The 55975-nt window shown below is 63.9% G+C and carries 53 protein-coding genes (2 of these 53 only partly in view); 31 read left to right on the top strand and 22 right to left on the bottom strand.

All coding sequences use genetic code 11. The annotated features are described in order from the left end of the window. Both glyS and ppdK read left to right on the top strand, forming a co-directional pair. Nucleotides 1-1813 carry the 3' portion of a glycine--tRNA ligase subunit beta gene (glyS, locus tag D4Q51_RS14905; protein WP_120078599.1) on the top strand. The gene continues 347 nt to the left of window position 1, outside the view, so the window shows 1813 of its 2160 coding nt (coding positions 348-2160); its start codon lies off the left edge, out of view; its stop codon occupies nt 1811-1813. Between the two features lie 120 nt (nt 1814-1933). After that, complete coding sequence (ppdK, locus tag D4Q51_RS14900; RefSeq protein WP_120078598.1) at nt 1934-4606, top strand: pyruvate, phosphate dikinase; 2673 nt, start codon at nt 1934-1936, stop codon at nt 4604-4606. Here the strand turns inward: ppdK and D4Q51_RS14895 are convergent. Further along, on the bottom strand, nt 4589-5368 hold the full coding sequence (locus D4Q51_RS14895; protein WP_120078597.1) for a class I SAM-dependent methyltransferase: 780 nt from the start codon (nt 5366-5368) through the stop codon (nt 4589-4591). The genes ppdK and D4Q51_RS14895 overlap by 18 nt on opposite strands. Nucleotides 5369-5410: 42 nt before the next feature. On the opposite strand from D4Q51_RS14895, the gene D4Q51_RS14890 reads away from it, so the two are divergent. The 3 genes from D4Q51_RS14890 (at nt 5411) to D4Q51_RS14880 (ending at nt 8516) form a co-directional block, all read left to right on the top strand. Next, on the top strand, nt 5411-6070 hold the full coding sequence (locus D4Q51_RS14890; protein WP_120078596.1) for a ComF family protein: 660 nt from the start codon (nt 5411-5413) through the stop codon (nt 6068-6070). 323 nt (nt 6071-6393) lie between these two features. Next, on the top strand, nt 6394-6780 hold the full coding sequence (gene hisI / locus D4Q51_RS14885; protein ID WP_120078595.1) for a phosphoribosyl-AMP cyclohydrolase: 387 nt from the start codon (nt 6394-6396) through the stop codon (nt 6778-6780). Then, a complete protein-coding gene (locus D4Q51_RS14880; RefSeq protein ID WP_120078594.1) occupies nt 6780-8516 on the top strand; it encodes an acyl-CoA dehydrogenase C-terminal domain-containing protein in 1737 nt (578 codons plus the stop codon). Before hisI ends, D4Q51_RS14880 begins: the two co-directional genes overlap by 1 nt. Here the strand turns inward: D4Q51_RS14880 and D4Q51_RS14875 are convergent. The 5 genes from D4Q51_RS14875 to tyrS all read right to left on the bottom strand — a co-directional run bounded on the left by D4Q51_RS14875 (nt 8513) and on the right by tyrS (nt 13169). Continuing rightward, nucleotides 8513-9217, bottom strand: coding sequence for a dienelactone hydrolase family protein (locus D4Q51_RS14875; protein WP_120078593.1), 705 nt, complete (start codon nt 9215-9217; stop codon nt 8513-8515). The two genes, D4Q51_RS14880 and D4Q51_RS14875, sit on opposite strands and share 4 nt — an antisense overlap. Further along, nucleotides 9214-10134, bottom strand: a complete 921-nt coding sequence (gene cysK, locus D4Q51_RS14870) for a cysteine synthase A (RefSeq protein WP_120078592.1) — start codon at nt 10132-10134, stop codon at nt 9214-9216. The genes D4Q51_RS14875 and cysK overlap by 4 nt, the downstream gene beginning before the upstream one ends. 4 nt (nt 10135-10138) lie before the next feature. After that, nucleotides 10139-11449 carry an MFS transporter gene (locus tag D4Q51_RS14865; RefSeq protein WP_120078591.1) on the bottom strand — a complete coding sequence of 437 codons (1311 nt, stop codon included), beginning with the start codon at nt 11447-11449 and terminating at the stop codon, nt 10139-10141. A gap of 77 nt (nt 11450-11526) precedes the next feature. Continuing rightward, on the bottom strand, nt 11527-11865 hold the full coding sequence (locus tag D4Q51_RS14860; protein ID WP_120078590.1) for a PilZ domain-containing protein: 339 nt from the start codon (nt 11863-11865) through the stop codon (nt 11527-11529). A 71-nt stretch (nt 11866-11936) separates the two neighbouring features. Beyond that, nucleotides 11937-13169, bottom strand: coding sequence for a tyrosine--tRNA ligase (gene tyrS / locus D4Q51_RS14855; RefSeq protein ID WP_120078589.1), 1233 nt, complete (start codon nt 13167-13169; stop codon nt 11937-11939). Between the two features lie 61 nt (nt 13170-13230). On the opposite strand from tyrS, the gene D4Q51_RS14850 reads away from it, so the two are divergent. Both D4Q51_RS14850 and D4Q51_RS14845 read left to right on the top strand, forming a co-directional pair. Next, on the top strand, nt 13231-13776 hold the full coding sequence (locus D4Q51_RS14850) for a DOMON-like domain-containing protein (protein WP_162925352.1): 546 nt from the start codon (nt 13231-13233) through the stop codon (nt 13774-13776). Further along, a complete protein-coding gene (locus tag D4Q51_RS14845; protein WP_120078587.1) occupies nt 13773-14975 on the top strand; it encodes an exo-beta-N-acetylmuramidase NamZ family protein in 1203 nt (400 codons plus the stop codon). Before D4Q51_RS14850 ends, D4Q51_RS14845 begins: the two co-directional genes overlap by 4 nt. Here the strand turns inward: D4Q51_RS14845 and D4Q51_RS14840 are convergent. Beyond that, on the bottom strand, nt 14969-15322 hold the full coding sequence (locus D4Q51_RS14840; RefSeq protein ID WP_162925351.1) for a hypothetical protein: 354 nt from the start codon (nt 15320-15322) through the stop codon (nt 14969-14971). The two genes, D4Q51_RS14845 and D4Q51_RS14840, sit on opposite strands and share 7 nt — an antisense overlap. 66 nt (nt 15323-15388) lie before the next feature. Here D4Q51_RS14840 and D4Q51_RS14835 point away from each other — a divergent pair, with 66 nt between their 5' ends. Further along, complete coding sequence (locus D4Q51_RS14835) at nt 15389-16129, top strand: glutathione S-transferase family protein (RefSeq protein WP_276309496.1); 741 nt, start codon at nt 15389-15391, stop codon at nt 16127-16129. Between the two features lie 6 nt (nt 16130-16135). Here D4Q51_RS14835 and D4Q51_RS14830 read toward each other — a convergent pair whose 3' ends face one another. The 5 genes from D4Q51_RS14830 to D4Q51_RS14810 all read right to left on the bottom strand — a co-directional run bounded on the left by D4Q51_RS14830 (nt 16136) and on the right by D4Q51_RS14810 (nt 22768). Then, on the bottom strand, nt 16136-17317 hold the full coding sequence (locus tag D4Q51_RS14830) for a vWA domain-containing protein (RefSeq protein WP_120078584.1): 1182 nt from the start codon (nt 17315-17317) through the stop codon (nt 16136-16138). Nucleotides 17318-17326: 9 nt separating this feature from the next. Beyond that, nucleotides 17327-18178 carry an AAA family ATPase gene (locus D4Q51_RS14825; protein ID WP_120078583.1) on the bottom strand — a complete coding sequence of 284 codons (852 nt, stop codon included), beginning with the start codon at nt 18176-18178 and terminating at the stop codon, nt 17327-17329. A gap of 70 nt (nt 18179-18248) precedes the next feature. Continuing rightward, nucleotides 18249-19526: a serine hydrolase gene (locus tag D4Q51_RS14820; RefSeq protein ID WP_120078582.1), complete on the bottom strand. Its 1278-nt coding sequence runs from the start codon at nt 19524-19526 to the stop codon at nt 18249-18251. A gap of 24 nt (nt 19527-19550) precedes the next feature. Next, on the bottom strand, nt 19551-21542 hold the full coding sequence (gene parE / locus D4Q51_RS14815) for a DNA topoisomerase IV subunit B (RefSeq protein ID WP_120078581.1): 1992 nt from the start codon (nt 21540-21542) through the stop codon (nt 19551-19553). A 62-nt stretch (nt 21543-21604) separates the two neighbouring features. Then, nucleotides 21605-22768 carry a penicillin-binding protein activator gene (locus D4Q51_RS14810; protein ID WP_240624782.1) on the bottom strand — a complete coding sequence of 388 codons (1164 nt, stop codon included), beginning with the start codon at nt 22766-22768 and terminating at the stop codon, nt 21605-21607. Between the two features lie 39 nt (nt 22769-22807). Between D4Q51_RS14810 and rsmI the strand changes: the two genes are divergently transcribed. The 4 genes from rsmI to D4Q51_RS14790 are packed head-to-tail and all read left to right on the top strand — an operon-like array spanning nt 22808 to nt 25633. Next, nucleotides 22808-23644 carry a 16S rRNA (cytidine(1402)-2'-O)-methyltransferase gene (gene rsmI / locus D4Q51_RS14805; RefSeq protein WP_240624779.1) on the top strand — a complete coding sequence of 279 codons (837 nt, stop codon included), beginning with the start codon at nt 22808-22810 and terminating at the stop codon, nt 23642-23644. Beyond that, nucleotides 23641-23991, top strand: coding sequence for a YraN family protein (locus D4Q51_RS14800; protein WP_120078579.1), 351 nt, complete (start codon nt 23641-23643; stop codon nt 23989-23991). Before rsmI ends, D4Q51_RS14800 begins: the two co-directional genes overlap by 4 nt. Nucleotides 23992-24016: 25 nt before the next feature. Continuing rightward, nucleotides 24017-24970 (top strand): glutathione synthase, encoded by a 954-nt coding sequence (gene gshB / locus D4Q51_RS14795; RefSeq protein WP_120078578.1) that lies wholly within the window; start codon nt 24017-24019, stop codon nt 24968-24970. Nucleotides 24971-25018: 48 nt separating this feature from the next. Next, nucleotides 25019-25633: a DedA family protein gene (locus D4Q51_RS14790; protein WP_120078577.1), complete on the top strand. Its 615-nt coding sequence runs from the start codon at nt 25019-25021 to the stop codon at nt 25631-25633. On the opposite strand, the gene D4Q51_RS14785 is transcribed toward D4Q51_RS14790, so the two are convergent. Continuing rightward, complete coding sequence (locus tag D4Q51_RS14785) at nt 25630-26526, bottom strand: tyrosine recombinase XerC (RefSeq protein ID WP_120078576.1); 897 nt, start codon at nt 26524-26526, stop codon at nt 25630-25632. The genes D4Q51_RS14790 and D4Q51_RS14785 overlap by 4 nt on opposite strands. After that, the gene (gene hemW, locus D4Q51_RS14780; protein WP_120078575.1) at nt 26523-27674 is read right to left on the bottom strand and encodes a radical SAM family heme chaperone HemW; all 1152 of its coding nucleotides are present in this window, start codon (nt 27672-27674) and stop codon (nt 26523-26525) included. The genes D4Q51_RS14785 and hemW overlap by 4 nt, the downstream gene beginning before the upstream one ends. Before the next feature lie 80 nt (nt 27675-27754). Here hemW and D4Q51_RS14775 point away from each other — a divergent pair, with 80 nt between their 5' ends. After that, nucleotides 27755-28264, top strand: a complete 510-nt coding sequence (locus tag D4Q51_RS14775) for a CAP domain-containing protein (RefSeq protein WP_240624777.1) — start codon at nt 27755-27757, stop codon at nt 28262-28264. Here D4Q51_RS14775 and rdgB read toward each other — a convergent pair. Both rdgB and rph read right to left on the bottom strand, forming a co-directional pair. Then, nucleotides 28261-28890 carry an RdgB/HAM1 family non-canonical purine NTP pyrophosphatase gene (rdgB, locus tag D4Q51_RS14770; RefSeq protein ID WP_120078574.1) on the bottom strand — a complete coding sequence of 210 codons (630 nt, stop codon included), beginning with the start codon at nt 28888-28890 and terminating at the stop codon, nt 28261-28263. The genes D4Q51_RS14775 and rdgB overlap by 4 nt on opposite strands. Continuing rightward, nucleotides 28887-29600, bottom strand: coding sequence for a ribonuclease PH (gene rph / locus D4Q51_RS14765; RefSeq protein WP_120078573.1), 714 nt, complete (start codon nt 29598-29600; stop codon nt 28887-28889). Before rph ends, rdgB begins: the two co-directional genes overlap by 4 nt. A 59-nt stretch (nt 29601-29659) precedes the next feature. Between rph and hrcA the strand changes: the two genes are divergently transcribed. The 3 genes from hrcA to D4Q51_RS14750 all read left to right on the top strand — a co-directional run bounded on the left by hrcA (nt 29660) and on the right by D4Q51_RS14750 (nt 31655). Then, a complete protein-coding gene (gene hrcA, locus D4Q51_RS14760; RefSeq protein WP_120078572.1) occupies nt 29660-30703 on the top strand; it encodes a heat-inducible transcriptional repressor HrcA in 1044 nt (347 codons plus the stop codon). An 8-nt stretch (nt 30704-30711) separates the two neighbouring features. Then, nucleotides 30712-31290 carry a nucleotide exchange factor GrpE gene (locus tag D4Q51_RS14755; RefSeq protein WP_120078571.1) on the top strand — a complete coding sequence of 193 codons (579 nt, stop codon included), beginning with the start codon at nt 30712-30714 and terminating at the stop codon, nt 31288-31290. Between the two features lie 74 nt (nt 31291-31364). Continuing rightward, nucleotides 31365-31655, top strand: a complete 291-nt coding sequence (locus D4Q51_RS14750; protein ID WP_120078570.1) for a glycine zipper domain-containing protein — start codon at nt 31365-31367, stop codon at nt 31653-31655. A gap of 9 nt (nt 31656-31664) precedes the next feature. Here D4Q51_RS14750 and D4Q51_RS14745 read toward each other — a convergent pair whose 3' ends face one another. From D4Q51_RS14745 to D4Q51_RS14735, 3 genes are read right to left on the bottom strand one after another with little or no spacing between them, the layout of a single operon-like run. Continuing rightward, a complete protein-coding gene (locus D4Q51_RS14745) occupies nt 31665-32369 on the bottom strand; it encodes a cysteine hydrolase family protein (protein ID WP_120078569.1) in 705 nt (234 codons plus the stop codon). Between the two features lie 45 nt (nt 32370-32414). Beyond that, on the bottom strand, nt 32415-32924 hold the full coding sequence (locus D4Q51_RS14740) for a vgr related protein (RefSeq protein WP_120078568.1): 510 nt from the start codon (nt 32922-32924) through the stop codon (nt 32415-32417). A 27-nt stretch (nt 32925-32951) separates the two neighbouring features. Beyond that, nucleotides 32952-33455 (bottom strand): copper chaperone PCu(A)C, encoded by a 504-nt coding sequence (locus D4Q51_RS14735; protein ID WP_120078567.1) that lies wholly within the window; start codon nt 33453-33455, stop codon nt 32952-32954. A gap of 187 nt (nt 33456-33642) precedes the next feature. On the opposite strand from D4Q51_RS14735, the gene dnaK reads away from it, so the two are divergent. Next, entirely contained in the window at nt 33643-35580 is a 1938-nt protein-coding gene (gene dnaK / locus D4Q51_RS14730) for a molecular chaperone DnaK (protein WP_120078566.1), read from the top strand. Nucleotides 35581-35655: 75 nt separating this feature from the next. Continuing rightward, on the top strand, nt 35656-36783 hold the full coding sequence (gene dnaJ, locus D4Q51_RS14725; protein WP_120078565.1) for a molecular chaperone DnaJ: 1128 nt from the start codon (nt 35656-35658) through the stop codon (nt 36781-36783). On the opposite strand, the gene D4Q51_RS14720 is transcribed toward dnaJ, so the two are convergent. Then, nucleotides 36780-39098 carry a patatin-like protein gene (locus D4Q51_RS14720; protein WP_120078789.1) on the bottom strand — a complete coding sequence of 773 codons (2319 nt, stop codon included), beginning with the start codon at nt 39096-39098 and terminating at the stop codon, nt 36780-36782. The genes dnaJ and D4Q51_RS14720 overlap by 4 nt on opposite strands. A 91-nt stretch (nt 39099-39189) precedes the next feature. Between D4Q51_RS14720 and radA the strand changes: the two genes are divergently transcribed. The 7 genes from radA (at nt 39190) to D4Q51_RS14685 (ending at nt 46498) form a co-directional block, all read left to right on the top strand. Next, entirely contained in the window at nt 39190-40557 is a 1368-nt protein-coding gene (gene radA / locus D4Q51_RS14715; protein ID WP_120078564.1) for a DNA repair protein RadA, read from the top strand. 12 nt (nt 40558-40569) lie between these two features. Continuing rightward, nucleotides 40570-41097, top strand: a complete 528-nt coding sequence (locus D4Q51_RS14710) for a CvpA family protein (protein WP_120078563.1) — start codon at nt 40570-40572, stop codon at nt 41095-41097. After that, entirely contained in the window at nt 41094-41525 is a 432-nt protein-coding gene (locus D4Q51_RS14705; RefSeq protein WP_205689511.1) for an iron-sulfur cluster assembly scaffold protein, read from the top strand. The genes D4Q51_RS14710 and D4Q51_RS14705 overlap by 4 nt, the downstream gene beginning before the upstream one ends. A gap of 31 nt (nt 41526-41556) precedes the next feature. Next, the gene (locus tag D4Q51_RS14700) at nt 41557-43194 is read left to right on the top strand and encodes an MFS transporter (protein WP_120078562.1); all 1638 of its coding nucleotides are present in this window, start codon (nt 41557-41559) and stop codon (nt 43192-43194) included. Beyond that, nucleotides 43181-44230, top strand: a complete 1050-nt coding sequence (gene alr, locus D4Q51_RS14695) for an alanine racemase (RefSeq protein WP_120078561.1) — start codon at nt 43181-43183, stop codon at nt 44228-44230. Before D4Q51_RS14700 ends, alr begins: the two co-directional genes overlap by 14 nt. Before the next feature lie 70 nt (nt 44231-44300). Further along, nucleotides 44301-44855: a polyhydroxyalkanoate synthesis repressor PhaR gene (gene phaR / locus D4Q51_RS14690; RefSeq protein WP_120078560.1), complete on the top strand. Its 555-nt coding sequence runs from the start codon at nt 44301-44303 to the stop codon at nt 44853-44855. A 98-nt stretch (nt 44856-44953) separates the two neighbouring features. Next, nucleotides 44954-46498, top strand: coding sequence for an aminoacyl--tRNA ligase-related protein (locus D4Q51_RS14685; RefSeq protein ID WP_120078559.1), 1545 nt, complete (start codon nt 44954-44956; stop codon nt 46496-46498). 25 nt (nt 46499-46523) lie between these two features. Here D4Q51_RS14685 and D4Q51_RS14680 read toward each other — a convergent pair whose 3' ends face one another. Further along, the gene (locus D4Q51_RS14680; protein ID WP_162925350.1) at nt 46524-48521 is read right to left on the bottom strand and encodes a M3 family metallopeptidase; all 1998 of its coding nucleotides are present in this window, start codon (nt 48519-48521) and stop codon (nt 46524-46526) included. A 114-nt stretch (nt 48522-48635) separates the two neighbouring features. On the opposite strand from D4Q51_RS14680, the gene D4Q51_RS14675 reads away from it, so the two are divergent. Genes D4Q51_RS14675 through D4Q51_RS14665 form a run of 3 tightly spaced genes read left to right on the top strand, consistent with a single transcriptional unit; the run spans nt 48636 to nt 52891 of the window. Further along, nucleotides 48636-50000, top strand: coding sequence for a M28 family peptidase (locus tag D4Q51_RS14675; protein WP_120078557.1), 1365 nt, complete (start codon nt 48636-48638; stop codon nt 49998-50000). A 20-nt stretch (nt 50001-50020) separates the two neighbouring features. Beyond that, complete coding sequence (locus D4Q51_RS14670; protein WP_120078556.1) at nt 50021-52327, top strand: ribonuclease R family protein; 2307 nt, start codon at nt 50021-50023, stop codon at nt 52325-52327. Between the two features lie 48 nt (nt 52328-52375). Further along, on the top strand, nt 52376-52891 hold the full coding sequence (locus D4Q51_RS14665) for a peroxiredoxin-like family protein (protein WP_120078555.1): 516 nt from the start codon (nt 52376-52378) through the stop codon (nt 52889-52891). Nucleotides 52892-52993: 102 nt separating this feature from the next. Here D4Q51_RS14665 and D4Q51_RS14660 read toward each other — a convergent pair whose 3' ends face one another. Next, the gene (locus D4Q51_RS14660; protein ID WP_120078787.1) at nt 52994-53446 is read right to left on the bottom strand and encodes a universal stress protein; all 453 of its coding nucleotides are present in this window, start codon (nt 53444-53446) and stop codon (nt 52994-52996) included. 128 nt (nt 53447-53574) lie between these two features. On the opposite strand from D4Q51_RS14660, the gene D4Q51_RS14655 reads away from it, so the two are divergent. The 3 genes from D4Q51_RS14655 to D4Q51_RS14645 all read left to right on the top strand — a co-directional run. Then, the gene (locus tag D4Q51_RS14655) at nt 53575-54888 is read left to right on the top strand and encodes a pyruvate dehydrogenase complex dihydrolipoamide acetyltransferase (RefSeq protein WP_120078554.1); all 1314 of its coding nucleotides are present in this window, start codon (nt 53575-53577) and stop codon (nt 54886-54888) included. Nucleotides 54889-55099: 211 nt separating this feature from the next. After that, nucleotides 55100-55477, top strand: a complete 378-nt coding sequence (locus tag D4Q51_RS14650; protein ID WP_120078553.1) for an acyl-CoA thioesterase — start codon at nt 55100-55102, stop codon at nt 55475-55477. Then, nucleotides 55474-55975: the 5' portion of a dienelactone hydrolase family protein gene (locus D4Q51_RS14645; protein ID WP_120078552.1), read on the top strand. 296 nt of this gene lie beyond the right edge of the window; the window shows 502 of its 798 coding nt (coding positions 1-502); its start codon is at nt 55474-55476; the stop codon falls past the right edge of the window. Before D4Q51_RS14650 ends, D4Q51_RS14645 begins: the two co-directional genes overlap by 4 nt.

Raw genomic sequence — 55975 nt, 5'->3', positions numbered from 1 at the left:
CGCGACGAAGGACCTGCTGGCCGAGGCGATCCCCGCTATCATCCGCGATTTCTCCTGGCCCAAGTCCATGCGCTGGGGCGAGGCATCCCGCTCGACCGAATCCTTGCGCTGGGTACGCCCGCTGTCGGGCATCGTCGCGCTGCTGGGCGAGGAACTGGTCGAGTGCGAAGTGCACGGCGTCACCTCGGGATGGGTCACGCTGGGCCACCGCTTCCACCACTCGGGCGACATCACCATCGGCAGCGCCGACGACTACGCCGAGAAGCTGCGCGCCTGCCACGTGATCGTTGACCACGAGGAACGTCAGGACATTGTGCGCGAGCGTGCTGCTGCCGTGGCTTCCGAAGCGGGCCTCAAGCTGGTCAAGGACGAGGGGCTGGTGATCGAGAACGCGGGCCTCACCGAATGGCCCGTGCCGCTACTCGGCCGCTTCGACGAGGACTTCCTCGACGTTCCGCCCGAAGTCATCCAACTCACCGCGCGGGTGAACCAGAAGTATTTCGTCTGCGAAAACGCGGACGGCAAACTCGCCAACGCCTTCGTTTGCACCGCCAATATCGAGGCTGCTGACGGCGGCGCGGCGATTGTCGACGGTAACCGCAAGGTGCTGGCTGCGCGTTTGAGCGATGCGCGCTTCTTCTGGGAACTGGACCAGAAGACGCCGCTGCGTGAACACGCGAAGAAGCTGGAGCGGATCACCTTCCACGAAAAGCTAGGTTCCGTGGCCGACAAGGTGGACCGGGTGGCGAAGCTGGCAGAATGGCTCACTTCCGATGCGCGCGCTCCGAACGGCGATCACAACCTTGCGCGGCAGGCCGCCGAATTGAGCAAGTCCGATCTCGTTACCGAAATGGTTGGCGAATTTCCGGAATTGCAGGGCCTGATGGGCGGCTACTACGCCGAGAAGGAAGGCCTGCCGCAGGATGTGGCCGATGCCATCCGCGATCATTACAAGCCGGTGGGACAGGACGACGAAGTTCCGACCGCGCCGCTGACCGTGGCCGTGAGTCTGGCCGACAAGCTCGACAACCTGTTCAGCTTCTTCAACATCGATATCCTGCCTACGGGTTCGAAAGACCCCTTCGCCCTGCGCCGCGCCGCGCTGGGTTACCTGCGACTGGTGCAGGCGAACGGGCTGGAGCTTTCGCTGGAACAGGCCGCGCAGGCGTGGGGCGGGCTGGGCCAGGCAAAGCTCGGCACGCGCGTCGCGGAATTTCTCTCCGACAGGCTGGCCGTGCAGATGCGGGAGGAGGGCGTGCGCCACGACTACATCGCTGCATCGCGCGAATGGCAGGGACACACCGATGCACGAACCGACAGGATCGAAGCGCGTGCGCGCGCTCTCGCCGAATTCCTAAAGACCGACAACGGCACCAACCTCCTCGCCGGATACAAGCGCGCGGCCAATATTCTCAAGAAGGAAGACTGGCTCGGCATCGAGGGCGAAATTGCCCGCACCGGGGAGGAGGACCCGCTGGCGCTGGTTGACGATCCGGACATGAAGGCCGTGGTCGATGCCAAGATGAGCGAGCGCCACGCCCGCGAACTGTCCTACACGCCCGAACCTGCCGAGAAGGCCCTGATCGAGGCGCTCGACGCGGCGGAACCGCAGGCGAGCCAGGCCATTGAAAAGGAAGATTTCGCCGCAGCGATGTCTGCCCTTGCCAGCCTTCGCGCCCCGATCGATGCCTTTTTCGAGGAGGTGACGGTCAATGACCCAGACGAGGACAAGCGCGCTTCGCGGCTGGACCTGCTTGCACGTTTCCGTGCTGCGGTGCACAACGTGGCGGATTTCTCGAAGATCGAGGGTTAGGGCAAAGGTTACACGTCCTACGCCGTCGTTCGGGAAAGTACCGCGCAAGAACAAAAGTTTGGAGCGATACGAAGGTTTCTTAAAACCACCACTTCGCCGTTCCAGGTCAAAGGTGAGTACATGACGCAAACGGTCTACACATTCGGCGGCGATGCACCGCACGACGATCCCCGCCAGCGCGACAAGACCGTGACCGGAGGCAAGGGCGCGAACCTTGCCGAGATGGCCTCCATCGGCCTGCCGGTCCCTCCCGGCTTCACCATCACGACCGAGGAATCGGTCAGCTACCTCAACCGCGGAGAAGCCTTCTCCGACAAGCTGCGCAGCGACGTTGCCGAGGCGCTCGCCCATATCGAGCGCAACGTCGGCAAGCGCTTCGGCGATGCTGCCGATCCGCTGCTCGTCTCGGTCCGCTCCGGCGCCCGCGTCTCCATGCCCGGCATGATGGACACCGTGCTGAACCTTGGCCTGAACGACGAGACGGTGGAGGGGCTTGCCACCACTTCCGAAGACGCACGGTTCGCCTGGGACAGCTACCGTCGCTTCATCCAGATGTACTCCGATGTCGTGCTCGGTCTCGATCACGGCGCGTTCGAGGAAGCGCTGGAAATTGCCAAGGAAGATCGCGGCTACTTCACCGACACCGAGATGAGCGCCGACGACTGGCGCGAACTGGTGGGCGAATTCAAGCAGATCGTGGCGGCAGAGCGCGGCAAGCCGTTCCCGCAGGACGTGAACGAACAGCTATGGGGCGCGATTGCCGCCGTCTTCGAAAGCTGGGATGCCGAACGCGCCAAGGTCTATCGCCGCCTCAACGGCATTCCGGGCGACTGGGGCACCGCTGTCAACGTGCAGGCGATGGTGTTCGGCAACATGGGCGATACCAGCGCCACCGGCGTTGCCTTCACCCGCGATCCCTCCACCGGAGAGCGCAACTACTACGGCGAATGGCTGGTGAACGCGCAAGGCGAGGACGTGGTGGCCGGCATCCGCACGCCGCAGTACCTGACGAAGGCCCGGCGCGAAGCGGCCGGGGCTGACTTGCCGAGCATGGAAGAAGCCATGCCCGAAGCCTACGAGGAATTGGCCCGCGTCTTCGACCTGCTCGAAAACCACTACAAGGACATGCAGGATATCGAGTTCACCGTGCAGCAGGGCACGCTGTGGATGCTGCAGACCCGCAACGGCAAGCGCACCGCCAAGGCCGCGCTGAAGATGGCGGTGGACATGGTGGGCGAGGGTCTGGTCGACGAGAAAACCGCGATCCTGCGCGTCGATCCGATGGCGCTCGACCAGTTGCTGCATCCAACGCTCGATCCCGATGCGCCGCGCGATGAACTCGCTACCGGTCTTCCGGCATCGCCGGGTGCCGCCTCGGGCAAGATCGTGCTCGATGCCGATACCGCCGAACTGTGGGCGAACCGCGAGGAGGACGTGGTCCTCGTGCGCGTGGAAACCAGCCCGGAGGATATCCACGGCATGCACGCAGCGCGCGGCATCCTTACGGCGCGCGGCGGCATGACCAGCCACGCCGCCGTGGTGGCGCGCGGCATGGGCCGCCCCTGCGTTTCGGGCGCAAGCGGTGTCTCGATCAACCTCAAGGACCGCACCCTGCGCATCGGCAGCCGTGAGCTGAAGGAAGGCGACGTCATCACGCTGGACGGCGCGACGGGGCAGATCATGGCAGGCCGCGTGCCCACCATCGAGCCTGAACTCGCGGGCGATTTCGGCACCCTCATGGAATGGGCGGACAAGCACCGCCGCATGGGCGTGCGCACCAACGCGGAAACGCCCGAAGACTGCAAGACCGCGCGCGGCTTTGGCGCGGAAGGCATCGGCCTGTGCCGCACGGAGCACATGTTCTTCGATGCCGGTCGCATCCTGGCCGTGCGCGAAATGATCCTCGCCGACGACGAGGCCGGAAGGCGCAAGGCGCTGGAAAAGCTGCTGCCCGAACAGCGCAGCGACTTTGCCGAGATCTTCCGCACCATGCATGGCCTGCCGTGCACCATCCGCCTGCTCGATCCGCCGCTGCACGAGTTCATGCCGACGCGCGACGAGGAGTTCCAGGAGCTGGCCGATAGCCTCGACGTCGATATCGAACACCTGAAGCGCCGCGCGAACGAACTGCACGAGTTCAACCCGATGCTGGGCCACCGCGGCTGCCGCCTCGGCATCACCTTCCCTGAAATCTACGAGATGCAAGCGCGTGCCATCTTCGAGGCTGCCTGCGACGTGACGGCGGAGGGCGGGGAGCCCGTCGTTCCCGAAGTGATGATCCCGCTGGTCGCCACGAAGAAGGAACTGGAGATCCTGCGCGCGCTGGTGGTGCGTACGGCGAACACCGTGTTCGAGGAGAAGGGCGCGAGCGTCGATTACCTCTCCGGCACCATGATCGAACTGCCGCGAGCCGCACTGATGGCGGGCGAGATCGCCGAGGAAGCGCGCTTCTTCAGCTTCGGCACCAACGACCTCACGCAGACCGCGCTGGGCGTGTCCCGCGACGATGCCGGGCGCTTCCTGTCGCCCTACGTCGACAAGGGCATCTACGCCCGCGACCCGTTCGTATCGCTCGACGTGGACGGCGTGGGTCAGCTGGTGGAAATCGCCGTCGAACGCGGACGGGCCACGCGTCCCGATATCAAGCTGGGCATCTGCGGCGAGCATGGTGGCGACCCCGAAAGCATCGCCTTCTGCGAAAAGGTCGGCCTCGACTACGTCAGCGCCTCGCCCTACCGCGTGCCGATTGCACGGCTTGCAGCGGCACAGGCGGCGCTACGTTCCGGCAAGTGACCGCCTGCCGCTGAGCGTGAGGACGGAAAAGGTTTCCGTGACCCGACCATCCTCGTCCGCCTGCGCCATGAACGCCCGCCGCGCACGCTCCAGCCCGGCGCGCGTAAGCCGTGGGGCAGGAGAGGCGAGGGCGTTGCCAAGCCCCTGCTCGCGCAGATCGGCGACGAGGCGATCCATCGAACGGTAGCGCACCTTGAGGTCGTGCGAATCGACCACCGGGTCCTTCCACGCTGCGCGTTGCAGCAGTTCCGCCGCCGCGCGCGTGTCCACCAGCGGGTGCATCCGCGCCGCCGGCCTGTCCGGCTCGGCCGCATAGATCGCCTTGCGCAACGAGGGTAGCGAGCCGCCGCCTGCGAACATCGCGATCACCATCCCGCCCGGCGCCAGCGCCTGCCGCAAGTGGATGAGCGCGCCCGGCAGGTCGTTTACCGTGTCGAGCAGGCCAAGCACTGCGATGAAATCAAAGCCCGAAACGGGAAATGGCCGGGCAAGATCGAGGTCATGCTTGCCTACAAAATCGGCTGCGTGGATGGAGGCGGTGTCCGGAAGGACCTCGGCAACCATGCGCCCGGTATAGTCTCCGATCACCAGCGCCTTTTCCGGCTCGTGCCGCACAAAAGCGAGCCGCTCGGCCATGTCGTCGACCATGTCATCAAGCACGAAACGGGCGGGGTCCGATATGCCGGATTGCAGCGAAAGCGTGCGCAAGCGATTGGCTTTGCGGCGGGAATCCGAAAAGATGGAAGGGGGATTGGTGGCCATGCCCGCTTGCCTACCGATCCTCGCCGTAGCAGCATAGCCCGCATGTCCGTGAAAGACGCATTCGCCCCGCTGGTGGACCTGATCTATCCGCCGCGCTGCCCCTTGTGCGGCCAGGCGATCGCCGCCCAGCGCGGGCTCTGCATGGAGTGCTGGTCCACGCTCGAAATCCCCGATTCCGATCCGGGAAGCGAAGTGACCGCCGCCACGCTCTACAACGATGCCGCCCGCCAGTTGGTGCTGAATTTCAAGCACGGGCGAAAGATCGCGCTTGCGGGAATGATGGCGCGACAGATTTCCGCCCGGCTTCCGGAACTTGAGGGTCACTGGCTGGCTGTGCCGGTTCCGCTCCACCGTGTCCGCCTGTGGCAACGCGGTTACAACCAGTCCGCCCTGATCGCGCGCGAGATCTGCAAGCTCCGGGATGTCACGCTGGCTGTCGATGCACTGCTGCGCCCGAAGCGGACGCCGAGCCTCGGCGGCCTCGGGCGAATCGAGCGCGCAAAGGTGCTGCAGGATGCGATCTCCTGTAACCCGGCCCGGCTGACGATGCTTCGGGGCGCGAACGTCCTTTTGGTTGACGACGTGCTGACCAGCGGCGCGACGAGCAATGCCTGCATCCATGCCCTCAGGACAGCAGGGGTTCGCCGCGTCCACGTGGCCTGTTTCTCGCGAGTCGGCGAGGGGTGGCGGGCCGATGGATAAGGGGCAAAAGCAAAACGCCCGGGCACAATGTCCCGGGCGTTCGCGTGACGATATCGCTGGAACTGTCGCGCCAGCCCCCCAGCAAGGCGCGCCTGTTCCAAACCCTCATGAACACGATGCCCCTGATAGTTCAGTGTAGCACCGAGACCCCCCATTCCCTGGCCGGAATGGCAGGCGGCCCGTCAAGCCGCGTTGCATTCATCTCAAAGATAGGTTGCGAGGCAAACAGCGATGTCAGCTATTGTTAGTTTTTGCCGCGGGGATGTGTTTATCTTGCAACAAATGCGTACAGAGAGTGCAACCTACTGTGCGATTGCGAAAGGATGAGAGCCATTTCCACTCACGATAACGAGCGCGAGAGCGGCACCGCCTTCATGCCGAAATTCGACGCGGCCGGACTGCTTAGCGCCGTGGTGCAGCATGCCGAAACTGGCGAGATCCTGATGCTGGCATTCATGGATCAGCAGGCGCTCGACGCCACCCGCAAGACAGGAATTGCCCACTTCTACTCACGCAGCCGTGGCAAGTTGTGGATGAAGGGAGAGACCTCTGGCAATGTGCTCAATGTCGAGACGATCCTCGTCGATTGCGACCAGGACGCGCTTGTGCTGAAGGCGATGCCGACTGGTCCGGCGTGCCATACCGGTGCACGCAGTTGCTTCTATCGCAAGCTGACCGGCGACAGGCTCGAACGGATTGGAGACGATTGATGAGCGGATGGTCCGCGCCTACGCGTGATACGCTTTTTGTCCTGAATGACGTCCTGAAAATTAGCGACTGCGAGCTTCCAGGCTACGATCAGCTGGACGAGGACACGGTGGAGGCCGTGGTGGAGGGCATGGGCAAGTTCTGCGCCGAGGTGCTGGCCCCGTTGAACCCCGTTTCCGACGCGCAGGGGTGCATCCGTCACGAGGACGGCAGCGTCTCCACGCCGGAGGGGTTCCGGGAAGCCTACGCACAACTGATCGAATCGGGCTGGAACACCATCGCTTCACCCGCGGCGTTCGGCGGGCAGGGCATGGGCCACGTGCTGGGCACCGTGTTCGAGGAATACATGAATTCGGCCTGCGCAGGGTTCATGATGTACCCCGGCATTGTCGGCGGTGCGACGTCCACGATCATCTCGGCGGGCAGCGATGAACTCAAGGAAGCCTACGTCGAGAAGATCGTGAGCGGGGAATACCTCGCCACGATGGCGCTGACCGAGGGGCATGCCGGAACCGACCTCGGCCTGATGCGCACGAAGGCGGAGCCGCAGGGTGATGGCTCCCACGCGATCACGGGCGAAAAGATCTTCATTTCGGGCGGCGAGCACGACCTGACCGAGAATATTGTGCACCTCGTGCTGGCGAAGCTGCCCGATGCACCTGCCGGTTCGCGCGGGATTTCGCTGTTTCTCGTGCCGAAAATCCTGCCTGACGGCAGCCGCAATGCAGTTTCCTGCGCGTCCATCGAGCACAAGATGGGCCTGAATGGCAGCGCGACCTGCGTGATGAATTTCGATGGCGCGAAGGGCCGGCTGCTAGGCAAGGAGCACGGCGGGCTGGCGGCCATGTTCATCATGATGAACGCTGCGCGCCTTGCTGTTGGCGTGCAGGGTCTCGCCCATGCCGAACATGCCTACCAGCGCGCCGCGGCCTATGCCCTGGAGCGCAAGCAGGGACGGGGAATGGGCGAGAGAGCCGATCCGTCGGCTGCTGCGGATTCGCTGCTGGTTCACCCCGATGTGCGCCGGATGCTGATGGACGCGCGCGCCTTTGCCGAGGGGTTCCGGACACTGGTGCTATGGACAGCGATGGAGATAGACCGCGCCCACGCTGGCGATAGGGAGGCCGATGCGCTGGTGTCCTTCCTCACCCCGGTCATCAAGGCCTACGGCAGCGACCGCGGATTCGAGACCGCGGTGGAGATGCAGCAGGTTCTTGGCGGCCACGGATACGTCAAGGAATGGGGCATGGAACAGATCGTGCGCGATGCCCGCATTGCCATGATTTACGAAGGTGCCAACGGCGTGCAGGCGCTTGACCTTGCCGGGCGCAAGCTGGCGAAGGACGGCGGCGCGGTCGCCATGCGCTTCGCAGCCTTGGTGGAAGCAGACCTGAAGCATGCGCCGGAATGGATCGCGGAGCCAATGGCGCGGGCGGTTGGTGACACGCGCGAAGCGGCACGGTGGATGCTGGAAAACGCGGGCGAGGATCCCAATACGCTCGGTGCGGCGTCCTACGCCTTTCTCGAGATGATCGGGGTGGTGGCAATCGGCTGGATGTGGGTTCGCATGGCGGATGTGGTGGAAGCGCGCGATGATGGTTTTGCAGAAGCCAAGCGCATTACCGCCCGCCATTATGCCCAGGCGACCCTGCCGCTCACCTCATCCCTCCGCGCGAAGATAGAGGGCGGGGCGCAGAACCTGATGGCCTTGCCCGAAGACGCTTTCCTGCGCGCCTAGTCTTCCAGCACCTCGTCGAACAGCGAGAGCATGGCGGCCCAGCTCTGCCGGTCCGCACTGGCATCGTAATCGGTGGCGGGATTGTCGTTCGGGGCAGGGTTGGTGAAGCCGTGCTTCACGCCTGCGTAGGAGTGGAAATGCCAGTCGGCCCCGGCATGGTCCATTTCCTCCCAGAACTTCAGCACCTGCTGGCGCGGCACCATCGGGTCGGCATCGCCGTGGCAGACGAGGATGCGGGCAGAGACCTTGCCGGGTTCGGCAGGCATATCCGTATTCAGCAGCCCGTGAAAACTCGCCACGGCCGCAACCGGAGCGCCTTCGCGCGCGAGTTCCAGCGCGGCCTGTCCGCCCATGCAGAAGCCGATGATCAGGACTGGGAGTTCACCAGCGCCATCGAGAGACACGAGCGCGCGAAGTGAAGCGCGCAGTCGCTGGCGATATTGCTCCGGCGTTTCCCTTATCTCGCTGGCGCAGACACGCGCATCGTCGAAGCTGGACGGTGTCTTGCCGTAGAAGTCGGCGATCATGGCGAGGTAGCCCGCTTCGGCCAGCTCCCACGCCTTCGCCTCCACTGCGGGAGTGGAGTTCATGATCGTGGGGAACACCAGCACGGCTGCGCGGGGCTGGCCATCGGGACGGGCGACGTGGCCGGTCAGGCTTGTCCCCGCGTCCTCGTAGATGACAGGCTCGAAGGCGCTCATTCGCCCGGCCAGAAATCGGGGACGGAGAAGTAACGCTCGCCGGTATCGTAATTGAATCCGAGCACGCGCGTGCCAGCGTCAAGTTCGGCGAGCTTGCTCTTGATCGCGGCCAGCGTTGCGCCGGAACTGATGCCGACCAGAAGGCCTTCCTCGCGCGCGCAGCGGCGGGCCATTTCCTTGGCGTCTTCGGCATCCACCTTGATCGCGCCGTCGATGGCATTGGTGTGCAGGTTGCCGGGGATGAAGCCCGCGCCGATGCCCTGGATCGGGTGGGGGCCGGGCTGGCCGCCGGAGATGACCGGCGACAGATCGGGCTCGACTGCGAAAGCCTTCATGGAGGGCCATTCCCTCTTCAACGCCTCCGCACAGCCGGTGAGGTGGCCGCCCGTGCCGACCCCGGTGATCATGTAATCGATCGGGGCCTCCTTGAAGTCGGCCAAGATTTCTACGGACGTCGTGCGCGCATGGATCTCTACGTTGGCGGGGTTCTCAAACTGCTGGGGCATCCAGGCATTCTCGGTTTCGCCGACCAGTTCTGCCGCCCGCTCCAGCGCGCCCTTCATGCCCTTTTCCTTGGGAGTCAGGTCGAAGCTTGCACCGTAGGCCAGCATCAGGCGGCGACGCTCGATGCTCATGCTCTCGGGCATCACCAGCACGAGCTTGTAGCCCTTGACCGCTGCTACCATTGCAAGGCCGATACCGGTGTTGCCGCTGGTCGGCTCGATGATGGTGCCGCCCGGTTTCAGCGCGCCGCTCTTTTCGGCATCCTCGACCATGGCCAATGCGATGCGGTCCTTGATCGATCCGCCGGGATTGGCGCGTTCGCTCTTCACCCAGACTTCGTGGTCGGGGAACAGGCGCGAAAGGCGGATATGCGGGGTGTTGCCGATGGATTGCAGGACGTTGTCGAACTTCATGGGTTCAGGCTCCCTTGTCTGTCTGTTTGCCGAACATTGTGCCTTCCGGCGCGTCTTCTGTCTCTACCAATTCTTCAGGCGGGTCGAAGGTCCGGGTGGTGCGTAAAACGGGGAAGAGAACCGCCCACAGGCCCACGGTAAGGATTGCTCCAACGCCGCCCAGTGCCACGGCGGCGACCGGGCCGATCAGGAAGGCAAGGCTGCCGGAGAAGAAATCGCCGAATTCGTTGGAGGCGCTGATGGTAAGCTGAGAAACGGCCGAGACGCGGCCCCGCTTTTCATCGGGTGTGTGCAACTGGATCAGCGACTGGCGAATGTAGACGCTGAACATGTCCGCGCAGCCCACAATGAACAGCATCGCAAGGCTGAGCACCATCGAGGTGGAGAAGGCGAACACCACGGTTGCACCGCCGAACGCCGCTACGGCCATCAGCATCAGCGGGCCAACGTTGTTTTTGAGCGGGCGGAACGAGAACCACAGGGCGGTGAGCGCAGCGCCGATAGCGGGCGCCATGGCAAGCTGGCTGAGGCCTGTCGCCCCCACTTGCAGGATGTCGCGCGCGTAGACCGGAAACAGTGCCGTGGCGCCTGCCAGGAACACGGCGAAGAGGTCCAGCGTGATCGACCCCAGCACCATCTTGTTGCGCCAGACATAGACCATGCCCTCGCGGATCTGCTGGATGGGCCGCGCCGGGCCGCGCGGCTTCTGCTTCGGCAGGTCGCCGATGAAGGACAGGCAGATCGCCGCCACGAGGAACAGGATCGCTCCCACGGCATAAGGCAGGGCCGGTTCGATCTCGTAGAACACCCCGCCTACCGCAGGGCCGACGATCATGCCCACCTGCCAGGAAATGGAAGACAGCGCGATGGCACTTGGCAGTATCGACTTCGGCACGAGGTTAGGCGCGAGCGCCGAAAGCGCCGGCCCGGCAAAAGCGCGGACGACGCCAAGCACCACGGCCACGGCGTAGAGCACCCACAGGCCCATGGCCTCGTTCCAGGTGAAGGCCGCCAGCACGACAGCGCAGACAAGCTGCAACAGCGCGGTCAGGCGGCCAAGGTTGCGCCTGTCGAACCGGTCCGCTGCCAAGCCGGAGAACGGCGTCAGCAGGAACAGCGGCACGAATTGCAGCAGGCCGATCAGTGCGAGCTGGCCCGATGCCTCACCCACGCTCATCCCGCCGTCGCGGGCAAGGTTGTAGGTTTGCCACCCGATGATCAGCATCATCGCGTACTGGGCAAGAGTGGTGGAAAGGCGCGCGAACCAGAAGGCGCAGAAATTGGCGATGCGGAAAGGAGAAGTCTCTGAACTCACCCTCGCGCCATGACAGCGCGGCCAGCGCTTGCCAAGTTAATCGAAGTTGGGACGGCTAAAGCTTCAGCCGATGCGCCTCAACTGCGGCGGCGGAGCGCAGGGTTGGGCTGCATTTCTGCGATCATCGTCTCGAAGGAATCGAAGCGGATGATGCGCTCGAACTGGAAACCGGCGCGGTCGTCGGTGATCCAGATGCAATAGGCCTCGATCCGGCCCACGCTGGGCAGGCGGATGATCATGCGATCGCCGCGGTTGATGCCGTCCACCTTGTCGACCATGAAACCGTGCGCGGAAATGTTGGAAATGCGCAGCGTCATGTCGCCGTGCTGCAAGTGCTCCGCGATAACCGAATAGTCCACCGGGTGCCGCGTGGAACGCCGCATATCGGTGACTGAGAGCTGTGCGCCGCCTGCCATGACCTGTTATTTCCTTTCAAGCGATTGACCCGCCGAAGGTAATGCCAGGAAATGGTGGACTTTTCGTAAAGCTACCCGCGCTTGAGGATCGCGTGCTTCTTCTTGCCGAGGCTCAACCGCGCTTCGCCGCCCTCTGTCAGTTCGATGAGGAAGCCCGGATCGGACACCGTCCCGTCCTCAAGCTTTACCGCCCCCTCGGCCACCTTGCGCTTCGCCTCACCGTTAGACTGGGTGAAGCCCAGCTCGGTCAGGGCAGCACCTACGCGGATGCCTTCGGACGGCACGATCAACGTCGGAAGGTCTTCTCCACGTCCCCCACCGGCAAACGTCTGCTCTGCCGTGGCACGGGCCGATGCGGCGGCTTGCTCGCCGCGCACCAGCTTCGTGACTTCGTCTGCTAGCACGATCTTGGCGGCGTTGATTTCGCTGCCCTCGAGCGCTTCGAGGCGCGCGATCTCATCGAGCGGCAAGTCCGTGAACAACTTGAGGAAGCGGCCCACGTCGCGGTCATCCGTGTTGCGCCAGAATTGCCAGAAATCGTAAGCAGGCAACTGGTCCTCGTTGAGCCATACCGCTCCGGACGCAGTCTTGCCCATCTTGCCGCCATCGGCTGTGGTCAGCAGCGGGGTGGTGAGGCCGAACAGTTCTGTCCCGTCCATTCGGCGACCCAGTTCCATGCCGTTGACGATGTTGCCCCACTGGTCGCTGCCGCCCATTTGCAGGCGAACGCCCATTTCCTGTGCCAAGTGACGGAAGTCGTAACCCTGCAGGATCATGTAGTTGAATTCGAGGAAGGTCATCGGCTGTTCGCGGTCGAGCCGCAGCTTCACCGAATCGAACGTCAGCATCCGGTTGATGGTGAAATGCGTACCGACCTCGCGCAGCATCTCGATGTAACCGATCCCGCCGAGCCAGTCGTAATTGTCGACCATCACGGCGTCGGTCGGCCCGTCGCCGAACGTCAGGATTTTTTCGAAGACCGTTCGGATCGAAGCGATGTTGCTGGCTATGTCTTCTTCCGACAGCATCTTGCGGCTCTCGTCGCGACCGGTGGGGTCACCGATGCGCGTGGTCGCACCGCCCATCAGGACGATCGGCTTGTGCCCGGTCTGCTGCAGGCGGCGCAGCATCATGATCTGCACCAGCGAGCCGACGTGCAGTGAAGGCGCGGTCGCGTCGAAACCGATATATCCCGGAACGGTCTGCCGCACAGCTAGGGCATCCAGTCCCGCTGCGTCGGTGACCTGATGGACATAACCACGCTCATTGAGCAGTTGCAAAAGTTCGGAGTCGTAAGTCGTCATCTCGGGGGATTTGGCGTCTTTATTTGTTGAGGACGGGGGCGCGTAGCACGGGGACACTTGCTTGCAAACGCATGATCTGGTCGCACATGCCGCACATCCACCGCTGGCCGTACGCCGGGTGGAGGCGCGAATTCTTTCACTTACCGATAACTGGGTGCGCGTGCGCTGGCGCATCGATGGCCCGCAAAAGCTGGTCCTGCCGCAGTTTGCAGGCAGGGGCAGGGCGGACAACCTCTGGAAAACCACCTGTTTCGAACTCTTCATAATGGAGAAGGACGGCACGCCGTCCTATTCCGAGTTCAACCTGTCCCCTTCGGAACGCTGGGCTGCCTACGATTTCAGCGACTACCGCGAGGGAATGAGCGAGCGGCCTTTCCCGCGTGAACCCGACTGCGTGATGCGCATGGGCACGGCCATGGCCATCTTCGATGCCTCGCTGCCGCGCTCGCAGATGCCGGAGCCGCCGGCCGCGATCGGGCTGGCCGCGGTGATCGAGGAGGAGGGCGGCGTGAAGAGCTACTGGGCTATCTCCCATCACAAGGAAGAGCCCGATTTTCACGATCCCGCTTGCTTCGAGGGCGCACTTGCGCGAACCCGCGCTGCATGAAATTCGGAATAGACCGGCTGCTAGCCGAACCTGAACTGCTGAAGTCGCTCAAGGGAAAGCGGGTGGCGCTTGTCGCGCACCCCGCTTCCGTCACGGCCGACCTCACGCACAGCCTCGACGCGCTGATCGGCGAGGGCGTGAACGTGACGAGCGCGTTCGGCCCGCAACACGGGCTGAAGGGCGACAAGCAGGACAACATGGTGGAAACCGCCGACGAGACCGATCCGGTCTACGGCATCCCGGTTTTCAGCCTCTACGGCGAGGTTCGACGGCCCACCGGCCAGATGATGTCGAGCGCGGACGTGTTCCTGTTCGACCTGCAGGACCTGGGCTGCCGCATCTACACCTTCGTCACCACGCTGCTCTACCTGCTGGAAGAGGCGGCAAAGCACGGCAAGACAGTATGGGTTCTCGACCGGCCAAATCCCGCAGGGCGCCCTGTGGAAGGGACGCTTCTGCAACCGGGATACGAAAGCTTCGTGGGTGCTGCACCCATGCCGATGCGCCACGGCCTGACGATGGGCGAAATGGGGCACTGGTTCATCCGCCATTTCGGCCTGGATGTGGATTACCGGGTCATCACCATGCACGATTGGCTTCCAGAAGGGCCCGGCCAAGGCTGGCCACAGACCCGCGTCTGGATCAATCCCAGCCCCAATGCAGCCAGCCTCAACATGGCGCGCGCCTATGCCGGCACGGTGATGATCGAAGGGGCGACGCTGTCTGAAGGGAGGGGCACCACCCGCCCGCTGGAAGTGCTGTTCGGCGCGCCCGATGTGGACGCCAAGCGCGTCCTGGCGGAAATGGAGCACCTCGCCCCCGAATGGCTGGCTGGTTGTGCGTTGCGAGACTGCTGGTTCGAACCGACGTTTCACAAGCACGTAGGCCGGCTGTGCAACGCCCTGATGATCCATGCCGAGGGCGGGTTCTACGATCACGCCGCCTTCCGCCCGTGGCGATTGCAGGCGCTGGCCTTCAAGGCGATCCGCAACCTCTACTCCGATTACCAGATCTGGCGCGGCAAGGATTTCAAGTACGAATACACCGAGGACGTGCTCGCGATCGACGTGATCAACGGCGGTCCGTCGCTGCGCGAATGGGTGGATGACGCAGGCGCAAGTCCTGCCGATCTTGATGCGCTGGCGGCACCTGACGAATCGGCGTGGCGTGAAGAAGTCGAGCCGCTGTTGCTTTACTGAGCCGGTTGCAGCGACACCGGTTGGCGGTCGTCGTTTTCGGGCGGGCGCATCAAAGTTCCGTCTGCCAGCACCAAAAGCCCGCAGCCGTTCACCTGGTAATCCACCGCGCGGATGGGTTGCAGTGTGTCAGGCCGTGCGGGATCGCGAAAAAGCTGCGCGTCGCCTTCCGCTCCTGAAACGACCAGCGGATCTTCCTCGCACGCATAGTCGGCGTCGGGGTCAAGGACCGGTGTCTGCACGGCGTCCCGCGATGCATCGGGCGGAAAAATCATACCTGGCGACTCCGGCTCGTTCGGCGTCGTGGTGCCGATTGTCGCGAGTGCGATAAGGGGAAGAAATACCTTCATTTCCGTTTCTCCTTTGACGCGCATCGTATCATTGCGCGATACCTTCTTCAAACGAGCGCAAAGCTCATGAGGGAGAGACCATTGCTGACACTCTACAGTTTTGGACCGGGCGCGAATTCATTGAAGCCGACACTCGCGCTTTACGAGAAGGGCCTGGAATTCAACCATCGCCTGCTCAATCCGGCAAGGTTCGAGCATCACGAGGACTGGTTCAAGGCGATCAACCCGCGAGGTCAGGTGCCTGCCCTTCAAGACGATGGCCGGATCATTACCGAAAGCACGGTGATCTGCGAATACCTGGAAGACGCGTACCCCACCGACGTGAAACTGCGCCCGCAAAGCCATTACGACGTTGCGCAGATGCGCGTCTGGGCCAAGTGGGTGGACGAATATTTCTGCTGGTGTGTCTCCACCATCGGGTGGCACCGGCATGTCAGCAAAATGGTGAAAGACCTTTCGGACGAGGACTTCGAGAAGGTCGTTGGCCGCATCCCGGTGCCCGAGCAGCAGGTGAAATGGCGGCGCGCACGCGAAGGCTTTCCGCAGGACATGCTCGACGAGGAAATGCGCAAGATCGCCGTGAGCGTGAAGCGGCTGGATGATCACCTGCGCGACAACGAGTGGCTGGCTGGAGGCGTCTATTCCCTCGCCGATATCTGCAACTTCGCCATTGCCAATGGGATGCAGCGCGGGTTTGCCGAACTGGTGAATACCGACGACACGCCGGGGCTGGTACGCTGGATCGAGCAGATCAACGATCGGCCCGCGGCAAAGGCGATGTTCGCGGCCGTCCCTCGCGAGTTCTAGGCTGCGCTAGCCCTGCTTGCGGGTGAGCGAGCGCATGGCATCGTCAAGCCCGTCCAGCGTCAGCGGAAACATACGGTCGCTCATGATCTGCCGGATCATCTGGGTCGACTGCGTGTATTGCCACCCCCGCTGCGCGTTGGGATTCAGCCAGGCGACGGCGGGGTAGGTGTCTACCACCCGCTGCAACCATACTTCGCCTGCCTCCTCGTTCATGTGCTCCACGCTGCCGCCGGGCCAGGCGATCTCGTAGGGGCTCATTGCCGCGTCACCGACGAACACGATCTTGTAGTCGTGGCCATATTTGTGGAGTATATCCCAGGTTGGGATGCGCTCGCTCCAGCGGCGTGAATTGTCCTTCCACACGCTCTCGTAGAGGCAGTTGTGGAAGTAGAAGAACTCCATGTTCTTGAACTCGCTGGTGGCCGCGCTGAACAGCTCCTCGGTCGCTTTCGCGTGATCGTCCATCGATCCGCCGACATCCAGGAAAAGCAGCAGTTTCACCGCGTTGTGGCGTTCGGGACGCATGCGGATATCGAGCCACCCCTGTTTCGCGGTACCACGAATGGTGGCGTCCAGATCCAGTTCGTCGGCAGCGCCTTCGCGGGCGAAACGACGCAGGCGGCGCAGCGCCACCTTGATATTGCGGGTACCCAGTTCCTTGCTGGAATCCAGGTTGGCGAATTCGCGCTTTTCCCACACCTTGATGGCGCGCCGGTTGCGGCTTTCGCCGCCGATCCGCACGCCGGCCGGGTTGTAGCCCGAATGGCCGAACGGACTGGTGCCGCCCGTACCGATCCACTTGTTGCCACCCTCGTGGCGCCCTTCCTGTTCCTCCAGACGCTTCTTCAGCGTCTCCATGATCTCGTCCCAGTCGCCCAGCTGCTCGATCGCGGCGCGCTCCTCGTCGGAAAGGAATTTCTCGGTGACGGCGCGGAGCCATTCCTCCGGGATTGTCGCCTGATCTTCGCCCAGATCAGAGAAGACACCGTGAAAGACCTTGTGAAATACTTCGTCGAACCGGTCGAGCAGGCCCTCGTCCTTCACGTAAGTCGCGCGGGCAAGGTAGTAGAAGTCCTCCGGCCGCCGCTCGATCACATCGCTGTCGAGCGCCTCCAGCAGGGTCAGGTGCTCCTTCAGGCTGGCGCGAATGCCCGCGCCGCGCAGTTCGTCGAGGAAGTTGAGAAGCACGCGGCCCGCCTAGCGGTTTTCGCGCCGTGCCATGAAGGCGAGCCGCTCCAGCAGCATGACGTCAGCCTCGTTCTTCAGCAGCGCGCCGTGCAGCGGCGGAATGGCCTTGGTGGGATCGCGGTTCTGCAAAACCTCCACCGGCGTGTCTTCCACCAGCAACAGCTTCAGCCAGTCGAGCAGTTCGGAAGTCGAGGGCTTCTTCTTCAGGCCCGGAACCCCACGCAGCTCATAAAAAATTTCCAAAGCCTGCGTAACGAGGCGCTTCTGGATGTCCGGGAAATGCACGTCGATGATTGCGCGCATCGTCTCGTCATCGGGAAACTTGATGTAATGGAAGAAACAGCGGCGCAGGAAGGCGTCGGGCAGTTCCTTCTCGTTGTTCGAGGTGATGACGACAATGGGCCGCTCTCTCGCCGCGATGCGTTCGCCCGTCTCGTAAACGTCAAACTCCATGCGGTCGAGTTCCTGCAGCAGGTCGTTCGGAAACTCGATATCGGCCTTGTCGATCTCGTCGATCAGCAGGACGGGCAGCTCGGGGCTGGTGAAGGCTTCCCACAGCTTGCCCTTGCGGATGTAGTTCGAGATATCGTGCACCCGCTCGTCGCCCAGCTGGCCATCGCGCAGGCGGGCCACCGCGTCGTATTCGTAGAGCCCCTGCTGGGCCTTGGTGGTGCTTTTCACGCCCCACTCGATCAGGGGCGCGCCGATGGCCTTGGCGATTTCGTGGGCAAGCACGGTCTTGCCGGTGCCGGGTTCGCCTTTCACCAGCAGGGGACGGCGGAGGGTAACAGCGGCGTTCACGGCCACTTTCAGATCGTCGGTAGCGACGTAGTTTTCGGTGCCGGTGAAGCGCTGGGTCATGTGCCTGCCTGAATTACGAATGTCTCCGGGCTAGCTAGATATCGCGGCGCAGCATCGCAAGGCGAGTTGGCTATTCTCCCGACGCCAGCGCAATGGCGCGCATCCCCAGTAGTTCGAACGCGGACTGGTCGACAGCGGCTTCCGCATTGTTCCAGCTCATCGTGACGACGCGCCAGTCGCCCGAATTATCCCGCAGGAGCCAACTGAGGTTGAGCACACCCGGCTCGGACCCGCCCTTGTAGCCGACATAGTCCCAATCGGCGCGCATGGCATCCGAGACGCCGGAACTGACCGCGAGGATACCAAGCGCCGTCTTGTCCTCCAGTGCCACGATCCGGTTCAGCACAGCGGCAATATCGTTGGCCGAAGCAAGCCATTCGATTTCGATGCTGTTCGGACCGGATGTGAAGGCATTGCGCACTTGGGCTTCGTCACGTTCGATGCCTGCCAGACTGGCAAGAGCTTCGCGGCGCCACGTGATATCAGCACCGCGATATTCCTCAGGGTCGATTTCATCGCCGGATTTCAGCACGAACAGCTCGCGGGTGGTGAGGAAGGGGAGCATCGCATGCGGATCAGCATGGCCTGATGCCACAACTTCGGCTTCCACGGCATCGCGGCCCAGAACGGCGATCAGCTGGTCAGTCGCGGTGTTGTCGCTAATCGAAATCATCAGTGTGGCCAGCGTATGCAGGGTGACGGGCGAGCCTTGCGACCAATCCTGAGAGACGCCGCTGGGATAGCTGCGCACCGATAGCGGCACCACGTCTTCCCAGTCGCGTTCGCCTGCCGCGATCGAGCGCGCCAGGGCAGACAGGACATAAAGCTTGAACGTGGAGCCAATGGCGAATTGGGTGTCTGCGTTGTGCGCGGCAATCGGTTCGCCATCTCCGAGTCCTGTGACGAGGATGCTGGTTTCGCCGGGAAGGGCAGCGATGTCATCAATCAGTTGCTCGACCGAATCGCCGATGGGGCGGATATCGTTCAATACGAAGCCCGTAATCTCGAAAGGCGCGGCATCTTCGAGTGTGAACGATCCGCTGGCAAGACCGCGCTCGAACCGGATCGCGATCTCAGCCCCATTGGGAGTGACCGGCTTGACTGTTTCGATCCCGATCATCGGCCCGAACTGACTCTCGATCTGGCCGAGCATAGCCAGGAACTGCGCTTCAGGAACGGCATTGACGAAGCCATCAGCGAAGACCTCGCCATAGATTGCCTCGCCGCGCATGGCGGCCGTGATATCTTCGCCGCGCTGTTCGAGCCGAGTGGCGTCTTCGCTGCTCTGGGCGAAAACGGATGACGGCATGATGGTCATCGCGATGGCCAACAACAAATTGCGGATCATGGCTTCCCCCGAATGTTCCTGCGATCAAGCGTCGATCAGGTCCCGATCCAACTCTCCTGCGCGGTTCTGGATGAAGTTGAAGCGATGTTCCGGATTGCGGCCCATCAACTGGTCGACAAGTTCCTTCACCGCGAAACGCTGCTCATGCTGTTCTGGCAGGGTGATGCGCACCAGTGACCGGGTTTCCGGGTTCATCGTGGTTTCGCGCAGCTGTTGCGGATTCATCTCGCCAAGGCCCTTGAACCGGCCCACGTCCACCTTCTTGCCCTTGAAGACGGTTTCTTCCAGCTCGGCACGATGCTCGTCGTCGCGGGCGTAGCGGCTCTCCTTCCCGGCGGTCAGGCGATAGAGCGGCGGCTGCGCCAGGTAGAGATGACCCTTGCGCACCAGTTCCGGCATTTCCTGGAAGAAGAACGTCATCAGCAGGGTGGCGATGTGGGCCCCGTCGACATCGGCGTCCGTCATGATGACGACGCGGTCGTAGCGCAGGTTCTCCGGGTCGCAATCCTTGCGCATCCCGCAACCAAGCGCGAGCGCAAGATCGGCGATCTCGCTGTTGGCGCGGATCTTGTCGGCACTGGCGCTGGCGACGTTCAGAATCTTGCCGCGAATGGGCAGGATCGCCTGCGTCTTGCGGTCGCGCGCCTGCTTGGCGCTGCCACCTGCGGAATCGCCCTCGACGATGAACAGTTCGGTTTCCGCGTCTGTTTCGCCGCTGCAATCGGTCAGCTTCCCGGGCAGGCGCAGCTTCTTGGCGTTGGTCGCCGTCTTGCGCTTGATCTCGCGTTCCTGCTTGCGCTTGAGGCGTTCCTCCATGCGCTCCATGACGGAGCCGAGCAGCGCCTTCCCGCGCTCCATGTTGTCGGACAGGAAATGGTCGAAATGATCGCGCACCGCGTTCTCGACGAGGCGCGCGGCTTCTGGGCTGGTGAGGCGGTCCTTCGTCTGGCTCTGGAACTGCGGATCCCGAATGAAGACCGACAGCATGATTTCCGAGCCGGTCATCACGTCGTCGGCGGTGATATCCTTGGCCTTCTTGGTGCCGGTGAGATCGCCGAAAGCACGCAGGCCCTTTGTGAGCGCGGCGCGCAGGCCCGCCTCGTGCGTGCCGCCGTCAGGGGTGGGCACGGTGTTGCAGTACCAGCTCGTCGAACCGTCAGACCACAGCGGCCACGCCACGGCCCACTCGACGCTGCCCTGCTGCACGCCGTCCTCGTTCTCGGGGAAATCCTGCTTGCCGGTGAAGAAGTCGGTGGTGACGCATTCTCGCGATCCGACCTGTTCCTTAAGGTGGTCCGCAAGGCCGCCGGGAAACTGGAAGGACGCCTCTGCGGGCACTTCCTCGCTGGCCAATGAGGGGGCGCATTTCCAGCGGATCTCAACCCCAGCGAACAGGTAGGCCTTCGACCGTGCCAGCTTGAACAGGCGTTTCGGATTGAACTTTCGATCCCCGAAAATCTCGGTGTCAGGCACGAAGGTGACGCTCGTGCCGCGGCGGTTGGGGGTGTCGCCAACCTTGGTGATGTTCCCCTGCGGCAGACCTTGCGAGAATTCCTGCGCGAATACCTGCTTGTTCCGGGCCACTTCCACGCGAGTAAAGCTTGAAAGCGCATTGACCACGGAAACGCCCACGCCGTGCAGGCCACCGCTGGTGGCATAGGCCTTGCCAGAGAACTTGCCGCCCGAGTGCAGCGTGGTCATGATGACTTCGAGCGTGGACTTGCCCGGAAATTTCGGGTGCTCGTCCACCGGCATCCCGCGACCGTTGTCGGTGATGGTCAGGCGGTTGCCTTCCTCCAGCACCATCTCGATGCGGTTGGCGTGGCCTGCCACGGCCTCGTCCATCGAGTTGTCGAGCACTTCGGCCGCGAGGTGATGCAGCGCGCGATCGTCCGTGCCGCCGATGTACATGCCGGGGCGGCGGCGGACGGGCTCCAGCCCTTCCAGCACCTCGATTGAGGAGGAATCGTAGTCTCCGCTGCCCTGCGGCGCGTTCTCGAACAGGTCGTCACTCATGTTCACGATATAGGCACGGGGAATCCGTGCCTACAAGCGGGCAGGGGTGACTTATCCGTCGGTTAGAAGCCCGTGGGGGCCGGATCGACCACGGTGAAGGCCCCGTTGCCCACCTGTCGCACTTCCATCGCTCGCTCGCCAAGGCCGTTGGTCTGGAAGCGGATCGGGCCATCAAGACCCAAGAAACCGCCGTCCGTCGTCAGCAGGCCCGCAGGCAGATCGGTGCCCGGTTCCCAGTCGCGCGTGAGGCGCAGGGTCAACAGGACAGCATCGTAACCCAGCGTAGCGATGCGGAACGGTTGCTCACCAAACCGCGATTCGTAGCTGCTGGCGAACTGGCGATAGCGATCATCGGGAACGGCAGCGAACCAGGCACCGCGCATGGCGCCCGCGCTCAAAAGACTGTCCTGCCGGCTCCACAACTCGGTGCCGATGATGGAGGGCAGGGCATCGCCAGCGTCCTTCAGACGCGGAGCGGCCATGGCGGCAAGACGCGCGTTGTCGGCGATCAGCACCGTATCGAAGCCGCCCGCCGTCGTCAGCCGGTCCGCCGCGCTGATGATGGAGGTGTTGCCGCGATCGTAGCGCTGCACGTTCACCACGGTGCCGCCGCGAGCCAGGATGGCCTGCTCCGCCGCTGCCGTCGTGCGGTTGCCATAGTCACCCCGCGGGGCGAGAATCGCGAACCGGCTGGCGCCCTGGTCGAAGGCGAAGTTCACAGAGCGGACCACCGATTGCTCGGGGATGTGGCCCATCACGAACACGTCGGACCGCGCGACCGTGGTGTCGTTGGAGAAAGTAATCAGCGGAATGTCCCTGGGCCGTGCCTGTTCAAGCACAGCGCCTACGTTGTCGCGCTGCAACGGCCCGAGGATCAGGCGGTTGCCGTCGCTGATCGCGCGGCTGGCCGCGGCGCCCGCACCCGCGTTGGTGTCGTAGGTCGTGATGCGCAGGTTCTGTGCGCCGGTATCCAGCAAGGCCATGGTCGTCGCGTTGGCGATCGACTGGCCAACCTCTGCATTGCTCCCGCTCATGGGCACGAGCAAGGCTACGCGGTGCCGGTCTTCATCCTCGGGCAGGACGGCGGAATCCGGTGCAGTCGGCTGATCGATCACCGGGCCGCCCGCATCTGGGCGCGGAGCCTCCGCGCCCGGGATCACCTGACACGCCGCGAGCAGCAGACTGCCCGTGATCGCCGCCATAATGCGTTTGAAATTACCCAACATGCTTGCTTGCTCCGCTGAACCTGGTCCATGGCCGCAAAGGTGAGCGAACCATCCTTATCTCCCGGCCTCTATATAGTCGCGACGCCGATTGGCAATCTTGGCGATATCACCATGCGGGCGGCCGACGTGCTGGCACGGTGTGACGGGATTGCGTGTGAAGATACGCGCGTGACACAGAAGCTTATCAGGCACTTGGGCGTTTCCAAACCCCTTTGGCGCTATGACGATCACTCCGCGCCGAACGACCGCGCCCGGCTGATCGCATCGATGCAGGACCGCGCCGTTGCGCTGGTGAGCGATGCTGGGATGCCGCTGGTGTCGGACCCGGGCTTTCGCCTGGTGCGCGAAGCGCGCGAGGCTGGTGTGCCCGTCACTGTCCTGCCGGGTGCCAATGCTCCGCTAACGGCGCTGGCACTGTCCGGCCTCCCCAACGACCGCTTCCTGTTCGCAGGGTTCCTGCCGCCCAAGGAAAAGGCACGGGCGGACGTGCTGGAGGAACTGGGCCGCGTTCAGTCCACACTTATCTTTTTCGAGACCGCCCCGCGCCTTGCCAAGAGCCTTGCCGCCATCGCCAAAGTCCTGCCGGGCAGGGAAGCCGCCGTGGCGCGCGAACTGACCAAGATGTTCGAGGAATGCCGCAGCGGATCGCCCGAAGACCTGCTAGCCCACTACGAGGCGCACCCGCCCAAGGGAGAGATCGTGCTGCTGGTTGGCCCTCCGCCCGAGCAGGAGCACGACGCGGACGATGCCGACGCGATGATGCGCGAACTGCTGGAGATCGAGAAACCCTCGCAGGCCGCGGCGCAGGTGGCCAAGGTGACCGGGCTGGACCGCAAGGCGCTGTATGCCCGCGCGATGGAACTGAAATCGCAATGAAGCGCCAGCTAGCCGAACAGCGCGGTCGCAGGGCCGAGGACGAGGCCGCGCGCTGGCTGGAAGGGCAGGGCTGGCAGATCGTCGCGCAGCGTCGGAAGACCAAGGTGGGCGAGATCGACCTGGTAGCCCGGCGCGAGGGCCTGATTGCCTTCGTCGAGGTAAAGTGGCGTCAACGTGCCGCAGACCTCGATCTCGCCATCGACGAGCACCGCCTCTCGCGCGTTGCCGCCGCCGCGACGAGCGTGGCGCATGAATATGCGACGGCAGGCGAGGACATGCGGATCGACGTGATCCTGCTTGCGCCCGGCACGCCGCCTCGCCACATCGAAAACGCCTGGATGCCATGATGGCCCGCAGAACGAGGAAAATACCATGAGCCTTCGCGTCGCCGTGCAGATGGACCCGATGGAATCGATCAGGATCGCAGGTGATTCCAGCTTTGCCCTGATGCTGGAAGCGCAGGCGCGCGGGCACTCGCTGTGGCACTATGACGTCACGACGCTGGCGTGGAATGCAGGCAAGATCACCGCCTGGGCCAAGCCCGTCACCGTGCAGCGGGTGGAAGGCGATCACTTCTCCGCAGGGGCGCTGGCAAAGATCGACCTTGCCGAGGATATCGACGTGATCCTGATGCGGCAGGACCCGCCATTCCACCTCGGCTACATCAGCGCCGCGCTACTGCTCGACCGACTGAAGGGCAAGACGCTGGTCAGCAACGATCCGCGCGAAGTCATCAACGCGCCGGAAAAGATGTTCGTGCTCGATTACGCGCGATTCATGCCGCCCACGCTGATCGCCCGGAAGCTGGAAGACGTGCTCGAATTCCAGAAGGAACACGGTGCCGTCGTGGTGAAGCCGCTGCACGGCAATGGCGGCAAGGCGATCTTCAAGATCGACGAGAGCGGCACCAACACCTCCGCCCTTTTCGAGGTGTTCAACCAGACATGGCCCGAACCGCACATGGTTCAGCCTTTCCTCCCCAGCGTATCGGAGGGCGACAAGCGCATCGTGCTGGTGGACGGCGAGGTGGCGGGCGCGATCAACCGCAAGCCGGGCGAGGGCGAGTTCCGCTCCAACCTCGCGCAGGGAGGCTCTGCCGAAGCCGCTCAACTCACCGAGCGGGAGCAGGAAATTTGCGCCGCGATGGGGCCTGAACTGAAGCGCCGCGGCCTCACTTTCGTGGGCATCGACGTGATCGGCGGCGAATGGCTGACGGAAATCAACGTGACCAGCCCGACGGGCATCGTCGCCATCGACAAGTACAACGGCACGAACACCGCCGGAATGATCTGGGACGCGCTGGAGCGGCGACATGCCTCGATGTAAGCAGGTAATGTGACAGGACCGATCTGCCCCACTGCGGGTTACTAGGGCATGGACACCCTCATCATCGACCTGATCGAGCGCGGCGGATACATCGGCATTTTCCTGCTGATGGCGCTGGAGAACATCATTCCGCCCGTGCCCAGCGAAGTCATCATGGGCGTGGGCGGCCTGCTGGTGCAGCGCGGGTCCATGGAGTTCTGGCCGCTGCTGCTGATCGGAACGCTGGGTACCGTGGCCGGGAATTACTGCTGGTACTGGCTGGGGGACACCTACGGCTACCAGCGGCTCGAACCGTTCGTCGATCGCTGGGGGCGGTGGCTGACGGTCGATTGGGAGCATATTGCCAAGGCGCAGTTGTTCTTCGTCAGGCGAGGGCACTGGGTGGTGTTCTTCCTGCGCTTCTCGCCGTTCCTGCGCACGATCATCTCGCTGCCTGCTGGCCTTGCCCACATGCCCAAGGGCAAGTTCCTGCTGTTCACCTTTGCCGGGTCGCTGATCTGGAATGCACTGCTGATCAAGGGCGGCGAGTGGCTGGGCCACTGGCTGGAGGATTCGCAGCACATCATCGCCTGGATCATCCTGGGCATGATCGCGCTGACTGTGGCCGGCTACGTGTGGCGCCTGTTCACATGGACACCGCGCGCGGAGCGTGAGGAGGACTAGTCGTTTTCGCGCGGATGCGCGGAGCGATAGGCGTCCAGCATCTTCGCCGCATCGACCTTGGTATAGATCTGCGTCGAGCCGAGACTCGCGTGACCGAGCAATTCCTGCAGGCTGCGAAGGTCCGCTCCCGATCCCAGCAGGTGCGTGGCGAAGCTGTGCCGCAAGGCATGCGGCGTCGCGGTGGAAGGGAGTCCCAGCGCTTTCCTCGCGCGGGCCATCGCTTTCTGGACCATTCCCTGTGACAGGGCACCGCCGCGAGCGCCCTTGAACAGCGGGTCGCCCTTCTCCATCGGATGAGGGCAGGCATCGACGTAGGCTGACACTGCATCGCGCACGACCGGGATGAGGGGAACGACGCGCTGCTTGTTGCCCTTGCCGGTCACGACCAGCGTCTCACCCAGCGGCAGGTCGTCCACCGTGAGCGACAGGGCTTCGGCGACGCGCAGGCCCGCGCCATACATCAGCAAAAGCACCGCGGCGTCGCGCTTCCCCGTCCAATCACTCGCCGCCGTGCCATGCACCATTTCCGCGATGCCGACGGCTTCATCGGGCGTAACGGGCCGGGGCAGGCCCTTCTTGATGCGCGGCCCGCGAAGGCGCGGTGCGGTGCCGGGATCGGCCCCAACCTGCTCGCGGGCGAAGGCGATGAAGCCCTTGAGCGCGGAAAGCTCCCGCGAAGCCGACACGTTGCCGATCCCGTCGGTCCGGCGCGTGGCGAGGTGGCCGCGAAGCTCGCGTGTCGAGACTTTCGCCACCTCGTCCCAGTCCGAAAGGCCGACGGCCAACAGCAGCCGCTCCGCCGTCGCGACATAGGCGCGAACCGTGTGCGGGCTTCTCCGCCTGCCGGTAGCGAGATGGTCTCGCCATTGATCGAGCAGGGCCGATGCGCTCATGCCGAAACCAGTTCGTCCGCCACGATTTCCGCCAGCAGCGCGTCGAGCAGCGGCATTCCGTCCGGCGTCATCCCGATACGCGAGCCATTTTTCCAGGCGAGGCCGAGGTCGGCGTAATGCGAAAGTTTGGCGTGGTCGATCAGCGCGCCGGGGTCGACAGACAGGCGATTACCGAGCATTTCGAGATCGACCCCTTCCGCCAGTCGCAGTCCCATCAGCAGCGCTTCCGAGGCCTGCTCCCCCCGAACGAGGGCGCGCTCTTCCTTCAGACCGTGCCCGTTGCGGGCGACAGCATCGAGCCAGTTCTCGGGCTTCTTGTGCCGAAGGGTGGCAAGGCCGCCGCGACGGCCATGGGCTCCGGGTCCGATCCCGGCGTAATCCTCGTATCGCCAGTAAGTGAGGTTGTGTCGGCTTTCCTCGCCGGGACGCGCGTGGTTGCTGATCTCGTAGGGCGGCAAGCCCGCTGCTTCGGTCAGTTCGCGGGTGAGCGCGAAGAGGTCCGCGGCGCGGTCGTCATCCAGCGGAGTGAAGCCGCCGCGCCGCACGTCGGTGGCGAAGCGGGTGCCCGGCTCGATAGTGAGCTGGTAGAGCGAGAGGTGCCCGGTGCCGAAGCCAAGGGCGCGTGAAAGCTGGTCGCGCCAGTGCGACTCGGTCTGGTCTGGAAGAGCATAGATGAGGTCGAAAGATACACGGTCGAACACGGCCTGCGCGGTGTCGAGCGCCTTCAGCCCCTCTGCAGCGTTGTGCAATCGGCCAAGGAACGTGAGCGCGCTATCGTCCAGCGATTGAAGGCCCAGCGACACGCGATTGACTCCCGCCGTTGCGAGCGCCGCAAAGTTGGCAGCTTCTACCGACGAAGGATTGGCTTCCAGCGTGAGCTCGATGCCGGGCGCGAAGCCCCAGAGTTTCTCCGCCTCTGCCAGCAGGGTCTCGACCAGTGCAGGCGGCATCAGCGACGGCGTGCCACCGCCGAAGAAGATCGAGTGCAAGGGTTCCCCACCAGCCACTTCGGCCTCGTGCCGCAGGTCTGCCAGCAGGGCAGATTGCCATGCGTCTACCTCCACACTTTCGCGCACGTGCGAGTTGAAGTCGCAGTAGGGGCATTTCGCGAGGCAGAAGGGCCAGTGAATGTAGAGCGCGCGGGCCATGGGGTTGTTTTCAGTCTCCGTTAACTTGCAATAGCCAAGGTGGGCGCATGGGAAAAGGACGGGTCGCATTCGCCGCTGCTATGGCTGTCACAACGCTTGGCGCTTTCGTCGCGGCGGGTTCGCCCCTTGCCGCGCAGCAGCGCGACCGCATCAATCCCTTCGCCATGGGGCTTCTGGAAGAACACAACCGCGCCCGTGCCGATGTGGGCGTGCCGCGCCTCGAATGGAGCAATCGCCTTGCGCGCGACGCACACGAGTGGGCGCAGCACCTCGCGCGACAGGGCCGGATGATCCACGCCAATCGGGAGCAACGCAACGCCGCGGGCGAGAACCTGTGGATGGGCCATGCCGGATACTACGGGCCGGACGTGATGGTGGGCGGCTTCGTTAACGAGCGGCAGCATTTCAGGAACGGCACTTTCCCGCAGGTCTCGCGAACTGGAAACTGGCGGGATGTCGGCCACTATACCCAGGTGATCTGGCGCGGCACACGGGAAGTCGGCTGCGCAGTTGCGAGGGGGCAGACGAACGACTTCCTCGTCTGCCGCTATTTCCCGGCGGGCAACGTTTACAACCAGCCTGTTTTCTAAACGCCGAACTGGTCGGCCTTCAGCTTGGCAAAGGCATCGGCGCGGTGGCTGATCGCGTGCTTTTCCTCCGGGTCCAGCTCGGCAAAGGTCTGCTCTCGTCCGACCGGCACGAACACGGGATCGTAGCCGAAGCCCATCGTTCCGCGCGGCGGCCAAGTGAGCGTGCCATCGGCGCGGCCTTCGTAGACGACGTGTTCGCCATCGGGCCAGGCGAGGGCGAGGACGCAGGAGAACCAGCAGTCGCGGGGCACGTCCGACCCCTTGGCCTGCAACATCCCCTCGACCTTGCCCATCGCCATGTACCAGTCGCGGCCCGGCTCGCCTTCGAAGAACTGCCGCTCGGCCCAGTCGGCGGTGTAGACGCCGGGGCGACCGTCCAGCGCAGCGACCGACAGGCCGCTGTCATCGGCGAGGGCGGGGAGGCCCGAGGCCTCCGCCGCTGCGCGCGCCTTGATCAGCGCGTTCTCGACGAACGTGGTGCCGGTTTCGGGCGGCTCGGGCAGGCCGAGCGAACCCGCCGAGATGCAATCGAGCCCGTACGGCTCCAGCAGCTTGGCGATTTCCTTCAGCTTGCCCGCGTTGTGCGTGGCAATGACGAGCTTGCCCGATCCCAGCTTGCGGCTCATTTCGTCGCCGCGTCCTGCGCTTTGAAGATTTCCGCGCAGCCCATCTGGGCGAGACGCAAGAGGCGCAGCAGGCCTTCCTCGTCGTAGGTCGCACCTTCGGCAGTCGCCTGCACCTCGGCGATCTGGCCGCCTTCGATCAGCACGAAGTTGGCGTCGGCATCGGCGTTGGAATCCTCGTCATAGTCGAGGTCCAGCACCGGGGTGCCCTGGTGGATGCCGCAGGAAATCGCGGCGATCTTGGCTGTCAGCGGATCTTCCTTGATCGCGCCTGCTTCCATCAGCTTGTTCACCGCCATGCGCAGCGCCACCCAAGCGCCGCTGATCGAAGCGGTGCGGGTGCCGCCATCGGCCTGGATCACGTCACAATCGAGCGTGATCTGGCGCTCACCCAGCTTCTCCATGTCGCACACGGCGCGCAAGCTGCGACCGATCAGACGCTGGATTTCCTGCGTACGCCCGCTCTGCTTGCCCTTGGCCGCTTCACGCGAACCGCGGGTGTGCGTGGCGCGGGGAAGCATCGAGTATTCGCCCGTGACCCAACCCTGACCCTTGCCGCGCAACCACGGCGGGATGCGTTCTTCAACGCTGGCCGTGCACAGCACGCGCGTATCGCCAAAGCTGATCAGGCAGGAGCCCTCGGCGTGCTTGGTGAAGCCGGTTTCGATGGTAATGGCGCGCATTTCGTCAGGCGCGCGGCCGGAAGGTCGCATGGAATTCTCCGATTGAGGCATTTGCGACTTGCGCCCTAGCGACTAGATAAGGCGCTGTCATGGCTTCTCCACCGATCACCGAACTGACAGCGCGCGCAAAGGAGATATTCCGCCTCGTGGTGGAGGATTACCTCGCCAGCGGGCAGCCGGTCGGCTCCAAGACACTGGCGCAGCGCGGGGAAGTGAACCTGTCACCCGCCTCGATCCGCTCGGTGCTGAGCGAACTCGAAGGTTTCGGCCTCCTGGCAGCGCCGCACACCAGCGCCGGGCGGATGCCGACGGACCTCGGCCTGCGCCTGTTCGTGGACGGTATCATGCAGGTTGCCGAGCCGACGCAGGCGGAACGGTCCGCCATCGCCAAGCAACTGGCGACACCCGGTCCCATCGAGGAAGCGCTGGAAACGACCAGCGCGCTCCTTTCCAACCTTTCGGGCGCGGCAGGCATGGTGATGGTGCCCCAGCGAGAGGCGCGGCTTACCCAGTTGAGCCTCGTTCCGCTTGACCAGACCCGCGCTCTCGCGGTGCTGGTGGGAGAGGACGGGCATGTCGAGAACCGCGTGCTGGAACTCGACGCGCCAGCTTCACCCAGCGCCTTGCAGGAGGCGGGCAATTACATCTCCGCCCGCTTGCAGGGCCGTACGCTGGCTGAGGCGGGCAAGGCCATGCAGGCCGAGATCGCGTCGGGCAAGAGCGCGCTCGACGAAGCCAGCCAGCGGCTTGTCGAAGCGGGAATCGCCACCTGGACCGAGGATGCGGCCAAGCGCCCTGTCCTGATCGTGCGCGGCGCGTCCAACCTGATCGACGAAAGCGCGGCGACAGACCTGGAGCGCGTGCGGCAATTGCTCGACGACCTTGAAAACAAGCAGTCGGTGGCGCAATTGCTCGACAGCGCGCGGCAGGCGGAATCGACCCGCATCTTCATCGGGGCGGAAAACCGGCTGTTCGCATTGTCCGGCTCGTCCGTCATCGCCGCCCCCTATCGCGACCGCGAGGGGAAGGTGGTCGGCGTGCTGGGCGTAATCGGTCCCACGCGCTTGAATTACGCGCGCGTGGTTCCCATGGTGGACTTCACCGCCCATTCCCTGGGCAAGAGATTTGGTTAGCGAGACACATGATCGAGAACGACAAGAACCGCGACGAAGCGGTTGAAAAGGAATTGGAAGGCGTACCCGAGGAACTGCTTTCGGACGAGCCGACGGTAGAAGAGCAGGGCGGTTTCGAAGAGGAACTGGCGCAGCTGCGGTCCGACCTCGAAGCGGCCAAGCAGGAAACGCTCTACGCCAAGGCCGAAGCGCAGAACCAGCGCCGCCGCCTCGAGAAAGAGGTGCAGGACGCGCGGGCCTATGCCGCGACTGGCTTTGCCCGCGATATCCTGAGCGTTGCCGACAACCTCGCCCGCGCTATCGACGCGATCCCGGAAGACCTGCGCGAAGACAGCAAGTTCAAGGGCCTTGTCGCCGGGATCCAGGCGACCCAGCGCGAGCTGGACAAGGTGTTCAGCCAGCACGGCATCACCCGCATCGCGGCTATGGGCCTGCCGCTCGACCCGAACCAGCACCAGGCGATGATGGAAGTGCCCACGAACGAGGCCGAGCCCGGCACCGTGGTGCAGGAAATGCAGGCGGGCTACATGATCAAGGATCGCCTGCTGCGTGCCAGCATGGTAGGCGTTGCGAAGAAGCCCGAATAAGGCGCGGATTCGCGGAACCGATTGGCATGACCAACCGTAAGTTCCTCAATACGGGGGACTTACGGAGAATTACCATGAATACGAAATTGCTACTCGCCCCCGCGCTGGTCGCCTCGACGATGGGTCTTGGTGCCTGCGCAGACAACTATGCGGTTGAGGGTGGCCTTGCCGGTGCCGCCGCTGGCGCAGCCGGTGCCGCCCTGCTTGGCGGCGATATCGAGACCTACGCGCTTGCCGGTGCCGCAATCGGCGGCGTTGTCGGCTACGCTACCGACAAGAACGACCGCTGCGACGGCTACTACGGCGACGGTCGCTACGTCGATGACGACTGCCGCGGCTACGACGGTTACGAGCGCTACTGGTAAGCGCGCAGATCAGGCGGCTGCTTCGGCAGCCGCCTGTTTCGTCAACATACCTTCCAGTTCATCGACAGTTCGCAGGTCTGCGAAGGCCAGCGCCATGCTGTCGAGCGTGCCTGCATGGGCCTCGTCGCTGAGCGCCGCGCAGGCGTCGACAGCCATGATCACGCGGTAGTTGAGCTGCATGGCATCGCGCGCCGTGCTTTCGCAGCAGCAATTGGTCAGCGTGCCGGAAATCAACAGGTTCTCGATACGGCGTTCGGACAGGATGGAGTGCAGGTCGCAGGTGCCCGGCGTGAATGCGCTGAAGCGGTGCTTGTCGACCAACAGATCGGCGGTATCGACCTCGATCTCCGGCCACATCTGCCAGTAATCCGCGCCCTTCGTAAATGCCTCACGGTGGGCGGCAATACCGTCCATCATGCGCTCCGCAAATATCGGCCAGGCCGCCGGACCCTCGGGATCGGGCGTGGTGAAGCGCAGGAAGACATTGACCCCGCCGGCATCACGCACTGCGCGGCTCAAGCGGTTGATCTCGTCCACCACGCCTCGGGCTTCGGGCACCTCCACCGGCGCACCTTCGGCAACGAAGCCGTTCTGCATGTCCACGATCAGGTGCGCGGTCTTCGCCGGATCGATCGATTGCCAGATATTCCCGATATCCCCGCGCACTTCGGCGTGGCTCTTCAGGATGGCTGCGTGGTCTACCTTGTGCGGCATCGACGGTCCCTCTCTCTCCTTGCGCTTCGCGGCCTCTCTCTCTTGCTAGCCCGGCCTTGCTGCTCCGGGAAAATTCACCAGCACATCATATGCAGCAGGGTCGCCAACGCCAGCCAGTTTGTAACCGTTACGTAGCAGGAAGGCGTGCTCGACGATGCGCGCCTGCTGCTCGATGCCGTACTTTGTCAGCGGCCATCCCGGCTTCAGCGAATAGTCGTAAGTCGCCCACGGCATCCGGTTGAGGACCAGATACCAGTCTCCGCGCGTCTGGGTCTGCCAGACATGGGTCATTTCGTGGATGAACAGCGCCTGCCGGGTGATGGGCGCGCTGGCGAAATCATCGCAATAGGTATCGCCCAGAGGATGGAAATGGATATGGCCACGCGGAGCCATGGTGATCCGCCTGGGCTGGAAGAACGCCCATTTCCGGCGCCTTATACGGACTTTCGCATAATCGATGGCATCGCCGAACATGCTGCGGGCAAGCGCAACCTCTCCCTCGCTCAGCGGTCTTTCGCCGCCGATGGGGCAGGAGGTCGCGCTGCCTGCATCCATTATTCTGCCCAAATTATTCCACCCAGATTAATCCGCGTCGCCGCCCGGCGCATCGCCCGGTGCACGGATTTCGACCGGGAAACTAACCTTGTCGCCACCGACGAAGGTCAGCGTGACTTCGGTCTCTCCGCCGACTTCCAGCGTATCGGCCAGGTCCATCGCCATCACGTGATAGCTCTCCGGCTCGAAGGCCAGGTTGCCGCCCGCGGGCACATCGAGCTGCATTACCTCATCCATGGAAGGCTGCAGGTTCCACTCGCTCATCTGGTGGAGCATGGCGCTGCCCGCACCTTCCACGTAGGCGGAGCGGATCATGCGATTGGTATCGCTCGAATTGCTGACAGTGAAATAAACGGCTGCCGGATTTCCGGAGACGGCGGGAAGGGCCATCCAGCCATCGGAAACGGTGATGCCGGCAGGGGCATCGGGTTCCGCGTCCGCCGCGGGCTCCTCGGCCTCACCGCCGCAGGCTGCCGTTGCCATGACCAGGCCCAGCGCCGCCACGGAAGCCAGAATGCTCTTTGTATTCATCGAATTCCCCTCTCAGAAGATACGCGGATTTCTAGTCGCCGCGCTCCCTTGTGCCAAGCAAAACCGCTCCTATATCCGCCTTCGATACACAGCTTTTCACGAGCTGCCGAGTGGCCTTGCCATCAGGATCCCCGCGGGATCGGGGGGCCGAACGTGCAGCGTCCAACACTGAAAGAGATGGGGAATTATGAGCAAGATTATCGGTATCGACCTTGGCACCACCAACAGCTGCGTCGCAGTGATGGAAGGCGGCAAGCCCAAGGTTATCGAGAATTCGGAAGGCGCGCGCACGACGCCCTCGATCGTGGCCTTCACCAAGGATGACGAGCGCCTGATCGGCCAGCCTGCCAAGCGCCAGGCCGTCACCAACCCGGACAACACCCTGTTCGCGATCAAGCGCCTGATCGGTCGTCGGTTCGATGATCCGACCACCAAGAAGGACATGGACATCGTTCCCTATGACATCGTCAAGGGCAAGAATGGCGATGCCTGGGTCGAAGCAGGCGGCGAAGAGTATTCGCCCAGCCAGATTTCCGCCTTCATCCTGCAGAAGATGAAGGAAACCGCCGAGAGCTATCTTGGCGAAACCGTGACCAAGGCGGTCATCACCGTTCCCGCCTACTTCAACGATGCGCAGCGCCAGGCAACCAAGGATGCCGGCCAGATCGCCGGGCTTGAAGTAGAGCGCATCATCAACGAGCCGACTGCGGCCGCGCTCGCCTATGGCATGGACAAGGAAGACGGAAAGACCATCGCCGTCTACGACCTTGGCGGCGGCACCTTCGACGTCTCGATCCTCGAAATCGGGGACGGCGTGTTCGAAGTGAAGTCGACCAACGGCGACACCTTCCTGGGCGGTGAAGACTTCGACAACGCGATTGTCGACTACCTGGCCGAGCAGTTCAAATCCAAGGAAAACATGGACCTGAAGACCGACAAGCTCGCTCTTCAGCGCCTGAAGGAAGCTGCCGAGAAGGCCAAGATCGAGCTTTCCAGCAGCCAGACAACGGAAGTGAACCTGCCGTTCATCACCGCGCGCATGGAAGGTGGCTCGTCCACTCCGCTGCACCTGGTGGAAACGATCAGCCGCTCCAAGCTGGAGCAACTGGTGGGTGATCTCATCAAGCGCACGCTGGAGCCGTGCAAGAAGGCGCTGGCCGACGCCGGCGTTGCCAAGGACGGCATCGACGAAGTGATCCTGGTGGGCGGCATGACCCGCATGCCCAAGGTTCGCGAAGTGGTGGAAGAGTTCTTCGGTTCCAAGCCGCATACCGGCGTGAACCCGGACGAAGTCGTGGCCATGGGCGCTGCCATCCAAGCAGGGGTTCTGCAGGGCGACGTGAAGGATGTGCTGCTGCTCGACGTGACCCCGCTTTCGCTGGGCATCGAGACGCTGGGCGGCGTGTTCACCCGCATGATCGACCGCAACACCACGATCCCGACCAAGAAGACGCAGGTCTACTCCACCGCCGAGGACAACCAGGGCGCTGTGACGATCCGCGTATTCCAGGGCGAGCGTGAAATGGCGGCGGACAACAAGCTGCTCGGCCAGTTCGACCTTGTCGGCATTCCTCCCGCACCGCGCGGCGTGCCGCAGATCGAAGTGACTTTCGACATCGACGCCAACGGCATCGTGAACGTGTCCGCAAAGGACAAGGGCACGGGCAAGGAACAGCAGATCCGCATCCAGGCCTCCGGTGGCCTTTCGGACTCCGACATCGAACAGATGGTGCAGGATGCCGAGAAGTTCGCCGACGAGGACAAGAAGCGCCGCGAATCCGCCGAAGTCCGGAACAACCTCGACAGCCTGGTGCACGCCACCGAGAAGCAGCTCGAGGAAAATGGCGACAAGATCGACGCTGGACTGAAGGGCGAGATCGAAACCGCGGTTTCCGAAGCGAAGGAAGCTCTGGAAGGCAGCGAGATCGAAGCCATGAAGGCCAAGAGCGAAGCCTTGACGCAGGTCGCCATGAAGATGGGCCAGGCCATTTACGAGAAGGAACAGGCTGCCGGCGCTGACGCCGCTGCCGATGCCGCAGCCAGCGATGCTTCCTCCTCCGCCGAGGAAGAAGAAGTTGTCGATGCCGAGTTCACCGAGGTGGACGAAGACAACGGCAAGTCCTGATCGGTTTAATGATGGACAAACCAACCGCCACCGACGCTTTCCGCGCCGGTGGCGGTACGGTTTGGGGGTTCTTTAATGTCTGCGACTGAAGTCGATTTCTACGAACTGCTTGGCGTCTCGCGCGATGCCGATGGCGCGACGGTCAAGTCCGCCTATCGCAAGATGGCGATGAAATACCATCCGGATCGCAATCCGGGCGATGCCGAGGCGGAAGCCCGCTTCAAGGCGTGCAGCGCCGCCTACGAAGTGCTGAAAGACCCGCAGAAACGCGCCGCCTACGACCGTTACGGTCACGAAGCCTTCCAGCAAGGCATGGGTGGTGGCGGCGGCCATCACGGCGCGGAATTCAGCGATCTTGGCGATATTTTCGAGACCATTTTCGGCAGCGCCTTCGGCGGCGGTGCCAGCGGACGCGCCCGCCCGCGCCGCGGGGCGGACCTGCGCTACGACATGCAGGTCTCTCTGGAAGAAGCGTTCCACGGCAAGTCCACCCAGATCACCGTGGAAGTGGCCGCGACCTGCGACACCTGCGAAGGTTCCGGCGCGGAACCGGGCACCGGCAAGCGTCGCTGCGAGCTGTGCCACGGCCACGGCAAGGTCCGCGCGCAGCAAGGCCTGTTCGTGATCGAGCGCCCGTGCCCCACGTGCAGCGGGCGCGGCGAGGTGCTGGAACAGCACTGCCATTCGTGTCGGGGCGAAGGCCGGGTGGACCAAGAGCAGGTCCTCGATGTCGAGATTCCGCCCGGCGTCGACAACGGCACCCGCATCCGCCTCTCCGGCAAGGGCGAGGCCGGGCCGATGGGCGCGCCTGCGGGCGATCTCTACATCTTCGTGCATATCAAGGAACACCCCGTCTTCGCCCGTGAAGGCACGGCGCTGTTCACGCGCGTACCCGTCAGCTTCACTGTTGCCGCGCTGGGTGACACGCTGGAAATTCCCGGCCTCGATGGCGAGAAGCACTCGATCGACATTCCTGCGGGCATCCAGTCCGGCAAGCAATTGCGCAAGCGCGGAGCGGGTATGCCCGTCCTGCAAGGGCGCGGTCGCGGAGACCTGGTAGTGGAAGTGATGGTAGAAACGCCCACCAAGCTTTCATCCCGCCAGAAGGAACTTCTGCGCGAATTCCGCGAGACCGAAACGGGTGAGGAATGCCCGGAAAGCCGCGGCTTCTTCGACAAGCTGAAAGAAGCCTTCGGGGGTTAACCCGCTCCCAGCTTGGCGATGATCTCTTCCCGCAGCGATGCGATCAATTGCGGATTGCAGTTGTCACGCTCCGCTTCCTCGTCGCAGATTGCCAGAAAAGCATCGCGCTTCACGGCCAGGCAATGCGCCTCGTCATGGCCGCCGGGAATTGTCGAGCAGACGAGATCGATCATCCGCTCCGCCCCGTGGAGACGGCCCCACAGGTAATCGTTCTCGCGATAGGCGCGGCTGAAGAACGCGCCGAAGTTGAAGAACTCGGTGCCGCGCAGCGTCGCCGCCGTGCCGCCGTCGCGAATGGCCTTTGCGTCCTCCGGGCTGATCCGGTCGACCTTTACCGGATCGAACTCCGTCAGGCCTTCGTTTCTCAGTAGCGGGAGCGTGGCCACGTCGTAGAATGGGAAGCCGAGGTAAGCGAGCAGCACGCGCCGCCGCAGGTCTTTCGGCATGGCACCCAACGCTTCGCACAAGACCTCTTCCGCAGCCTCGTCCGTCGCGCGCAATGCGCGCCGTTGGGCCAGCCCATTCAGGAACCGGCCCGGATCGTCCATCACCCCGGCGGCGATCTCCGCGAAATCGAGGCCGAGGTTCTGCGGGTCTTCCTTGGCGAAATAGAGCGTCAGCGTGCGGTAAACGGCGTCGCGCGCGTCCTCCAGCCCCTCGTCGGGAATGTCGGGATCGTGCTCCCAGTCGCGTGAAAGCCTTCGTGCCAGCAGTCGCAACCGGCGGATGCGGAAAGCCAGGTCGTGATCCCGGAAGAACGCGATGGCCGCCTCGCTCGCGCCGCCGCCTTTTTCCGCGCTGAGCCGGGTCATGTCGTGCGCGTCGATTTCCTGTCGTAGCCGCGCTGCGATTACCGGCGCGCTCGGCATGTCCGCCATGTTGGCGGCGCGGCGGGCAAGGTCTGCCAGCCTGTCTATGATGCCGCTCAGCTTTGCCTGCGCATAGGAGTGGAAGGCGTAACCGGCCTGCTCCGCCGCCGCCTGCTGGGCGCGCGCGCGCCAGTTGGCGAGGCGCTTTCGATTGGGCCGGTCAAGGAAAAGCGTATAGCCGAACAGCCTGTCCACCGCGCCTTCGACTTCGGAACGCAAAGCGGCCACCATCTTGCGCAGGTTCTCAGCCTCGCGCGTCTGCTTTTCGAGCACCTCCAGATTATCGCGAATCGGTTGTTCACGCGGGATGGCGGAAAGCGAACCGGCGATGGCCCCGAAGAAACTCACCGGCTTCACGGCCTCGCCTTCCGCTGGCCGCGGGCGTCGGGGGGAGGGGTCGATGTAGACGAAGCGCCGGTCCACCTCCCGCTGAGCGGGCCGCACGGTGAGCGCTTCGATTGCGCCCTCGAACGGCGCATTGTTCAGCACCGATCCGTCGACCAGCGCGACGTGGTCTATCGTGCCGCGATTCACGTGCGTTGGCATGACGCGCCGCAGGAATTCTTCGCGCTCCTGCCAGTCACCGCCGCACACCTCGTCGATCTCGGCGATGCGCAGCGGAGGGAACGCGCCGGGAAAACTTGCCGTCGCCCGCGCCGCCAGCGTGAGCTCGCACAATTGCGCAAGGTTCTGCCCGCCCTCGATCGGCGTGTGGGCGCGAAAGGCGATAGGCGTGCGATGTTCTGGCTCCTCCACCTGCGGCGGGCTGTTGAGGCGCAACGTCTCGAGCCGCCCGCGAAAATCGGTCGCTGTCACCAGCAAGTCGAGCGGGTGGCGCGAGGGTAGCAGGGGTTCGCCGGACGGGCTCTGTTCCATTGCCTTCAAGGCATTGTGGATCAGCCGCGAGAAACCGGCCCCGGAAAACGGCGGCTCGAACCAGCGCCCGCGCACGAGGCTGGAAATCTTGCGCCGTACCTCGTTCCGGGTTTCGACGGCGACGGTTTCGGTCACCGTGTTGCCGGGCCCTCGCGTCAGATACCAGACGATCGGTCGCATGTAGACGCGCGCTGCGGGCGACCACGGCCGAGCTTCGGGCTCCACCAGTCGTTCGACATCGGCGTTCTTCAGCCACAATTCGGTCAGGGGCTCCAGGCTCTGGCCGGAATGGATAGCCTGGGCGAGGAAGACGGCGTTGATGCCGCCCGCACTGGCCCCGGTTATTATATCGGGCAGCACACGCAGGCGAAGCCCGCGATCCTCCTCGATATGGCGGAGCAGGTCATGGTAAACCGCTTCCACACCCGATAGCCGGGCGCGATCCGAGGCGTGGTAGGCGCGGCTGGCGCGGGCGAGTTTCCAGATTTCCTTGGTGACGCCGTGCATGTAGACCGCCAGGCTGACACCGCCATAACAGACCAGCGCAATTCTTAGCTCTTTCTGCCGCATCTCCTGCTTGATGGCAGATGCGGCGCGTCGTGGCCAGATGCCGCATTCTGCGCGCTTGCGTTCCGCTTTCGTTCCGGTTAGCGGTTGAGCCATGGCAAAGCCCAAGAAGCGTTTCATCTGTACCGACTGCGGCAGCGTGTCCCACCGCTGGCAAGGGCAATGCCCCGATTGTTCGCAGTGGAATTCACTTGTCGAGGACACCCCCGACACGGCGTTTACCGCCAAGCACGATCTATCGAGCGGGGGGAGGGCGATTGCCTTCGAATCGCTTGATGCTCCGACCAAGCCACTCGCGCGGCGGACAACCGGCATCGCCGAGTTCGACCGGGCCCTGGGCGGCGGGCTGGTGCCCGGTGCCGCGATCCTGATGGGCGGGGAGCCGGGTATCGGCAAGTCCACCCTGCTGTTGCAGGCTGCGGCAAAGATCGCGCAGGAAGGCGGCAGTGCGGTTTACGTAAGCGGCGAAGAAGCGACCGGGCAGGTGCGAATGCGCGCGGCGCGGCTGGGCCTCTCCAAGGCCCCGCTGAAGCTCGCAGCGGCAACGTCGGTGCGCGATATTCTCACCACGCTCGGGCAGGATGAGCCGCCACAACTGCTGGTGGTCGATTCGATCCAGACCATGCATTCAGACATGATCGAAGGCGCGCCCGGCACTGTCAGCCAGGTGCGCGCGAGTGCGTTCGAACTTATCCGCTATGCCAAGGAACGGGGCACCGCGCTGGTGCTGGTGGGCCACGTCACCAAGGATGGCAACATTGCCGGGCCGCGTGTGCTGGAACACATGGTCGACACGGTGATGAGTTTCGAGGGAGAGCGCAGCCACCAGTACCGCATCCTGAGATGCCTGAAGAACCGCTTTGGCGCGGTGGACGAGATCGGCGTGTTCGCGATGGAAGGGCACGGGCTGGACGAGGTGGGCAACCCGTCCTCGCTGTTCCTCTCGGGTCGGGACGAGCCTATCGCCGGTGCCGCAGTTTTCCCCGCGCTGGAAGGCACCCGACCGGTGCTGGTCGAAATACAGGCGCTGATCGTCCGCCTGCAGTCCGGGGCGACGCCGCGCCGCGCAGTGGTGGGCTGGGACAGCGGCCGGCTCGCCATGCTGCTGGCAGTGCTGGAATCGCGTTGCGGTCTCAGTTTCTCGACGGCGGAGGTCTACCTGAACGTTGCGGGAGGCTACCGCCTAGCCGATCCTGCGGCGGACCTGGCCGTTGCCGCCGCACTCATCAGTGCGCTTGCAGACAAACCGCTGCCCGCCAGCGCCGTGTGGTTCGGCGAACTCGCCCTGTCGGGGGAGGTTCGCCCGGTTGCCCACGGCAATGTGCGACAGAAAGAGGCGGCAAAGCTTGGCTTCAAGACCGCTTTCGGCCCGGCAGACGGCGGGCAGGACGTTGCTGGCTTGCGATATTCGGATGTGAACGCGGTCTCGTCTCTCGTTGACCGGGTCATGGCATCGGCATAAGTCTTTCGCCGGATGACGGGATTTGATCTGATCGTTTTGCTGATCGTAGGGGTCGGCGCAATCGGCGGGTTCCTGCGCGGATTCGTGCAGGAAGTCCTGTCGATCATGGCGTGGGTTCTGGCGATCTTCGCGATCCGCTTTCTGCATACGGACCTGACTGCTGCGATCCTCGACTTCATGGGCTCGCCAATCACCGCTTCGATCCTCGCATTTGCTCTGCTGTTGCTGATCCCCTACGCCGCGATGAAGCTGATCGCCCGCATTGCTGGACGTTCGACGCGCAACTCCGTGCTGGGACCGATCGACAGGGTGCTGGGCTTCGGGTTTGGCGCTTTGAAAGGCGTCATCATCGTGGTGATCGCCTTTTCCCTGCTGGTGCTGGGATATGATACGGTGTGGGGTGCGAAAGGCCGCCCACTGTGGATCGCGGAAGCGCGGACCTACCAGCTGGTCGATGCCGGATCGCGCGCGATGGTGCAGATCATTGCGGAGCGCCGGGCGCGATTGCTGGAAGAAGATGAAGAAGAAGAAGCCGGATGAGCGCCGAACGGCTCTACACCCCCCGGATGCTGTCCGCTGCTGTCGAACTGGCGAATATGCCGCCGCTGGCGGAGGCCGATACCCGCGGCTCCGCCCGCTCCCCAGCGTGCGGCTCCACGATGGAGCTTGATCTCGGCATCGATGGGCAGGACAGGATCGCTGTCGTGGGTATGAAAGTGCGCGCCTGCGCAGTTGGACAAGCCGCCGCCGCAATCTTTGCCCGCCATGCGAGGGGCAAGAGCGCAGCCGATATCGACGCCACCCTCGAAGCTATGGCGGCATGGCTGGACAGCGGTGGCACGCTGCCGAACTGGCCCGATCTCGATCTGATCGCGCCCGCGCGCGACTATCCCGGTCGGCACGGGGCCATGCTGTTGCCGTGGAAGGCCGCCAGCGAAGCCCTTTCCAGCGCGAACGCGGCGGGCTAACGCTTCTCTCGTCGAAATCTCGGGGGAGCACATGGCGACATCGGCCGCAAGCACACACCACGAACCCAGCGCCAAGGAAATCCGGCTGGTCATCGCCGCCAGTTCAGCAGGGACCATCTTCGAATGGTACGATTTCTTCATCTACGGCACGCTGGCGGCCCTGATCGGCGCCGCGTTCTTCCCCAGCGACAACGAGACGCTGCAATTGCTGCTGGTCTGGGCGGGCTTCGCCGTCGGCTTCGGCTTCCGTCCCCTGGGCGCCATCCTGTTCGGGTTCCTGGGAGACAGGCTGGGGCGCAAGTACACCTTCCTCGTCACCGTTACCCTGATGGGCGTGGCGACGGCAGGCGTGGGCCTGATCCCGACGGCGGCGACCATCGGCATCGCCGCGCCGATCATCGTGATCTTCTTTCGCATCCTGCAGGGGCTAGCTCTGGGCGGGGAATACGGCGGTGCCGCGATCTACGTGGCCGAACACGCGCCGCCGGAAAAACGGGGATTCTACACCAGCTTCATTCAGGCGAGCGTGGTTGGCGGGTTCGTGCTCTCCATCCTCGTCGTGCTGGCCTGCCGCGCGCTGATTCCCGCCGACGAGTTCGTGGAATGGGGCTGGCGCGTGCCTTTCCTGCTCTCGCTGATCCTGCTGGGCATTTCCCTGTGGATGCGCTTCAAGCTTTCGGAAAGCCCGGTGTTCCAGGCGATGAAGGAGGCAGGCGAGACCGCCGGAAACCCCTTCATCGAGAGTTTCACCTATCCCGGCAACAAGCGCCGCATCTTCGTGGCGCTGTTCGGAATCACCGGCATCCTCACCACCATCTGGTACACCGCCTTCTTCTCCAGCCTCTCGTTCCTGCGCGGCCCGATGCGGATGGAAGAAGGCTTGGTTGAGGTGATCATGCTCGTCTCCGGCGCGATTGCGATGAGCTTCTACCTCGTCGTCGGCAAATGGTCGGACAGGGTGGGGCGCAAGAAGCCGATCATCATCGGCGCGCTACTCACCCTGGTGCTGATCTTCCCCCTGTTCTGGGGCATGGGCTCGCTCGCCAACCCTGGCCTGCAACGCAGCGCAGAGGAAGCGCCGGTGGTGGTAAGCGGAAACGAGTGCAGCTTCGATCCCTTCGCCGAGGTGCAGGCAACGCAATGTGGCCGCGTGTTGCAGGATCTTACCGCACTTGGTGTACCATATGATCTGCGCGGCGGCGCGTCAGGAGATACATATATCCCCTCCACAGTCGATATCGGTGGCGCAACCCTCGATTACAGCACGCTCGATCAAGAAAACAGGCGCGCGGAAATACGCGGCGCGCTCGAGGCGCAGGGCTATGACTTCTCGGTCCAGACGCCGCCTGTGGCCAACATCCTCGGCATCGTCGCACTGCTGCTAGGCTTCGGCATGTTGTCCGCACTGACCTACGGCTCGGTGGCGGCGCTGCTGGCGGAGATGTTTCCGCCGCAGATCCGGTATTCCTCGCTTTCCATCCCCTATCACATTGGAGCCGGTTATCTTGGCGGCTTCCTGCCGCTGATTGCAGGCTACATCCAGGCGCGCACGGGCGATGTCTATGCCGGCCTGTGGTACACTTGGGCCGTGGTTGCCTTTGGCGCAGTCGTAGCATGGTGGGGCATCAAGGGCGGACCTCCGCGCGAATTCTCCGATGAACATTCCTGACCTCCCGCCGGCGACGCTGCGCCTGCGGATCGACACGGCGGCACTCGCCGATAACTGGCGCGCGCTGGACAAGCTCTCCGGTAACGCAAGGGCGGGCGCTGCGGTGAAGGCGGATGGCTATGGCCTCGGCATCGATCACGTGATGCCCGCCTTGCTGGGTGCAGGGGCGAGGCAGTTCTTCGTCGCGCACTGGAGCGAGGTGCCCGGTGTGCTTGCTCACACGGACGGCGGCAGCATCGCCGTGCTGCACGGCGTGGGAAATGCGCAGGAAGCCGCTTTCGCGCAGGCAACCGGCGTCCTGCCGATTATCAATTCGCTTTACCAGGCGCAGGTCTGGCTGGAGGCGGGCGGCGGGCCGTGCCACCTGATGGTGGATACCGGGATCAACCGCCTCGGCGTGGAACCATGCAAGCTCGGCGATCCGGCGATCCGGCAGCTTCAGGTCGATACGCTGCTGTCCCACCTAGCCTCGGCGGACGAGGACACGGAGCAGAACCGCGCCCAGCTTCACGCTTTCCGCGAGGCTTCGCAGCAGGTTCAACCCAAGGCACTCAGCCTCGCGAACAGCGCCGGGATTGCGCTGGGTGCAGACTATCACTTCGACCTGACCCGGCCCGGTCTCGCACTCTATGGCGGCATCCCGCGCGAAACGCTGTGCGATGCGGTGCAGCAGGTCGCCTACGTCGAAGCTGCCGTGCTGCAGGTGAGGGAACTGGGTGCGGGCGACAAGGTTGGCTACAACGCCGTATTCGCCGCAGCTAGGCCGATGCGCGCGGCAACAGTCTCACTGGGTTATGCCGATGGTATTCTGCGCTCCTGGGGCGCTGAAGGTGCGATGCAACATGACGGGCGAAGGCTACCGATCATCGGACGGGTATCGATGGACATGATCATCCTCGACTGCACCGATACCGACCTTTCAGAGGGCGATTTCTGCAATCTTTCCTATACTTTGCCGCAGGCTTCTCGAATCTCCGGCCTCTCACAGTACGAACTGCTGACGCTGCTGGGAAACCGTTTCGAAAGGGTCTCCTGACTAGAAGGATTGGCAATTCAATGCTGCAAGTGCTAAGCACGCAAGAACAATAAGCGCAGGAAATCGCATTATGGCCAAGAACACTGCCGATGGTGATACGATCATCATCAAGAAGTACGCCAACCGTCGCCTCTACAACACGCAGTCATCCAGCTATATCACCCTGGAAGACCTGGCGCGGATGGTGCGCACGGGCGTGGATTTCCAGGTGCTTGACGCCAAGACCGGCAGCGACATCACGCACACGATCCTGACGCAGATCATCATGGAGGAAGAGGCCAACGGAGAGCACATGCTGCCCGTCAGTTTCCTGCGCCAGCTGATCGGCATGTACGGCAATTCGATGCAAGCCATGATGCCGCCCTACCTTGAGGCGACGATGGAAAATTTCCAGTCGAACCAGAGCAAGCTGCGCGAGGCGTTCCAGTCCAGCATGGGGCCCGATGCCTTTACCAAGATGGCCGAACAGAACATGGCTATGTTCCAGGCTGCGGCCGGTGCATTCATGCCCGGTGGAAGCGCGGCACCTCTGGCCACGCAGCCGGAAGGGAAGTCCGACGAGATCGATGCCCTGAAAGCGCAGATGGCCGCAATGCAGCGCAAGCTGGACGAACTGGGCAAATAATCCACCGACAGCGGACAGCCGCTTTCACGCAAAACTCGACATCGCCCCCGCGCAGCGTCATGGGGCGTGCACCTTCTATTTGCCCGCGAGATTCGCCGATGTCTGCCATACGCCACGCCCTCAACACCAAGCGCGAGGATGATTTCGCCGCCTGGTATCAGGAAGTCATTTCAGCCGCCGACATGGCCGAGGAATCGGGCGTGCGGGGCTGCATGGTCATCAAGCCGTGGGGCTACGGCATCTGGGAACGAATGCAGCGCCTGCTCGATGACCGGATCAAGGCGGCGGGCGTGCAGAACGCCTACTTCCCGCTGTTCATCCCGCTCAAGAATTTCGAGCGCGAGGCCGAACATGTCGATGGCTTCGCCAAGGAAATGGCCGTCGTCACGCACCACCGTCTGATTGCCGACGGGGAAGGGGGCCTGATCCCCGATCCCGAAGCCAAGCTGGAAGAGCCGCTGGTGGTGCGCCCCACGTCCGAAACCATCATCGGCGATGCCATGAGCCGCTGGATCCAGTCGTGGCGCGACCTGCCGCTGCGCCTGAATCAGTGGGCCAACGTTGTGCGCTGGGAAATGCGCACCCGCATGTTCCTGCGCACCAGCGAATTCCTGTGGCAGGAAGGCCATTCCGCCCACGCCAGCGCGGAAGAGGCGCAGGCCGAGACGATGATGGCGCTGGAAATGTACCGCGCCTTTGCCGAGGAAGACGTGGCCATTCCCGTGATCGCGGGCGAGAAGCCGGAGAACGAGCGTTTCCCCGGCGCTGTCGAAACCTGGTCGATCGAGGCCATGATGCAGGACGGAAAGGCGCTGCAGGCAGGCACCAGCCACTATCTCGGCACCAATTTTGCCCATGCGGCAAATATCAAGTACCAGAACGATGCCGGGCGCGAAGTGCTGTGCCACACGGTGAGCTGGGGCGTGTCCACGCGCATGGTCGGCGGCCTGATCATGGTGCATGGCGACGACGACGGGCTGCGGGTGCCGCCCGCGCTTGCCCCCTTCCAAGTGGTGATCCTGCCAATGCTGCGCGACAAGCCCGAAGACGAAGCGCTGCTCGACTATTGCGAGGGACTTCGCGCCGCCATCGCCGGGCAGACTGCGCTGGGCGAACCGACCCGCGTGCTGCTGGACAAGCGCCCCGGCAAGGCTGCGGCCAAGCGCTGGGACTGGGTACGCAAGGGTGCGCCAGTCGTCATCGAGGTCGGAGGCCGCGACATGGAGAACGGCGTTGTCAGCCTGCTGCGCCGCGATGCGCTGTGGAATACCGAAACCGGCAAGCCCGAGTTCCAGAACCCGGACCGCGATCTTTGCGCGCAAAGCATTCCGGGCGTTCTCGCCGACATGCAGAACGGCATGCTGGTGGAAGCGCGCGAGCGGCGCGAGGCGAATATCCGCCGCGACATTTCGGACATGGATGCCCTGGCCGAACACTTCAGCCGCGAGGCGAAGTATCCCGGCTGGGTGGAAGTCCAGTGGGCGAAGCCGACCGGCGATGCGCTCGCCAAGGTGGTCGAAACCCTGAAGGAGCTTCGCCTTACCTTGCGCAACGTGCCGATGCACGCGCCGCCCGCAGACGGCACCTGCATCTTCACCGGCGAACCCGCCGTGGAGCGTGTCTACGTCGCCCGAGCCTATTGATCGGAAAGGGTGAGGCCGCCCGGCCTCACTCCTCCGGCAATCCCTGCTCCAGGTCTTCGCGGAATGCGTCAAACGAGATGTCGCGTCCCACGAAATCGCGCACCAGTTCTGCTGCGGGCTTCGTGCCGCCCGGCTCCAGCACCAGCCGGCGATAGTCCGCGGCAGTTTCAGGGTTGGTCAGCCCCTCTGCTTTGAAGCGACTGAACATGTCCGCGGCGATCACGCGCGACCAGCCGTAGGTGTAGTAGGCCGCGCCGTAGCCATCGAGGTGTCCGAAGGCCGCCTGCATTTCCGATGTGGGGGAGATCGGCACCAGCGAATAGGCCTGCTGCCATTCGCGCGCCGCCTCACCCAGATCGTCCGGAATGGGCTGCGTGTAGTAATTGTAGGACGTGGCCGTCAGCCCCAGCTGGCGCATTTCGAACATGCCCTGGTTGAAATGACGCACGGCGTTCATCCGCTCCACCAGTTCGCGCGGGATCGTCTCGCCTTCCGCATTCACGGCGAAAGTGGCAAGCGTATCGTAGTCGTAGACCCAGTTCTCGAGGATTTGCGACGGGGCTTCGATGAAATCCCACTCAACGCTGATCATCGAATTGCTGGCCATTTCGTGGCGGCTGCCGAAGATGAAGTGCAGCACGTGGCCGAATTCGTGCAGGAAGGTCGTTACCTGTCCGTGCTCCATCAGGCCTTCGGGCATGTTCTGCACTAGCGCCGCGACGGGCACCTGCCCATCGGCGGGTGAGCCTGCGTAAAGCGGCACGACATTGGCGTGGGTGTACTTACCCGGGCGCGGGTGCGAATCGAGATAGAAGCGCCCGATCACTTCGCCGTCCTCGACGAGTTCGTAAGCCCCTACGCTGTCGTGCCAGACCGGCGCGTTCCACTCGCGCACTTCAACGTCGAACAGCCGCTCGGTCAGGTCGAAAATGCCGTCGCGCACGTTGTCGTGCTGGAAATACTGCCGTGCTTCCTGCGGGTCGTAATCGTAATTCGCCTGCTGCACCTTGGGGCCAAGCCATCCCAGCTGGTAAGGCTCGATCCGCTCGGCACCGGGGCGCAGTTCCTGAAGCATCGCGAACAGCTGTGCGTAATCGGCTTCCGCCACAGGGCGCGCGGCCTCGTCAGTCTGCTCGATCAGGTCCTCCACCTGGTCGGGCGTATTGAGCATCCGGTTGGCGAATTGCAGCGCGGCGTAGTTCTCGAACCCCGTCAGCTGCGCCAGTTCGTCGCGCAGCGTGAAAATCTCGCGCAGCACGTCGTCGTTCGCGGGCCATGCGCGCTGACCGTAAAGTTCGGAGTAACGACGGCGCAGGTCGTCGCTCTCGGCGTAGGTCATCACCGGCACGTAATCTGGCGATGCCGTGGTGAGAGTGATCATCCCGTTCTCGCCCACTTCGCGTGCATCGATGTAGTCCTGCGGCAGGCCGGCAAGTTCTTCGGGCGCGACTTCGATGGTGCGCACGTCCTCGGCAATGTTCTGGGCGAATTCGGTGGAGAGGTCCGCCAGTCGGGCGTTGATTTCCTGCACTCGCGCACGCTGCGCATCGTCCAGCGAAACGCCTGCACGGCGGAAAGCGTCCATCGTTGTTTCGTAGAAGCGTCGGTTGGCCGGGTCGGCACCCGACACGTCGAGCTCGGATAGCCTGTCATAGATCGGCCGCGACAGCGTGATCTCGCTGGCAAGCCCGGCGATCCGCGCCGCACAGGCACCGCCCGCCGCGCGCGTTTCTGGGGTCAGCAGCACCTGCTGGTAAAGCCCGGCTTCCGAACTGGCGGAGAACAGCAGGGCGGAAAGATCGTCGAACCGGGCCAGCGTGTTGGCAACCGTTGCCGCATCGGCATCGCCCAGCATGGCATCGCGATACAGATCGATCTGGCTGGCGTAGTAGTCGCAGCGATCCTCGATCTGGTCCACCGTGGGGTCGGTCATCACCGGGCCTAGCAGATTGTAGGCCTCGCCCGCCTGGACAGGCGTTGCAAGCGCGGTGGTGGCAGCAAGTGCCAGTGCAAACTTTCTCACGATGATGTTCCCCTTCATACCCGGACGGGCGGAAGCGGAAATGCTATAACGAACCGGTTACACCTGCAATCGGCCACCTTGCATTGGGGCCGAGAATGGGCGACTTCTCGACCAATGCGCTATTATCTCCTGCCAGCGGCATGTCTCGCCGCCTTCGCCACCCCCGTCCTTGCTCACGAAACCAGCGGCGATCCCGCCGCGCCCGTTTCGCAGGAGCGTTTGCAGTCAGATGTTGAGACGCTGGTCTCCTTCGGCACGCGCCACACGCTCTCCAGTCTCGACGATCCGGAGCGCGGCATCGGCGCGGCACTGGACTGGGGCCGGGCCGAGTTCGAGGAAGCGAGCGCGGCTTGCGGAGGGTGCCTCGACGTCAGTTTCGTGGAACGCGAGATGGGCGGCAGGCGCATCCCCGAGCCGGTGCTAATCCGCAACGCCGTCGCCATCCAGCGCGGCACGGAACGGCCGAACGAAGTCGTCATCATCCAGGGCCATATCGACAGCCGCGCCTCCGACGTGATGGATGCGACAAGCGAGGCTCCCGGTGCGAACGACAACGCCAGCGGCAGTGCGCTGGTACTGGAAGCCGCGCGGGTGCTGAGCCAGCGTGAATATCCCACCACCATCGTCTACGCTCTGTTGATGGGCGAGGAGCAGGGGCTTTACGGCGGCACCCTTCTGGCAGACTACGCGGCGGAGCAGGGCTGGACCGTCAAGGCGGTCCTGAACAACGACGTGGTCGGCGGCTCTTGCGGTAGTGACGGGGTTTGCGATGCCGAACACGTGCGCGTTTTCTCCGAAGGGGTGCGCGCCGATGCGGACGAGCAGACCCGCGCGATGATGCGCAGCATGGGCGGCATCAACGACAGCCCCAGCCGCAACCTGTCGCGCTTTCTCGACCAACTCGCAGAGGGCGAGCCGACCGGTCTCGACGTGCGGCAGACATGGCGCAGCGACCGCATGGGGCGGGGCGGGGACCACCTGCCGTTCCTCGACCGGGGCTATCCCGCCATCCGCTTCTCTGTCGCAATCGAGGATTACGAGCACCAGCACCAGGACCTGCGCGTGGAAGACGGCACAACCTACGGCGACACCATCGACGAGATGGACTTCGGCTATCTCGCTGATGTGACGCGCCTGAACGTGCGCGCCGCCGACGTACTGGCGCGCACGCCGATGCCGCCCGTCGTGCAGAGCGACGGCATCGTGCGGCCCGACGTGCTGCTGGAGTGGGAGCCGGTGGCAGGCGCAGTGCGCTACAACGTATGGCGCAGGCGCACCGATGACCGTGACTGGTCGTGGCGCGAAACCCTGCGCGCAGACCCGGCGGCGGACCTCAATTCCATCGTCCTTGCGCCCGATCGCGGGGACGACTGGATCTTCGGGGTCAGCTCCGTGGCGGCGGACGGGGCGGAAAGCCCTGTCTCCAGTGCGGTGCCCGGCGGACAATTCTATCCGCTACCCGTCGACAGCGGGGAATAGCGCCCCCATATGCGGGGCATATGAACAAACCGAAGAATACGAAGAAATTTGAAGGCCTGCCCAGCAAGGACCAGGTCATGGAATTCATCCGCGGCTCCGACACGCGTGTCGGCAAGCGCGAGATTGCCAAGCACTTCCGCCTCAAACGGCAGGAAAAGATCGCCCTCAAGGCGCTGCTGAAGGACATGGCCGAGGAAGGCCTGATCGATTCCAGCAAGAGCGCCTTTCACAAGATGGGCGGCGTGCCGCGCGTCACCGTGCTGCGCGTGGTGGAGATTGACGACGGCGAACCTATCGCCGTGCCCGAAAGCTGGAATCCCGACGATGGCAGCGCCCCGCCGCGCCTCAGGGTGATCGAGAAGAAGAAGCAAGCCGCGCTGCGCACCGGCGACCGCATTCTCGCCCGCACGGAGGAGAAGGGCAGCGGCTGGCTGGCGCACCCGATGAAGAAGCTGGCCGTGGCCGAAGACCAGATGCTGGGCGTGATCGAGATCGATGGCGGCGGCAAGGCATGGCTGGCCCCGGTGGACAAGCGCATCCGCAATTCGTCCCCCGTCTCTGACCTCGGCAACGCCGAGAAAGGCCAACTGGTTGTGGCAGAGCCCGTCGGGCGCGGCCGCAATTCCTCTGTGAAAGTCACCGAGGTGCTGGGCGATCCGCTGGCGCCCAAGAGCTTCAGCCTCATCGCGATCCACAAGTACGGCATCCCCAACCGCTTCCCGCAGGAAGTGCTGGACGAGGCCGAGAAGGCCGCACAGCTGCCCTTGAGCGAAGACGACCGCGAAGACCTTCGCCACCTGCCGATCATCGCCATCGACCCCGCCGACGCGCGCGACCACGACGATGCGATCTGGGCAGAAAGCGACGGGGAGGGCGGCTTCAACGCGCTGGTGGCGATTGCCGACGTGTCGTTCTACGTCCGCCCCGGCTCCAACATCGACAAGGAAGCGCGCCGGCGCGGCAATTCCGTCTACTTCCCCGACCGTGTGGTTCCCATGCTGCCCGAGGTTCTCTCCGCCGACGTCTGCTCGCTGGGCGAGGGCAGGGACCGCGCTGCGATGGCCTGCCATCTCAAGATCGACGCCGATGGCCGCGTGACGGACTGGCGCTTCACCCGCGCCATCGTGCGCATCGAACAGGTGATCGCTTACGAAGATGCCCAGGCGCAGATCGACGCAGGGAGCGCCACCGGCCCGATCAACGCGCTGTGGGCGTGCTGGAAAGCACTGAACGCCGCCCGCGATGATCGCGACCCGCTCGATCTCGACCTGCCCGAGCGCCGCGTGGAACTGGGCGAGGACGGCAAGATCAAGGGCATCAAGGTGCGAGAGCGGCTGGATGCGCACCGCGTGGTGGAAGACTTCATGATCGCCGCCAACGTCGCGGCGGCGAAGGCGCTGGAAAGCAAGGCCAGCCCCGTCGTCTACCGCATCCACGAACCGCCGACGCGCGAGAAGCTGATTGCCCTTCGCGAATATTTCGAGAGCATTGGCAAGAACCTTGCGCTGGGGCAGGTCATCACGCCCGGCCTGTTCAACCGCATGATCAAGGACATGGGCGACGATCCGGGCGAGAAGGCGCTGGTGATGGAAGCGGTGCTGCGTAGCCAGACGCAGGCTTATTACGGACCGCAGAACGCGGGTCACTTCGGCCTTGCGCTGGGCAGCTATGCCCACTTCACCTCGCCCATCCGCCGCTATGCCGACCTGCTGGTGCACCGCGCGCTGGTGGACAGCTACAAGCTGAAGCAACCCAAGCCGAAGGGGAACACCATCCCGGCGCACTCAGGCCTTTCGGACAAGGACCGGGCGGACCTCGGCAAGATCACCGATGCCATTTCCATCACCGAGCGCCGCGCGATGGAGGCGGAGCGCGACACGATCGATCGCTACGTTGCCGCATGGCTCTCGGCCCGCGTGGGCGAGGTTTTCCAGACGCGCATCACAGGGGTGCAGAAGTTCGGGTTCTTCGCCACCATCGTGGACATGGGCGGCGACGGGCTTGTGCCGATCTCCACGCTGGGCCGCGAATATTTCCATTACGACGAAGGCGCGCACAAACTGACCGGCGAGGACAGCGGCACGACCTACACCGTGGGCGACGTGCTGGACCTCCGGCTCGGCGAAGCGAACCCGCTGACTGGCGCGCTGAAGTTCGAGCTGCCGGACGGCGGCGGCTCCCAGCGTGTCGAGCCGCGCGGACGCAGGCCAGAGCGCAAACCCCGAAACAAGGGACCGCGCAAAGACAAGCAGGGCAAGCACACTGTCGGCAAGCGGGGCAGGCCCGGCAACATCCGTCACCAGGGGCGCGGCAAGAAGAAGAAATAGCGGAACGGTAGCGGCAGGGCAGGCATTGATCGGGCAAAGGAGAATTTCATGCTGAAGCCCGGTTCCACCGCCCCCGACATCGACCTGCCGCTCACCATCGATGCGCGCTTCGTGCTGTCGGACCAGTCGCCCGACAATTACACCATGCTGGTGTTCTATCGCGGCAAGCATTGCCCGATCTGCAAGCGCTACCTTGAGGAAATCGGCGGGCGGCTGGACGATTTCGTCAGCCGCGGCATCAACGTGTTTGCGATCTCGATGGACAGCGAGGAGCGCGCCATGGTGGTCGACAAGGAATGGGAAACCGGCAACCTGCCGCTCGTCCACTCGATGACCGAGAAGCAGGCCCGCGAATGGGGTCTCTACATCAGCGAAAAGCGCGAGGGCAGCGAGGAGCCGGAGGTATTCAGCGAACCCGGCCTGTTCCTGCTCAAGCCTGATCGCTCGGTGCATTTTGCCCAGACGCAGAACGCACCGTGGACCCGTCCGTCCCTGGACGATTTGCTCAAGGGCATCGATTTTACACTCAACAAGGATTACCCGACGCGCGGCACGCTGACCTGAACGGTTGGCGACTAGCCAGCCGCAAGGGCGAACGCCCGCCCGCAGCGGGAGCAGCTTGCTGCGCATCTAGCGAGGACGATTGCGCGGAGGCGCAATCGAAAATCAAGAAAGCGCGTCGATTTCCTCGCTGGTCAGGCTACCCGGCACGATGAACAGCGGGCAGTGCAGACTGCCGACATTGGTTGAGAAGTGCGTTACCAGCGGCCCAGGTGCGCCTTCTGCGGCTGCCCCCAGTACGAGAGCGGCGACCTCCGGGTGTTCGGAAAGATATTCCGACACCACGGTTTTCGCATCGCCAACGCGAACCGCGATCTGCGGCATCTTGCCGGATTCGTACATCAGCTCGCCAGCTGCCGAGTTCGCCAGCACCTCGGCGCGGTCGCGGGCTTCTTCCTCGATCGTCGCCTGTACGCCGCCGAACGCGTTGAAGGACTGCCGCGGCACCAGCGCCAGCAGGTGCACCACGCCGCCCGTTTTCGCTGCACGGCGCGCAGCAAAACGCAGCGCCGCGCGTGCTTCCTCGGTCTCGTCGACAATGGTGAGATAGACACGCATCATTGGTTCTCCCGCGCACGCGGTATCACGCGAAACCTTGATTTCCGCAAGATGCCTTGCCCCGCGCGGCCAAATTCGTCAGAGAGCATGCCACGCGAACCAACCTCTTCAGGGAGCCCTGCGCCTCTATGCCGATTGCCATCCAGATGCCCGCCCTTTCGCCGACCATGGAGGAAGGCACCCTTGCCAAATGGCTCGTAAAGGTGGGCGACAAGGTTTCCTCCGGCGACATCATGGCCGAGATCGAGACCGACAAGGCCACGATGGAATTCGAAGCCGTCGATGAAGGCACGATTGCCCATATCCAGGTGGAAGAGGGCACCGAAGGCGTGAAAGTCGGCACCGTCATTGCCACGCTTGCCGAGGAAGGCGAGGACGCAGGCGACGTGGACCCGATCAGCGGCGGCGATGCCGCTCCGGCCCCTTCCGCGAAGGAGGAGAAGAGCGAGGAAACAGCGCCTGCTCCGTCGCCGTCACCAAGCCCCGCACCGACACCCGCTCCCGAAGCATCCGCCGGCCCTGCGCCCACCAAGGACGGCGACCGTATCATCGCATCGCCGCTCGCACGCCGTATTGCCGAGCAGAAGGGCCTCGACCTCGCCAGCATCAAGGGCACCGGCCCCAATGGTCGTATCGTGAAGGCCGACGTGGAAAGCGCCAAGCCCGGTGCCGCTGCGCCCGCACCCACCGCTACGGAGAAGGAAGCGGCCCCCGCAGTCGAGCCAAAGCCCGCACAGGCGCAGGACTTCGGCATCCCGCACGAGGTCGAGAAGCTGTCGGGAATGCGCAAGACCATTGCGCGCCGCCTGACCGAGAGCAAGCAGCAGGTCCCGCACATCTATCTCACGGTGGATATCCGCCTCGATGCGCTGCTGAAGCTGCGCGGCGAGCTGAACCAGGCGCTGGAGCCGCAGGGCATCAAGCTGTCGGTGAACGACATGCTGATCAAGGCGCTGGCGAAATCGCTGGAGCAGGTGCCTGCCTGCAACGTGCAGTTCGCAGGCGACTCCATGCTCAAGTTCGAGCGCGCCGATATCTCCGTCGCCGTGTCGATCCCCAATGGCCTTATCACCCCGATCGTGAAGGATGCGGGCGGCAAGGCCATGAGCAAGATCAGCACCGAGATGAAGGACCTCGCCACGCGCGCGAAGGACGGCAAGCTTGCGCCGGAAGAATATCAGGGCGGCACCGCCAGCCTTTCCAACATGGGCATGTTCGGCATCAAGCAGTTCGAAGCCGTCATCAATCCGCCCCAGGCCATGATCATGGCCATCGGCGCGGGCGAGAAGCGGCCCTACGTGGTCGACGACGCCCTGCAGATCGCCACGGTAATGAGCGCGACGGGCAGCTTCGACCACCGCGCCATCGACGGTGCGGACGGCGCGCAGCTGATGAAGGTGTTCAAGGAACTCGTCGAGGCGCCGCTGGGTCTGGTGGCCTGATCGCTTTCCTACTTTTCGATGAGGCAGCGATAGACCGCCCTATGACGATTTCGGAAACCGCACCTTTGATGGCCAACTGGCGTGATGACCTGCCGATTTGGAAGGTTACACGTTGCGGAGCCGTTTCGGCGCGATTTACGGATGCGAGGGGGCTCCGGGCAAGTTTTCCAAAACACCCCGGTCGGTGTTCCATATTGGGTGAGCAAACCTGATGGCGAAGCGCGATCCCGCGATGCGCGTCACCGCGATGCCCGCCGATGCCAACGCTTACGGCGACATCTTCGGCGGCTGGCTGATGAGCCTGATGGACTCGGGCGCGGGCCTCGTCGCTGCGCGGCGGGCGAAGGGCAGGGCGGTCACCATCGCGATGGACGGCGTCGAGTTTCACCGGCCCGTGAAAGTAGGCGACGAAGTGTCGGTCTATGCCGAGATCACCCATGTCGGGCGCACCAGCATGGGTATCGAGACACAGGCCTGGCGGCGCGAGCGGCATTCGGAGGGCGAGGAACTGGTAACATCGGCCAAGTTCACCTTCGTTGCCGTCGACGATGCCGGTCGTCCGCGCCCGATCGACGGAGGACCAGCGTGACATGCCGCATTGCCGCCATCGCAGCCCTCGGCTTCATGACGGCCTGCGTTCCGGCGACGGAAAGCGAAGCCGCGATGACTGAAGCCAGCGCCGACGAACACTATTACGCCTACCCGGCGGATGGCGACGGTGCGAAGCCCTGGATCGTCGTACTGCCCGGCGGTGGCGGGATCGAGGTGTTCGGCGATCGCGAGTTCTACTTTGACGTCGCCCGACACTGGAACGCGCGCGGCCTCGATGCGCTCGTTGTCCACTACCAGGCCGCCGCGCCCCTGCTCGGAATCGAGAGCGAAGGCATTCCCGGCCCGATGGAAGCGCAGGTGGTGCGCGATGCGCTCGCGTCGGCGGAGCGGGAGGGCTGGCTGGACCTGTCGTGCCCCGGCTTCGTGATCGGCTTCTCGGCAGGCGGTTCGGGCGTCATCTCGCTGGCCAACGATCCGGTGCCGGGCCTTGCGGGCGCCATCGGCTACTACCCGCTGGTCCTGGGACAGCCCGAGC

Source organism: Aurantiacibacter odishensis, from assembly GCF_003605195.1.
GTDB lineage: Bacteria > Pseudomonadota > Alphaproteobacteria > Sphingomonadales > Sphingomonadaceae > Alteraurantiacibacter > Alteraurantiacibacter odishensis.
Note: the sequence above shows the minus strand (reverse complement) of the source record. Positions and strands in the feature narration are given on the sequence as shown.

Bases quoted from the DNA above. Each gene is read 5' to 3' on its own strand.
- D4Q51_RS14655 (WP_120078554.1), top strand. From the start codon at position 53,575: ATGCCGATTGCCATCCAGATGCCCGCCCTTTCGCCGACCATGGAGGAA.
- D4Q51_RS14675 (WP_120078557.1), top strand. From the start codon at position 48,636: ATGCGCTATTATCTCCTGCCAGCGGCATGTCTCGCCGCCTTCGCCACC.
- D4Q51_RS14685 (WP_120078559.1), top strand. From the start codon at position 44,954: ATGTCTGCCATACGCCACGCCCTCAACACCAAGCGCGAGGATGATTTC.
- D4Q51_RS14880 (WP_120078594.1), top strand. From the start codon at position 6,780: ATGAGCGGATGGTCCGCGCCTACGCGTGATACGCTTTTTGTCCTGAAT.
- D4Q51_RS14740 (WP_120078568.1), bottom strand. From the start codon at position 32,924: ATGGATGCAGGCAGCGCGACCTCCTGCCCCATCGGCGGCGAAAGACCG.
- D4Q51_RS14860 (WP_120078590.1), bottom strand. From the start codon at position 11,865: ATGGCAGGCGGCGCACAGCTCTCAGTCACCGATATGCGGCGTTCCACG.
- D4Q51_RS14825 (WP_120078583.1), bottom strand. From the start codon at position 18,178: ATGACCCAGCGCTTCACCGGCACCGAAAACTACGTCGCTACCGACGAT.
- D4Q51_RS14670 (WP_120078556.1), top strand. From the start codon at position 50,021: ATGAACAAACCGAAGAATACGAAGAAATTTGAAGGCCTGCCCAGCAAG.
- dnaJ (WP_120078565.1), top strand. From the start codon at position 35,656: ATGTCTGCGACTGAAGTCGATTTCTACGAACTGCTTGGCGTCTCGCGC.
- cysK (WP_120078592.1), bottom strand. From the start codon at position 10,134: ATGAAGTTCGACAACGTCCTGCAATCCATCGGCAACACCCCGCATATC.
- D4Q51_RS14710 (WP_120078563.1), top strand. From the start codon at position 40,570: ATGACGGGATTTGATCTGATCGTTTTGCTGATCGTAGGGGTCGGCGCA.
- D4Q51_RS14875 (WP_120078593.1), bottom strand. From the start codon at position 9,217: ATGAGCGCCTTCGAGCCTGTCATCTACGAGGACGCGGGGACAAGCCTG.
- hisI (WP_120078595.1), top strand. From the start codon at position 6,394: ATGAGAGCCATTTCCACTCACGATAACGAGCGCGAGAGCGGCACCGCC.
- D4Q51_RS14665 (WP_120078555.1), top strand. From the start codon at position 52,376: ATGCTGAAGCCCGGTTCCACCGCCCCCGACATCGACCTGCCGCTCACC.
- D4Q51_RS14660 (WP_120078787.1), bottom strand. From the start codon at position 53,446: ATGCGTGTCTATCTCACCATTGTCGACGAGACCGAGGAAGCACGCGCG.
- radA (WP_120078564.1), top strand. From the start codon at position 39,190: ATGGCAAAGCCCAAGAAGCGTTTCATCTGTACCGACTGCGGCAGCGTG.
- D4Q51_RS14755 (WP_120078571.1), top strand. From the start codon at position 30,712: ATGATCGAGAACGACAAGAACCGCGACGAAGCGGTTGAAAAGGAATTG.
- D4Q51_RS14775 (WP_240624777.1), top strand. From the start codon at position 27,755: ATGGCTGTCACAACGCTTGGCGCTTTCGTCGCGGCGGGTTCGCCCCTT.
- dnaK (WP_120078566.1), top strand. From the start codon at position 33,643: ATGAGCAAGATTATCGGTATCGACCTTGGCACCACCAACAGCTGCGTC.
- D4Q51_RS14820 (WP_120078582.1), bottom strand. From the start codon at position 19,526: ATGATCCGCAATTTGTTGTTGGCCATCGCGATGACCATCATGCCGTCA.
- D4Q51_RS14735 (WP_120078567.1), bottom strand. From the start codon at position 33,455: ATGAATACAAAGAGCATTCTGGCTTCCGTGGCGGCGCTGGGCCTGGTC.
- gshB (WP_120078578.1), top strand. From the start codon at position 24,017: ATGAGCCTTCGCGTCGCCGTGCAGATGGACCCGATGGAATCGATCAGG.
- D4Q51_RS14720 (WP_120078789.1), bottom strand. From the start codon at position 39,098: ATGCGGCAGAAAGAGCTAAGAATTGCGCTGGTCTGTTATGGCGGTGTC.
- hemW (WP_120078575.1), bottom strand. From the start codon at position 27,674: ATGGCCCGCGCGCTCTACATTCACTGGCCCTTCTGCCTCGCGAAATGC.
- D4Q51_RS14790 (WP_120078577.1), top strand. From the start codon at position 25,019: ATGGACACCCTCATCATCGACCTGATCGAGCGCGGCGGATACATCGGC.
- D4Q51_RS14800 (WP_120078579.1), top strand. From the start codon at position 23,641: ATGAAGCGCCAGCTAGCCGAACAGCGCGGTCGCAGGGCCGAGGACGAG.
- D4Q51_RS14750 (WP_120078570.1), top strand. From the start codon at position 31,365: ATGAATACGAAATTGCTACTCGCCCCCGCGCTGGTCGCCTCGACGATG.
- D4Q51_RS14785 (WP_120078576.1), bottom strand. From the start codon at position 26,526: ATGAGCGCATCGGCCCTGCTCGATCAATGGCGAGACCATCTCGCTACC.
- D4Q51_RS14895 (WP_120078597.1), bottom strand. From the start codon at position 5,368: ATGGCCACCAATCCCCCTTCCATCTTTTCGGATTCCCGCCGCAAAGCC.
- tyrS (WP_120078589.1), bottom strand. From the start codon at position 13,169: ATGACGACTTACGACTCCGAACTTTTGCAACTGCTCAATGAGCGTGGT.
- D4Q51_RS14840 (WP_162925351.1), bottom strand. From the start codon at position 15,322: ATGAAGGTATTTCTTCCCCTTATCGCACTCGCGACAATCGGCACCACG.
- rdgB (WP_120078574.1), bottom strand. From the start codon at position 28,890: ATGAGCCGCAAGCTGGGATCGGGCAAGCTCGTCATTGCCACGCACAAC.
- D4Q51_RS14845 (WP_120078587.1), top strand. From the start codon at position 13,773: ATGAAATTCGGAATAGACCGGCTGCTAGCCGAACCTGAACTGCTGAAG.
- ppdK (WP_120078598.1), top strand. From the start codon at position 1,934: ATGACGCAAACGGTCTACACATTCGGCGGCGATGCACCGCACGACGAT.
- rph (WP_120078573.1), bottom strand. From the start codon at position 29,600: ATGCGACCTTCCGGCCGCGCGCCTGACGAAATGCGCGCCATTACCATC.
- parE (WP_120078581.1), bottom strand. From the start codon at position 21,542: ATGAGTGACGACCTGTTCGAGAACGCGCCGCAGGGCAGCGGAGACTAC.
- hrcA (WP_120078572.1), top strand. From the start codon at position 29,660: ATGGCTTCTCCACCGATCACCGAACTGACAGCGCGCGCAAAGGAGATA.
- D4Q51_RS14705 (WP_205689511.1), top strand. From the start codon at position 41,094: ATGAGCGCCGAACGGCTCTACACCCCCCGGATGCTGTCCGCTGCTGTC.
- alr (WP_120078561.1), top strand. From the start codon at position 43,181: ATGAACATTCCTGACCTCCCGCCGGCGACGCTGCGCCTGCGGATCGAC.
- phaR (WP_120078560.1), top strand. From the start codon at position 44,301: ATGGCCAAGAACACTGCCGATGGTGATACGATCATCATCAAGAAGTAC.
- D4Q51_RS14700 (WP_120078562.1), top strand. From the start codon at position 41,557: ATGGCGACATCGGCCGCAAGCACACACCACGAACCCAGCGCCAAGGAA.
- D4Q51_RS14890 (WP_120078596.1), top strand. From the start codon at position 5,411: ATGTCCGTGAAAGACGCATTCGCCCCGCTGGTGGACCTGATCTATCCG.
- D4Q51_RS14650 (WP_120078553.1), top strand. From the start codon at position 55,100: ATGGCGAAGCGCGATCCCGCGATGCGCGTCACCGCGATGCCCGCCGAT.
- D4Q51_RS14810 (WP_240624782.1), bottom strand. From the start codon at position 22,768: ATGTTGGGTAATTTCAAACGCATTATGGCGGCGATCACGGGCAGTCTG.
- D4Q51_RS14835 (WP_276309496.1), top strand. From the start codon at position 15,389: ATGAGGGAGAGACCATTGCTGACACTCTACAGTTTTGGACCGGGCGCG.
- D4Q51_RS14745 (WP_120078569.1), bottom strand. From the start codon at position 32,369: ATGCCGCACAAGGTAGACCACGCAGCCATCCTGAAGAGCCACGCCGAA.